The organism is Blautia sp. Sow4_E7 (assembly GCF_052116245.1).
Lineage (GTDB): Bacteria > Bacillota > Clostridia > Lachnospirales > Lachnospiraceae > Blautia_A.
Genome location: NZ_JBQKLL010000007.1, coordinates 57,326 through 114,996, shown reverse-complemented (window position 1 = coordinate 114,996; position 57,671 = coordinate 57,326). Strand labels below are relative to the sequence as shown.

48 protein-coding genes and 7 tRNA genes (1 of these 55 cut by a window edge) are annotated in these 57,671 nt (G+C 45.0%); 48 read left to right on the top strand and 7 right to left on the bottom strand.

The annotated features are described in order from the left end of the window. The first annotated feature begins 103 nt into the window (after positions 1 to 103). The 13 genes from ACTQ50_RS06605 (at position 104) to ACTQ50_RS06545 (ending at position 8,650) form a co-directional block, all read left to right on the top strand. Positions 104 to 178: transfer RNA gene (locus ACTQ50_RS06605), tRNA-Pro, on the top strand. 33 nt (positions 179 to 211) lie between these two features. After that, positions 212 to 282, top strand: a tRNA-Gly gene (locus ACTQ50_RS06600). 20 nt (positions 283 to 302) lie between these two features. Next, a tRNA-Arg gene (locus ACTQ50_RS06595) sits at positions 303 to 376 on the top strand. Between the two features lie 5 nt (positions 377 to 381). Next, a tRNA-His gene (locus ACTQ50_RS06590) sits at positions 382 to 455 on the top strand. A 9-nt stretch (positions 456 to 464) separates the two neighbouring features. Continuing rightward, positions 465 to 536, top strand: a tRNA-Gln gene (locus ACTQ50_RS06585). A gap of 8 nt (positions 537 to 544) precedes the next feature. Continuing rightward, positions 545 to 617: transfer RNA gene (locus tag ACTQ50_RS06580), tRNA-Lys, on the top strand. Positions 618 to 677: 60 nt separating this feature from the next. Further along, positions 678 to 758, top strand: a tRNA-Leu gene (locus ACTQ50_RS06575). Between the two features lie 171 nt (positions 759 to 929). Continuing rightward, complete coding sequence (locus ACTQ50_RS06570) at positions 930 to 1,694, top strand: RNA polymerase sigma factor region1.1 domain-containing protein (RefSeq protein ID WP_441483511.1); 765 nt, start codon at positions 930 to 932, stop codon at positions 1,692 to 1,694. Between the two features lie 243 nt (positions 1,695 to 1,937). Continuing rightward, entirely contained in the window at positions 1,938 to 3,638 is a 1,701-nt protein-coding gene (gene ade, locus ACTQ50_RS06565; protein ID WP_441483510.1) for an adenine deaminase, read from the top strand. A gap of 69 nt (positions 3,639 to 3,707) precedes the next feature. Further along, positions 3,708 to 3,980 carry an acylphosphatase gene (locus ACTQ50_RS06560; protein WP_441483509.1) on the top strand — a complete coding sequence of 91 codons (273 nt, stop codon included), beginning with the start codon at positions 3,708 to 3,710 and terminating at the stop codon, positions 3,978 to 3,980. A gap of 296 nt (positions 3,981 to 4,276) precedes the next feature. Next, positions 4,277 to 4,819 carry a MarR family winged helix-turn-helix transcriptional regulator gene (locus ACTQ50_RS06555; RefSeq protein WP_441483508.1) on the top strand — a complete coding sequence of 181 codons (543 nt, stop codon included), beginning with the start codon at positions 4,277 to 4,279 and terminating at the stop codon, positions 4,817 to 4,819. Between the two features lie 166 nt (positions 4,820 to 4,985). Then, positions 4,986 to 6,743, top strand: a complete 1,758-nt coding sequence (locus tag ACTQ50_RS06550; protein ID WP_441483507.1) for an ABC transporter ATP-binding protein — start codon at positions 4,986 to 4,988, stop codon at positions 6,741 to 6,743. Between the two features lie 59 nt (positions 6,744 to 6,802). Further along, entirely contained in the window at positions 6,803 to 8,650 is a 1,848-nt protein-coding gene (locus ACTQ50_RS06545) for an ABC transporter ATP-binding protein (protein WP_441483539.1), read from the top strand. Positions 8,651 to 8,806: 156 nt separating this feature from the next. Here ACTQ50_RS06545 and ACTQ50_RS06540 read toward each other — a convergent pair whose 3' ends face one another. The 3 genes from ACTQ50_RS06540 to ilvB form a co-directional block, all read right to left on the bottom strand. Further along, positions 8,807 to 9,793 (bottom strand): DMT family transporter, encoded by a 987-nt coding sequence (locus ACTQ50_RS06540; RefSeq protein ID WP_441483538.1) that lies wholly within the window; start codon positions 9,791 to 9,793, stop codon positions 8,807 to 8,809. A 218-nt stretch (positions 9,794 to 10,011) separates the two neighbouring features. Beyond that, positions 10,012 to 10,524 (bottom strand): acetolactate synthase small subunit, encoded by a 513-nt coding sequence (gene ilvN / locus ACTQ50_RS06535; RefSeq protein WP_441483506.1) that lies wholly within the window; start codon positions 10,522 to 10,524, stop codon positions 10,012 to 10,014. A 19-nt stretch (positions 10,525 to 10,543) separates the two neighbouring features. After that, positions 10,544 to 12,262: a biosynthetic-type acetolactate synthase large subunit gene (gene ilvB / locus ACTQ50_RS06530; protein WP_441483505.1), complete on the bottom strand. Its 1,719-nt coding sequence runs from the start codon at positions 12,260 to 12,262 to the stop codon at positions 10,544 to 10,546. A gap of 176 nt (positions 12,263 to 12,438) precedes the next feature. Between ilvB and ACTQ50_RS06525 the strand changes: the two genes are divergently transcribed. After that, positions 12,439 to 12,651 carry a hypothetical protein gene (locus ACTQ50_RS06525; RefSeq protein WP_441483504.1) on the top strand — a complete coding sequence of 71 codons (213 nt, stop codon included), beginning with the start codon at positions 12,439 to 12,441 and terminating at the stop codon, positions 12,649 to 12,651. An 85-nt stretch (positions 12,652 to 12,736) separates the two neighbouring features. On the opposite strand, the gene ACTQ50_RS06520 is transcribed toward ACTQ50_RS06525, so the two are convergent. Further along, positions 12,737 to 14,176 (bottom strand): helix-turn-helix transcriptional regulator, encoded by a 1,440-nt coding sequence (locus ACTQ50_RS06520; RefSeq protein WP_441483503.1) that lies wholly within the window; start codon positions 14,174 to 14,176, stop codon positions 12,737 to 12,739. Positions 14,177 to 14,331: 155 nt separating this feature from the next. Between ACTQ50_RS06520 and ACTQ50_RS06515 the strand changes: the two genes are divergently transcribed. After that, positions 14,332 to 15,492, top strand: a complete 1,161-nt coding sequence (locus ACTQ50_RS06515) for an AI-2E family transporter (RefSeq protein WP_441483502.1) — start codon at positions 14,332 to 14,334, stop codon at positions 15,490 to 15,492. Between the two features lie 112 nt (positions 15,493 to 15,604). Here ACTQ50_RS06515 and ACTQ50_RS06510 read toward each other — a convergent pair whose 3' ends face one another. Beyond that, on the bottom strand, positions 15,605 to 16,840 hold the full coding sequence (locus tag ACTQ50_RS06510; RefSeq protein WP_441483501.1) for an argininosuccinate synthase: 1,236 nt from the start codon (positions 16,838 to 16,840) through the stop codon (positions 15,605 to 15,607). A 386-nt stretch (positions 16,841 to 17,226) separates the two neighbouring features. On the opposite strand from ACTQ50_RS06510, the gene argC reads away from it, so the two are divergent. From argC to ACTQ50_RS06490, 4 genes are all read left to right on the top strand, one after another. Further along, a complete protein-coding gene (gene argC / locus ACTQ50_RS06505; RefSeq protein WP_295304980.1) occupies positions 17,227 to 18,267 on the top strand; it encodes an N-acetyl-gamma-glutamyl-phosphate reductase in 1,041 nt (346 codons plus the stop codon). A gap of 101 nt (positions 18,268 to 18,368) precedes the next feature. Further along, positions 18,369 to 19,592: a bifunctional glutamate N-acetyltransferase/amino-acid acetyltransferase ArgJ gene (argJ, locus tag ACTQ50_RS06500; RefSeq protein WP_441483500.1), complete on the top strand. Its 1,224-nt coding sequence runs from the start codon at positions 18,369 to 18,371 to the stop codon at positions 19,590 to 19,592. 75 nt (positions 19,593 to 19,667) lie between these two features. Further along, positions 19,668 to 20,564: an acetylglutamate kinase gene (argB, locus tag ACTQ50_RS06495; RefSeq protein WP_441483499.1), complete on the top strand. Its 897-nt coding sequence runs from the start codon at positions 19,668 to 19,670 to the stop codon at positions 20,562 to 20,564. After that, positions 20,551 to 21,741, top strand: a complete 1,191-nt coding sequence (locus ACTQ50_RS06490; protein ID WP_441483498.1) for an aspartate aminotransferase family protein — start codon at positions 20,551 to 20,553, stop codon at positions 21,739 to 21,741. Before argB ends, ACTQ50_RS06490 begins: the two co-directional genes overlap by 14 nt. 134 nt (positions 21,742 to 21,875) lie before the next feature. Here the strand turns inward: ACTQ50_RS06490 and ACTQ50_RS06485 are convergent, their stop codons facing one another. Further along, positions 21,876 to 22,205 carry a DUF1292 domain-containing protein gene (locus ACTQ50_RS06485; protein ID WP_441483497.1) on the bottom strand — a complete coding sequence of 110 codons (330 nt, stop codon included), beginning with the start codon at positions 22,203 to 22,205 and terminating at the stop codon, positions 21,876 to 21,878. A gap of 324 nt (positions 22,206 to 22,529) precedes the next feature. Between ACTQ50_RS06485 and ACTQ50_RS06480 the strand changes: the two genes are divergently transcribed. The 9 genes from ACTQ50_RS06480 (at position 22,530) to holA (ending at position 31,692) form a co-directional block, all read left to right on the top strand. Continuing rightward, complete coding sequence (locus tag ACTQ50_RS06480) at positions 22,530 to 22,745, top strand: helix-turn-helix transcriptional regulator (RefSeq protein WP_118579737.1); 216 nt, start codon at positions 22,530 to 22,532, stop codon at positions 22,743 to 22,745. Next, positions 22,738 to 23,544 (top strand): DUF3169 family protein, encoded by an 807-nt coding sequence (locus ACTQ50_RS06475; RefSeq protein WP_441483496.1) that lies wholly within the window; start codon positions 22,738 to 22,740, stop codon positions 23,542 to 23,544. Before ACTQ50_RS06480 ends, ACTQ50_RS06475 begins: the two co-directional genes overlap by 8 nt. A 158-nt stretch (positions 23,545 to 23,702) precedes the next feature. Further along, positions 23,703 to 24,137: a DMT family transporter gene (locus tag ACTQ50_RS06470; protein ID WP_441483495.1), complete on the top strand. Its 435-nt coding sequence runs from the start codon at positions 23,703 to 23,705 to the stop codon at positions 24,135 to 24,137. Positions 24,138 to 24,262: 125 nt separating this feature from the next. Beyond that, positions 24,263 to 25,030: a helix-hairpin-helix domain-containing protein gene (locus ACTQ50_RS06465; protein WP_441483494.1), complete on the top strand. Its 768-nt coding sequence runs from the start codon at positions 24,263 to 24,265 to the stop codon at positions 25,028 to 25,030. Between the two features lie 13 nt (positions 25,031 to 25,043). After that, the gene (locus ACTQ50_RS06460) at positions 25,044 to 25,733 is read left to right on the top strand and encodes a response regulator transcription factor (RefSeq protein ID WP_021925592.1); all 690 of its coding nucleotides are present in this window, start codon (positions 25,044 to 25,046) and stop codon (positions 25,731 to 25,733) included. 3 nt (positions 25,734 to 25,736) lie between these two features. Next, complete coding sequence (locus ACTQ50_RS06455) at positions 25,737 to 27,164, top strand: sensor histidine kinase (RefSeq protein ID WP_441483493.1); 1,428 nt, start codon at positions 25,737 to 25,739, stop codon at positions 27,162 to 27,164. A gap of 10 nt (positions 27,165 to 27,174) precedes the next feature. Further along, the gene (locus ACTQ50_RS06450; RefSeq protein ID WP_441483492.1) at positions 27,175 to 28,119 is read left to right on the top strand and encodes a GerMN domain-containing protein; all 945 of its coding nucleotides are present in this window, start codon (positions 27,175 to 27,177) and stop codon (positions 28,117 to 28,119) included. 18 nt (positions 28,120 to 28,137) lie between these two features. Then, complete coding sequence (locus ACTQ50_RS06445; protein WP_441483491.1) at positions 28,138 to 30,534, top strand: ComEC/Rec2 family competence protein; 2,397 nt, start codon at positions 28,138 to 28,140, stop codon at positions 30,532 to 30,534. A gap of 171 nt (positions 30,535 to 30,705) precedes the next feature. Further along, positions 30,706 to 31,692, top strand: coding sequence for a DNA polymerase III subunit delta (gene holA / locus ACTQ50_RS06440; RefSeq protein WP_441483490.1), 987 nt, complete (start codon positions 30,706 to 30,708; stop codon positions 31,690 to 31,692). Positions 31,693 to 31,862: 170 nt separating this feature from the next. On the opposite strand, the gene rpsT is transcribed toward holA, so the two are convergent. Next, entirely contained in the window at positions 31,863 to 32,126 is a 264-nt protein-coding gene (gene rpsT, locus ACTQ50_RS06435) for a 30S ribosomal protein S20 (RefSeq protein ID WP_330633960.1), read from the bottom strand. Between the two features lie 206 nt (positions 32,127 to 32,332). Here rpsT and gpr point away from each other — a divergent pair, with 206 nt between their 5' ends. From gpr to ACTQ50_RS06335, 20 genes are all read left to right on the top strand, one after another. Beyond that, positions 32,333 to 33,244, top strand: a complete 912-nt coding sequence (gene gpr / locus ACTQ50_RS06430; protein WP_441483489.1) for a GPR endopeptidase — start codon at positions 32,333 to 32,335, stop codon at positions 33,242 to 33,244. 187 nt (positions 33,245 to 33,431) lie between these two features. Next, on the top strand, positions 33,432 to 34,691 hold the full coding sequence (locus tag ACTQ50_RS06425; protein WP_441483488.1) for a stage II sporulation protein P: 1,260 nt from the start codon (positions 33,432 to 33,434) through the stop codon (positions 34,689 to 34,691). Positions 34,692 to 34,754: 63 nt separating this feature from the next. Beyond that, positions 34,755 to 36,563 carry a translation elongation factor 4 gene (lepA, locus tag ACTQ50_RS06420; RefSeq protein WP_226819652.1) on the top strand — a complete coding sequence of 603 codons (1,809 nt, stop codon included), beginning with the start codon at positions 34,755 to 34,757 and terminating at the stop codon, positions 36,561 to 36,563. A gap of 66 nt (positions 36,564 to 36,629) precedes the next feature. Then, entirely contained in the window at positions 36,630 to 37,067 is a 438-nt protein-coding gene (locus tag ACTQ50_RS06415) for a hypothetical protein (RefSeq protein WP_441483487.1), read from the top strand. Between the two features lie 14 nt (positions 37,068 to 37,081). After that, a complete protein-coding gene (hemW, locus tag ACTQ50_RS06410; protein WP_441483486.1) occupies positions 37,082 to 38,215 on the top strand; it encodes a radical SAM family heme chaperone HemW in 1,134 nt (377 codons plus the stop codon). Between the two features lie 116 nt (positions 38,216 to 38,331). Next, positions 38,332 to 41,169 (top strand): excinuclease ABC subunit UvrA, encoded by a 2,838-nt coding sequence (gene uvrA, locus ACTQ50_RS06405; RefSeq protein WP_441483485.1) that lies wholly within the window; start codon positions 38,332 to 38,334, stop codon positions 41,167 to 41,169. A 130-nt stretch (positions 41,170 to 41,299) separates the two neighbouring features. Then, positions 41,300 to 42,289: a rod shape-determining protein gene (locus tag ACTQ50_RS06400; protein ID WP_441483484.1), complete on the top strand. Its 990-nt coding sequence runs from the start codon at positions 41,300 to 41,302 to the stop codon at positions 42,287 to 42,289. Positions 42,290 to 42,392: 103 nt separating this feature from the next. Then, positions 42,393 to 44,669 carry an SF1B family DNA helicase RecD2 gene (gene recD2 / locus ACTQ50_RS06395; RefSeq protein ID WP_441483483.1) on the top strand — a complete coding sequence of 759 codons (2,277 nt, stop codon included), beginning with the start codon at positions 42,393 to 42,395 and terminating at the stop codon, positions 44,667 to 44,669. Then, positions 44,566 to 45,306 (top strand): double zinc ribbon domain-containing protein, encoded by a 741-nt coding sequence (locus ACTQ50_RS06390; RefSeq protein WP_441483482.1) that lies wholly within the window; start codon positions 44,566 to 44,568, stop codon positions 45,304 to 45,306. Before recD2 ends, ACTQ50_RS06390 begins: the two co-directional genes overlap by 104 nt. A gap of 93 nt (positions 45,307 to 45,399) precedes the next feature. After that, positions 45,400 to 45,834 (top strand): hypothetical protein, encoded by a 435-nt coding sequence (locus tag ACTQ50_RS06385; protein ID WP_441483481.1) that lies wholly within the window; start codon positions 45,400 to 45,402, stop codon positions 45,832 to 45,834. After that, complete coding sequence (locus tag ACTQ50_RS06380) at positions 45,831 to 46,949, top strand: hypothetical protein (RefSeq protein WP_441483480.1); 1,119 nt, start codon at positions 45,831 to 45,833, stop codon at positions 46,947 to 46,949. The genes ACTQ50_RS06385 and ACTQ50_RS06380 overlap by 4 nt, the downstream gene beginning before the upstream one ends. Positions 46,950 to 47,058: 109 nt before the next feature. Beyond that, positions 47,059 to 47,946, top strand: coding sequence for a diadenylate cyclase CdaA (gene cdaA / locus ACTQ50_RS06375; protein ID WP_441483479.1), 888 nt, complete (start codon positions 47,059 to 47,061; stop codon positions 47,944 to 47,946). Continuing rightward, positions 47,924 to 49,216 (top strand): CdaR family protein, encoded by a 1,293-nt coding sequence (locus ACTQ50_RS06370; protein ID WP_441483478.1) that lies wholly within the window; start codon positions 47,924 to 47,926, stop codon positions 49,214 to 49,216. Before cdaA ends, ACTQ50_RS06370 begins: the two co-directional genes overlap by 23 nt. 21 nt (positions 49,217 to 49,237) lie before the next feature. After that, complete coding sequence (locus ACTQ50_RS06365) at positions 49,238 to 49,501, top strand: HPr family phosphocarrier protein (RefSeq protein WP_441483477.1); 264 nt, start codon at positions 49,238 to 49,240, stop codon at positions 49,499 to 49,501. Between the two features lie 24 nt (positions 49,502 to 49,525). Next, positions 49,526 to 52,174 (top strand): L,D-transpeptidase family protein, encoded by a 2,649-nt coding sequence (locus ACTQ50_RS06360; RefSeq protein WP_441483476.1) that lies wholly within the window; start codon positions 49,526 to 49,528, stop codon positions 52,172 to 52,174. A 281-nt stretch (positions 52,175 to 52,455) separates the two neighbouring features. Beyond that, entirely contained in the window at positions 52,456 to 54,030 is a 1,575-nt protein-coding gene (locus ACTQ50_RS06355) for a GH25 family lysozyme (RefSeq protein ID WP_441483475.1), read from the top strand. A 105-nt stretch (positions 54,031 to 54,135) separates the two neighbouring features. Continuing rightward, on the top strand, positions 54,136 to 54,690 hold the full coding sequence (rfbC, locus tag ACTQ50_RS06350) for a dTDP-4-dehydrorhamnose 3,5-epimerase (RefSeq protein WP_441483474.1): 555 nt from the start codon (positions 54,136 to 54,138) through the stop codon (positions 54,688 to 54,690). A gap of 10 nt (positions 54,691 to 54,700) precedes the next feature. Then, on the top strand, positions 54,701 to 55,516 hold the full coding sequence (locus tag ACTQ50_RS06345; protein ID WP_441483473.1) for an ABC transporter permease: 816 nt from the start codon (positions 54,701 to 54,703) through the stop codon (positions 55,514 to 55,516). Between the two features lie 112 nt (positions 55,517 to 55,628). Then, on the top strand, positions 55,629 to 56,885 hold the full coding sequence (locus ACTQ50_RS06340; RefSeq protein WP_226819636.1) for an ABC transporter ATP-binding protein: 1,257 nt from the start codon (positions 55,629 to 55,631) through the stop codon (positions 56,883 to 56,885). A gap of 3 nt (positions 56,886 to 56,888) precedes the next feature. Further along, positions 56,889 to 57,671, top strand: the 5' portion of a protein-coding gene (locus tag ACTQ50_RS06335; protein ID WP_441483472.1) for an SAM-dependent methyltransferase. Its footprint extends 144 nt past the window's final position; the window shows 783 of its 927 coding nt (coding positions 1–783); its start codon is at positions 56,889 to 56,891; the stop codon falls past the right edge of the window.

Sequence of the window (57,671 nt, the reverse complement as noted above, 5' to 3'; positions counted from 1 at the left end):
ATGGTAGACCATATAATATAATAACACTTGCCTTGAGCGAGAGAAAAGAAATTCTTGAGAGAACAAGGAACGACAACTTCATAGAAATGATGTTGTAAGACATCGGGGTGTGGCTCAGTTTGGCTAGAGCGCCTGGTTTGGGACCAGGAGGCCGCAAGTTCGAATCTTGTCACCCCGACTGCTGTAACAACATTACCGTTTCAGCGTAAATGCGGGTGTAGTTCAATGGTAGAACACTAGCCTTCCAAGCTAGATACGTGGGTTCGATTCCCATCACCCGCTTCTCTGATGAAGAGAAATATGTGTCAGTAGCTCAGCTGGATAGAGCAACGGCCTTCTAAGCCGTGGGTCGGGGGTTCGAATCCCTTCTGACACGCTGTGGTGGATATAGCGCAGTTGGTTAGCGCGCCAGATTGTGGCTCTGGAGGCCCAGGGTTCGAATCCCTGTATCCACCCTTTGCCTTTGGGCTATCGCCAAGCGGTAAGGCACAGCACTTTGACTGCTGCATTCGCTGGTTCGAATCCAGCTAGCCCAGTCCTATATGGAGCATTAGCTCAGTTGGTAGAGCACTTGACTTTTAATCAAGTTGTCCGGGGTTCGAATCCCCGATGCTTCACTTGCAAATGATAACCGGAAGCCTTATGATTAAGGTATTCCGGTTTTTTAAATAATATATGCGGATGTGGCGGAATTGGCAGACGCGCCAGATTTAGGTTCTGGTGTTTACAACGTGCAGGTTCAAGTCCTGTCATCCGCAGGAGATGAGGAATGATCTGGATCGGATTTTCGCAAGGAGAATCAGATTTGGATCATTTTTTATAATGGAAATATGTTTTGAGGCTGCTGGCGGGACTGTGGATAGTAACACCTTGATTTTGCAAAGCGGATTTGATATAGTTTACACAATGAAGAAATATGGAGGAAAAATATGGACGTTGTTCAGTTTCAGGAGAAATTAAGAGAGATTTGTGACCTTGGAAAGCAGAATGGAAATATGCTGACACATGAGCAGATCCGGGAGCATTTTGCAGATACAGACCTTGAGACCAGCCAGATGATAAAGGTACTGCAGTATCTGAAGCTGCAGGGAATCGTGATAGAAGGAGAAGATGCTGCGGCGCAGGCAGAAGCAGAGGAAGAGAAAGAGGCAGAGCCCCAGTCCAATGGAACCAGCACACCGCTTACTCCAGAGGAAGAAGCATATCTAAAGGATTACCTGGCAGAGGTAAGTAATGGTAAGGAAGTAAGCCAGGAGATGATCCATACTCTGTTTGAGAATCTGGCTGATGGAGACGCCATTGCAGAAGCGGCTCTTACCAGCATTTATCTGCCGGTAGCAGCCAATATGGCAGCAGATATGAACTGTGCTGAGATCCATCTTGCAGACCTGATCCAGGAGGCAAACGTGGTGCTTCTCACAGCTCTTTCTGATCAGGAGACGGAGCGCAAGGATGACGCCTGGCTGCGTCTTCAGCTGCGCAAGGGAATCATCGCAGCAATTGAGGATCAGACACAGCAGAAATTCCAGGATGACTGTCTGGTAGCCAAGGTAGAGAAACTGGAATCAGCTGTAAAGGATCTGACAGATGATGATGGGGAGAACCGTTTCACCATTGATGAGCTGGCGGTTATTCTCGATATGAATGTGGACGAGATCCGGGATATCCTGAGACTTACAGGAGACGATAAATAATCATATCCGAGGAAAACGGCGGAGCCTTACAGGGAAAGCTATTTCATCGGGAATAAAAGTTGAAGAAATAATAGAAACACCAGAAGTGACTTACAAACAAAGATCATTTCTGGTGTTTTTTGCATATACGAAAAAAGAAAATATCCATTGAATTTTCACTACACAAGTGTTACTATCATAAATAATAATCAAAATATTTTTGTACATAATAAAATATTGTTTGAAAATGAAAGGAGGATACATATGAATTTGGAAAAATATCAGCAGTATTCCAGGATCGCAAGGGGACTGGAAGAAGCAGACCTGGTATTGAAGGACGCAAGGATCGTGAACGTTTTTACAGAAGAGATCATCCGCGGAGACATTGCCATTCAGGACGGGATCATAGCAGGAATCGGCTGCTTCCACGGAAAAGAAGAACGGGATCTGGCAGGAAAATATGTTTGTCCGGGATTTATTGACAGCCATCTCCATCTGGAATCTACCCTGGTAACACCGGCGGAACTGGTAACGGTCGCTTCCAGACATGGAACTACCACCTTTATTGTGGATCCTCATGAATCCGCCAATGTGTCAGGCCTGGCAGGAATTGATTACATTCTGGAACAGACAGAGGATGTGAAAGCAAATGTGTACGTGATGATGCCATCCTGTGTCCCGGCAACTGCCATTGATGACAATGGATGTACCCTTACAGCAGAGGACATGGCTCCTTACCTTCATAACAGCCGCATTCTTGGACTTGGAGAGGTAATGGACAGTATTTCCGTAGTTCAGGGAGATAAGGCTATGCATGATAAGCTGGAGCTGTTTGAAGGCAGGATCCGCGATGGCCATGCTCCATTTCTGGAAGAGGGGGATCTTCAGGCTTATGCCATGGCCGGAATTGCCACAGACCATGAGTGCAGCTTCTTTGATTATGCCATGAGAGAGCGGCGGAACGGTCTTACCATTCTTGTACGGGAAGGCAGCGCTGCCCGAAACCTGGAAGCACTTGTGGGCGGTCTGGTACAGAGACATATGAATGGAGAAGGCTTCTGTTTTTGTACAGATGATAAGCATATCGAAGATATCCAGCAGGAAGGCCATATCGACCATAATGTGCGAAAAGCGATCCGTCTTGGTATGAATCCGGTTTCAGCCATTAAGATGGCAACCATCAATGCTGCGAACTGCTATGGGCTGAAGGATAAAGGTGCAGTGGCACCGGGCAGACAGGCAGATCTTTTAGTCCTTTCGGATCTTGTTAGTGTAGCCATAGAAGATGTCTACTTTAAAGGGGAATTAGTAGATAAAAATGCGAATATTGTTATAAAACCGTGTGCCCCAGAACTGAAAAATACCGTCCATGTTGCTGATTTTTCCAAAGAAGTGTTCCATCTGGAATCAGAAGACGGAATTTTCTCTGTGATCCTGGCGGAAGAGGGACAGATCACCACACGAAAAGGAGGCTTAAAACTGGCGGATGGTCCCTGTGAATTCCAGTCTGATGATGATTACCAGAAGATTGCAGTTGTAGAGCGCCATAAGATGACGGGAAAAATCGGCTGCGGCGTGATCGGCGGATTTGGTATCCGTGGTGGAGCCATTGCTTCCAGTGTATCCCACGATTCCCATAATATTATTGTGATCGGAGACAATGATGAAGACATGGAGCTTGCAGTGCGGGAACTGATCCGCACCCAGGGCGGCTATACCATTGTGGAGGATCACAAAGTATTTGACACCCTTGCTTTGCCTGTTATGGGACTTATGAGTGACAATGGCTTTGAGAAGGACAATGCCACCCTGAAAAGGATGATCGTCAGGGCCCATGAGATGGGAGTGAAAAATGGTCACGATCCGTTTATCACTCTGTCCTTTATGGCTCTGCCGGTTATTCCGCAGATCCGGATTACACCGCGAGGTGTTTTTGATGTAGAAACATGGAGTTTTTTGAAATAAAAAAATATAAAAATTCTTGCATATAGGATCGCCTGCGTATATCATAAGTAACGTAAGGAGTGACAGAAGATGGCGATGGTAAGAAAACACATATATTTTTCCGGACAGGTGCAGGGCGTTGGATTCCGCTACCGGGCCACCAATGCGGCAAGAGTCAATGATCTCACAGGCTGGGTGGACAATCTGTGGGACGGCAGAGTGGAAATGGAGGTCCAGGGAGAGCCCTCCGGGATTGAGCGGATGATCCAGGAGATTGAGATGGGAAGCTTTATCCGGATTGACAATTATCAGATGGAAGATCTGCCGGTGGATGAAAGTGAGTGGAGTTTTTATTCGAAATGAAATGGAATGCCAGGAGCGAAGGGGATTTTGCTCCTGGCATTTTTGTACGTTGAAATGTACGGTGTTACTGGTCAGGTCGTGAACAGTAACTGTACGGTCAAAAAGGCACTGGAAATTATAAAAAACAGGATTGACAATTTAAAAATCCGCTTTTATAATTAGTTCGTACGCGAACAGTTCGAACCCAAACAGTTCATGTGCGAACTATTTTTATGGCTTGGAGAAGTGTCTGGAGGGAACAATGCGGCGAACAGCAGCATATCCGTTCAGAATACTACCTACGAAAGAAGGGAACTATGGAAGAACGAAAGAAGGAACCTGGTCCAGAGAAATGTGAATGGACTGGCAGACACATTGGACATGAGCTGCATACACTTGATATGATGATCGGCCGCCTTGTAAATGCATATCAGTCCAAAGTGGATGAGAAGGCAGGAATTAACCGGATGCAGGGATGGATCATTGGGTATCTTTACCGGCATTCAGATGAAGATGTTTTTCAGAAAGATCTGGAAGCGGAGTTTCAGATGGCTCGTTCCACAGCTTCCGGAATCCTCCAGTCTATGGAGAAAAAAGAACTGATCACCCGGGAATCCATTCCGCGGGATGCCAGGCTGAAGCGTCTGGTACTCACCCCGAAGGGAATGGAGTTTCAGATGGAGATCATTGACAATTTTGCCCGGATCCAGAAGGCTCTTAGTACAAATATTTCAGAGAAGCAGCTGGAAGATTTTTACCAGACTGCAGATATCATCCGGGAGAATGTTGTGAAAGCTTGCTGTGAAGCTGGCGAAATTTACCCTTGCAATTCTTCCTGCGAAAGCAGAAAGAAGGAATGATTTACTATGAAAGTCCAGGTGTGAAACGCTGACTTTCATCATATAAGGGAATATTTATTTGTGAAAAATAGATTATAGAACAACCGAGCCAGAAAAAGTGAGTAAGAAACAATATATCTGTTGTCACGTTGTGGACAGTAACACAATTCAGAAAGGGGAGAACCTGATGATAAAGACATTACTTGCCCAGGTAAAAGAGTTCAAGAAGGCCTCCTTCCTTACCCCGGTATTTATGATACTGGAGGTTTTGGTAGAGACACTGATCCCTCTTGTAATGGCTGATATGATCGATAACGGCGTGGAAGCCGGCAATATCAGCTATCTTTACCAGAAGGGTGCCATTATGGCGCTTCTTGCAGTTGCAGGGCTTGTTACGGGTATCTTAGGCGGTAAATACGGAGCATACGCATCCTCCGGTTTCGCCCGTAACCTGCGTAAAGCAATGTATACCAATATTCAGACATTTTCATTTTCCAACATTGACAAGTTCAGTACTGCAAGTCTGATCACACGTCTGACTACAGATGTGACCAACCTGCAGAATGCATACCAGATGATCCTGCGTATGTGTACCCGTGCCCCGGCCAGCCTGATCTGCGCCATGGCTATGGCATTTATGATCAATGCAAGGATTGCCAGCATTTATCTTATTGCTGTTATTTTCCTGGGATGTTTCCTTGTATTTATTATGAAAAAGGCGACTAAGTATTTCCAGGAAGTATTTGAGAAATATGATGATTTAAATGCCAGTGTGCAGGAGAATATCAACGCAGTCCGTGTTGTAAAGGCTTATGTCCGTGAGGATTATGAGACTACCAAGTTCCAGAAGGCCTGCAATAAGGTTTACGAAATGTTCGTAAGAGCGGAGAAGCTGGTTGTTATGAACATGCCGGTTATGCAGTTTACGGTTTATGCCTGTATCCTGGGAATCAGCTGGCTTGGCGCGAACATGATCGTTGGCGGCAGTCTGACTACCGGTGAGCTGATGAGTCTTCTTACATATTGCATGAATATTTTGATGAGCCTTATGATGCTTTCCATGGTGTTTGTTATGATCACCATGAGTACTGCCAGCGCAGAGCGTGTAGCGGAGGTTATCAATGAGACTGCAGACCTTCATGATCCACAGAATCCGGTTATGGAGGTTGCTGACGGAAGCATTGTATTTGATCATGTGGATTTCAGCTATAAGAAAGAGAGCAAGGAGCCTGTGCTGAAGGATATCAATCTTTCCATCAAAGCTGGAGAGACCATCGGTATTATCGGCGGAACCGGAAGTGCCAAGTCCAGTCTGGTAAACCTGATCAGCCGTCTTTATGATGTAAGCTCCGGTTCTGTGAAGGTTGGCGGCGTGGACGTGCGGGAGTATCACATGGACAGCCTGCGTAACCAGGTGGCAGTTGTGCTTCAGAAGAATGTGCTGTTTTCCGGTACGATTCTGGAGAACCTGCGCTGGGGTAATAAAGAGGCTTCTGAGGAAGAGTGCCGCAGAGTGTGCCAGCTTGCCTGTGCAGATGATTTTATTGAGAAAATGCCGGATAAATATCACACTTACATTGAGCAGGGCGGAACCAACGTTTCAGGCGGCCAGAAGCAGCGTCTTTGTATTGCCAGGGCACTTCTTAAGAAGCCGAAGGTGCTGATCCTGGATGATTCCACAAGTGCGGTAGATACTGCCACAGATGCCCGTATCCGCAGGGCTTTTGCAGAGGAGATCCCGGATACCACCAAGCTGATCATTGCACAGCGTATTTCCAGTATCCAGAATGCGGACCGCATTATCGTTATGGACGAGGGAAAAATCAGCGGATTTGGAACTCATGAGGAACTGATGAAGACCAACGCCATTTACCAGGATGTTTACAATTCCCAGATAAAGGGCGGCGGAGATTTTGATGAGAACAGAGGAGGTGAGCAGGCATGAGCAATGACAGACCAGTAAAGAAGCCGGGAAGAAGCGGCGCTGCTTTTCGTACAGGCCCGATGGTAGAGAATCCGGGCAAAATGCTTGGAAGACTGATGGGCTATATTTTTAAGAACTACAGGATCCACATTATTGTCGTTGTGATCGGTATTGTAGTCAGCGTCCTTGCCAATGTACAGGGAACCATGTTCATGAAGACGCTCATTGACCAGTATATTATGCCTCTTCTGAAAGCAGAGACTCCGGATTTCCATCCTCTGGCTATGGCAATCCTCCGGGTGGCATGTTTTTATGCGATCGGTGTTGCATGTACTTATACATATAACCGTCTGATGATCTATGTCAGCCAGGGAACCCTGCGCAACCTTCGAAATGAGATGTTTGAGCGTATGGAAACTCTGCCGGTCAAATATTTTGACACACATGCACATGGCGATATTATGTCAATCTACACCAATGATATTGATACCCTGCGCCAGATGATCAGCCAGAGTATTCCCCAGCTGATCTCCAGTGCGATCACCATCATCAGCGTGCTGGTAAGTATGCTGATCCTGAATGTACCCCTTACCATAGTGACTCTGGTTATGGCGGGAGTGATGATGGTTGCAAGTAAGAATCTTGCAGGTCTCAGTGGTAAATATTTCATGGAGCAGCAGAAGAACCTTGGTATTGTAAACGGCTATATTGAAGAGATGATGGAAGGTCAGAAGGTGGTCAAGGTATTCTGTCATGAGGAAGAGAGCCTTGAGAAATTTAATGAGCTGAATGACCAGCTGTTTGAAAGTGCCAATAATGCCAATAAATTTGCAAACGTGCTGATGCCTACCTGTGCACAGATTGGAAATATCAGTTATGTATTGTGCGCTATTGTTGGCGGTGTGCTGGCGGTAAACGGTGTGGGCGGATTTACCCTTGGTGGTCTGGCAAGCTTCCTTACTTTTAACAAGAGCTTCAGCCAGCCGATCAACCAGGTGAGCCAGCAGTTTAACAGTATTGTTATGGCACTTGCCGGTGCGAAGCGAATCTTTGATCTTCTGGATGAGAAGCCGGAGGTGGACGAGGGATATGTTACTCTGGTGAATGTGAAGGAAGAGAATGGAAAGCTGGTGGAATCCCAGAAGCGTACAGGTCACTGGGCCTGGAAGCATTTCCACAAGGCTACAGGAAAAACGGATTATACTCCGCTGAAAGGCGATATTGTTCTGGATGGGGTTGACTTCGGTTACCGGGATGACAAGATTGTGCTTCATGATGTGAAGATGTATGCGAAGCCAGGGCAGAAGATCGCGTTTGTTGGTTCTACTGGTGCTGGTAAGACCACGATTACCAACCTTCTGAACCGTTTTTATGATATTCAGGACGGTAAGATCCGTTATGATGGAATCAATGTGAACAAGATTAAGAAGAGCGATCTGAGACGTTCTATAGGTATTGTTCTTCAGGATACGAACCTGTTTACGGCTACAGTTATGGAGAATATCCGTTATGGTAAGCTGGATGCTACTGATGAAGAGGTAATTGCAGCTGCTAAGCTGGCAAATGCGGATGGATTTATCCGAAGACTGCCGGATGGTTATAATACCATGCTTCGCAACAATGGTGCGAACCTGAGTCAGGGACAGAGACAGCTGCTTGCCATTGCAAGGGCTGCGGTGGCAGATCCGCCGGTTCTGATCCTGGATGAAGCTACCAGTTCTATTGATACCCGTACAGAGAAGCTGGTTCAGGACGGTATGGATAAGCTGATGGAGGGCAGAACTACATTTGCCATTGCCCACAGGCTTTCTACGGTTAGAAACAGTGATTGTATTATGGTTCTGGAGCAGGGACGAGTGATTGAGAGAGGCTCTCATGATGAGTTGATTGCGCAGAAAGGAAAATATTATCAGTTGTATAATGGGTGATATAGCGTGACGCGAAAAATAAGAGGTAAAGCTGGAAATGAGTGGCTTTACCTCTTATTTTTGTGCAGGTGTTTTAAGGCGGACGCATTCGGACAAGTGTTATTCCCCGCAGGCCGGCCAGGCGCTGCGGGGAACTGGTTGTAACTATAAATGTAGTTATGCTGTTTCTTTTTGGGGTAGCTGTGCGAGGATGATGGCGGCGAACATTACCACGCAGCCGATGATCTCGCGGGTGCTTAATTTCTGGCCAAGGATGATCCAGCCTGCGAGGACAGAGATGCAGGACTCCAGGCTGAGGATCAGGGAGGCTACAGTTGGGTTCATATTTTTCTGGCCAACGATCTGAAGGGTGTAGGCCACGCCGCAGGACATGACGCCAGCGTAGAGGATGGCACCCCAGGCACCGTGAAAGGCGGAAAGCTGGGGATGTTCCAGGATGACTGCCGGGATCGCAGTGAGGAGTCCGCAGACAAGGAACTGGATACAGGACATTTTCACGCCATCTACTTTAGGAGAAAAGTAGTCAATGACCAGAATGTGCAGGGAAAACAGAACTGCACAGATCAGGACCAGAATGTCTCCTCTGCCGATGGAGAAGCCGTCGGTGATGCAAAGCAGGTAGAGACCGATCAGTGCCATTACAACGGCAACCCAGATAAAGGGACTGCACTTCTTTTTCATGAAAAGCCCAAGGATTGGGACGATGATGATGTAGCAGGCAGTAAGGAAACCTGCTTTTCCAACAGAGGTATACTGAATGCCGAGCTGCTGGAAGTTGGAGGCAAGGCAGAGGCAGATACCGCAGGCGATGCTGCCAAGGATTAAGGTTTTGTTGCGGGTGAAAAGGTTTCCGGAAGGCGCGGGACTGGCAGTTTTGGCTGAACCAGCTGTGCTTTGGGAAGAAGAATTGACGGTATTAGCTTCCTGCGCTTGGAGTGTACCTTCTATGGAAGTGGAAGAACTCTGCGGATTTATCTTATCCAGCAGAAAAATAACCGGAATTAGCACCAGGGAACCGATGATACTTCTGGTGGCATTGAATGTAAACGGTCCGACTGCGTCGCCGCCTTCACTCTGTGCTACAAAAGCGATTCCCCAGATGGCCGCAGTCAGCAGGAGAATCAGCGAATTTTTTAATGGTATCTGTTGTTTTTTCATAATAAAATATCCCCTCGTAAAATTGCTGTTTGGCGAAATAAAGTTCCAGCTAGTACACAGCATTAGTCGCAGTTAGCGATTAGTTCATCGGAGCGTTGCGTCGGTGAGTGAGCAATCCCCATTGTACGGATGCGTCCGCCTTGAACCAACTTTTATCTGGCTCAACAGGCAAGCCTGCTGAGCGTATTTGTTTTGAAAATATGTTATCGTTCCATCATACTAATAGATTCAATTCCCACACTACCGCCTCGGACCACTTCGATGCGGCTGAATTCTTCTTTGATCAGTTTGACTACGGCGTCGTTCTTGGTCGCAGTCTGGACGAATTCCAGAAGCAGGCTGTCTTTGCCATAATCAATGACTCTGGCCTTAAATGTCTCTGCAATCTGGAACAGCTCCACTTTATCCTCGGAAGAGCAGTTGAATACTTTGATATAAAGAATTTCTTTCATACGAACGAACATGTTGGTGAAGTCAATAACCTTGATTACTTCCACCATGCGGTTCAGCTGTTTCTTGATCTGTTCGAAAGTCTCATCGTCGCTTACAGTACCGATGGTCATTCGGGAAACGGTAGGATCCTCTGTGGTACCTACGGTAAGGCTGTCCAGGTTATAGCTTTTGCCGGAAAAAAGTCCGGAAATCTTGGACAGAACACCTACCTGGTTCTCTACATAGAGGGAAATCCATCTTTTTTTCATGCCTTTATCTGCCATGGGATAAACCTCCTGATAATTAACAATCCATAATCAAATCTTCCAGTGTTCCGCCTGGTTTTACCATAGGATAAACCATCTCCTCAGGATCAATGATGAATTCGATCAGAGTAGGAACTTTGGTGTTTTTCTTAGCTTCTTCAAATGCTGCGGCAACTTCGTCTTTATTGAAGACACGGATTCCCTTGGCACCGTAGCTTTCTGCCAGTTTCACGAAATCTGGTGTATATTTCGGGTATTCTTCCCCATTTGTACGGCGGGAAAGGGCACCGGAGCGAAGGTTGGTCATGCTGTAGCGTTTGCCGTAGAAAAGCTTCTGCCACTGGCGCACCATGCCAAGATATTCGTTGTTAAATACGCAAAGGATCAGAGGCAGCTCTTCCAGAACCGCTGTAGCAAATTCCTGGATGTTCATCTGCATGCCGCCGTCACCGGAGATTACGATAACCGGCTTGTCCGGGTTGCCAATCTTGGCACCTACACCGCCAGGGAAACCGTAGCCCATAGTGCCAAGTCCGCCGGACATAACAAGCTGTTTGCCAGGGGTGATCTCAGCATACTGGGAAACCAGCATCTGGTGCTGGCCAACGTCTGTGACAATGATCGCTTCGTCGAACTGGTGATTGATCTCATTGATGATGTCAACAGGACTTAAACGGTCATTCGGACGCATTGCAAGAGGATGCTCCTGTTTCCAGCCATTGATTTCATTGATCCATTTTTTGCTGGTGTAGTCAGATACATATTCGGACATTTTTGTGAGTGCATCTTTCGCATCTGCAACAATGGGAATATCTACCTGGATATTTCGGGAAATGGAAGCGGTATCAATGTCAATGTGGATGATCTGGGCATGTGGGGCGAACTCATGAAGCTTGCCTGTGATTCGGTCATTGAAACGGGTACCGATGGAGAAAAGCACATCACAGTTACTGACTGCCATATTCGCTGCATATGCACCATGCATACCAAGGTTGCCGATGAAAAGGGGATGGTTGGTAGGAATTGCACCACGTCCCATAACGGTAGTTACTACCGGAACTCCGGTCTTTTCGACTACTTCCTGGAAAACCTTATTGGCACGGGAAATATTGATTCCGCCGCCGGCAAGGAAAAGCGGTTTCTTTGCCTTGGAAAGTGTTTTGATGGCACGTTTCAGCTGACCAATATGGACGCTGGTGTTCGGCTTATAGCCGCGGATGTTTACGCTCTTCGGATATTCCGGGCTTCCAAGCTCTGCCATAACGTCTTTGGGCAGGTCGATCAGGACCGGACCTGGGCGGCCGGTGCGTGCAATATAGAAAGCTTCTTTAATAATACGTCCAAGATCCTCGCGGTTGCGTACGGTGACGCCGTATTTTGTGATACTGCGGGTGATTCCTACAATATCAACCTCCTGGAAGGCGTCATTTCCAATGAGATGACGTGCTACCTGTCCGGTAAAGCATACAAGGGGAACACTGTCGTAGTTGGCTGTGGCAAGACCTGTAACCAGGTTTGTGGCACCAGGGCCGCTTGTAACAAGACATACGCCAACCTTGCCTGTGGTACGTGCATAAGCGTCAGCTGCGTGAACCAGTGCCTGCTCGTGGCGGGGAAGGATTACAGTAATGTCGTCCTGTTTGTATAATTCATCGCTGATATCAATGGTACATGCTCCGGGATAACCGAAAACGTACTCCACACCTTCTTCTTTCAGTGCTTTTACCAGCAGCTTATTGCCTGATATCTGTTTCATTTAGTGAAGCTACCTCCTTTTTGCCGGAGAAAAAACCGGCAATATAGTTATAAAAAAATCTCCAAGCGTCGTAAGCTTAGAGGAAACGATATTTAATCAATATTATAACGTTAATGTGACGAAGTGTCAACAAAGGGCAGGGAAATTGTGCGGGAATCTGGGGAAATAAAAACAGGATGAAAGTAGAAGGAAAGAGCTGGGCTGTTGAAAATTTGAGGAGAAAGAGAACCAAATACAGGTGTTCAGAAAAAGTGAAAAAGCTGTCCACAAAAATGTCCACAGTTGAAAGAGAGGGAAAATACTTTATAATAGAAAGGTATTCCGTAAACGGAAGAAGCAACGTGATAAATGGGAGGAATTTGAGCTGCTGTATGGCTCGAGAACAGTAACTCATTGGAAAATTCTGCATAGAATGCCGCCGACAGGACACTGAGACCGCAGCACCTGTCAGGCGGTGTTTTTGTTATTCAACAGTTACGATTCGTCAATCAACTCCTGTACCATGCGCGCCGCGTCTTCATATGGATAAATATGTCCATGATCCAGGCTTTCCATATAATCCAGAAATGCCTCCAGAAGACTTGGCTCATTAAAGGTAAGACAAAGGATCTGCCCGCGGATATCCTTAAAAAGCAGAAATCCCATTGTCCGGTTTGCCACCAGATGAAGATTTTCTGTGAGTTGGCTGAGGGGATATTTCAAAAGCCTGTAAACGCCGGTTTTACAATAAGGAATCATTTTAGCCAGGATCTGCTTTCCCTCCGAAGGAGTAAGCGGACGGTAGACCTCTTCCGGGATTTCGTGTACCCGGCCGGAAGAGAGAAACTGCCGGAGCCCTGGGATGGTAAAATAAATAACGATCTTTTCTGAAGAAAGTAATTCCCGGTTGTCAGCAAGCAAAGCAGAAGACTGGCGGATAAAAATGTCTCTGTCCGGAAGCTGTGGATAAACGGCTTTTTCCAGAAGTTTATCATCAATGAGCGGAGTGATACAGGCTTCCGGCTGCAGGATATAAGAGGGATTGGTGCGGTACATCTGCTGCAGGGAGCCATCCATGGGGAGATAGTTGATCACATGGAACAAAGGCTTGCAAAGCAGCTGGTAGGAAAGGTACAGGTCCTGAAGAAGCCGCAGATGTTCGGCACCTTTATATAGGAAGCCTTTCTGATAATCCGCTGTACATACCAGCGCATATTCGGAGGTAATGATCATACAGGGAAAGCCGTTGAAATTTTCGTAATGGGCGACTATGTCATCATAAAAATAATAAGGTCTGTAATCCATATCCGTAAAGAAAAGAGGCAGCATGGTTTCCAGGCAATTCAGATTATATAGCTGGCGCTGGGGTGTAAGCTGTCCGGTTTTGCTAAAGCAGATCAGATGCTCAATGGTAAGGGTTCCCTTTAAACGAAGGCTGGAAAGGGTGCTGAAAAGGAAGGGGCAGTCCGGCTGGATCAGAAGCTGAACCGATCCTTTTTCCCTGGCAGCTTCCATGAGAAGGATACTGTGTGAATAATAGTCCATTTCGGTCCGTGAAAAAATGGGAATGCAGGCTGTTTCCGCAGAAGGAAGTTCTGGAGAAAACGTGGCCTTATGAAAAAGAAACTGTATACTTTCCGAAGTTATATGGCTGGGAAAACGATTGAGAAATTTTTCCACGCTTTTGCGCCTGTAGTAGACAGACGGTCCAAGACGGGTGAGATCATAGGCATCCTGGAGCTTGGCAAATTCAGCTGGTGCTAATTGCAGATATTCTGCCAGCTTATAGAAAACTTCCTGGGACGGGGGATTGCGTTTCCCGCTGATGATCCGGTAAAGCATGGAGCGGTCCATCTGACAGGCAGCTGCCAGGGAGTAAATTTTGATATCTTTTTCCTTGATATAGTGGTTTAACAGGTCTGAAAATACGGACATGATCGGCTGTTTGCCTCCTTTTTAGTGTGAAATTTATTTTAGCAGATGAGGGTGGAAAAAGAAAGGGATAACTGGTCAAAAAGTGGAATTTGTGGTAAGATATGTAGAACAAAGTGTTGGAAAAGAATAAAGGGAAAGGAAGCGACAGGAAAATAGTGGAACTGAATAAGGAGAATATGAAAAAGATACGGTGGCTGATTGCATTTGCAGTGATCCTGTATGTTGGCGTGCAGCATCTTGACGTTGTACTGAAGTATGTGAAAGTTTTGTGGGGGCTGCTCCTTCCATTTGTAATTGGCGGTGCAATGGCCTTTGTGCTGAATGTTCCAATGGCATTTATTGAGCGCCATCTTTTTGGAAAAGCCAGAGAAAAAGAAGGAAAGGCTGGAAAAGCTGCCAATCGTCTTGCAAGGCCGGTAAGCCTGGTATTGTCGATCGTACTGGTTGTGCTGGTGGTTTTGGTCGTGGTATTGGTTGTGGCGCCAGAACTTGGCAGAACCCTGGTCAGCGTTGTGAAAAAGGTGGAAGAGGACATTCCATTTTTGCAGAAATGGCTGACCGATACCTTCCAGAGCGATTCTGAAGTTGTGAAGTGGGCTTCTACCATCGAAATCGATCCCCAGAAGATTATTGATTCCATTATAAGTGTTTTGAAAAATGGAGCCGATAATCTGGTATCTTCTACCATCACAGTGACCATGGGACTGGTAAGCATGGCAGTGAATTTTGCAATTGGCTTTGTGTTTGCCTGCTATGTGCTTTTGCAGAAGGAGAGACTGGGAAAACAGGTTTTAAAAGCGGCTTATGCTATTTTACCGGTGAAAACTGTGGAATATCTGGGACATGTGTGCACCCTGGCAAGTAAGGTATTTGCAAGCTTTATTACGGGACAGTGCATTGAGGCGGTGATCCTGGGAAGCATGTTCTTTGTGTCTATGACAATTGGAAGATTTCCGTATGCAATGCTGATCGGTGTGCTGATCAGCTTTACAGCGCTGATTCCGGTGTTTGGCGGTATTATCGGGTGCTGGGTGGGCTTTTTCCTGATTCTGATGGTAAGCCCTTTGAAGGCGTTCGCGTTCCTGGCCCTGTTTGTGATCCTGCAGCAGATCGAGGGAAATCTGATCTATCCTCATGTGGTTGGAAACTCTGTGGGCCTGCCTGCAATCTGGGTGCTGGTTGCGGTAACCCTTGGCGGAAATCTCATGGGAATTGTGGGAATGCTGATTTTCATTCCGCTGGTGTCTGTTCTGTATACACTTTTTAGGGAATGGGTGTATGAGCGGCTGGATAAGAAAAAGGTAAAGATTAGTTGAGCAGGGAAGAGAAACTTGCCAGGTACATTTTGTCCTATAACTCAAAAAATATCTCCGGGAGAATTTTAAACTCACGGAGATATTTTTTATCATATTTTATTTTTTATGAAGATCAGTCGTTGGTCTGTTTCTGGCTTTCTACTTCTGCAAGCTTCATTGCACGAACCTTCAGTGGCAGACCGAACAGAGTGATGAATCCGTCTGCGTCGTGGTGATCATACATATCACCTGTTGTGAAGGAAGCAAGAGACTCATTGTAAAGGCTGTATGGAGAAGTTGTTCCGGCTTTGATGATGTTTCCTTTGTAAAGCTTGAATTTAACTTCACCAGTTACATATTTCTGGGTGGACTCTACAAATGCCTGGATTGCCTCGCGAAGTGGTGTGAACCATTTTCCTTCGTAAACAACCTGTGCAAGCTGGCTGCCAAGTTTCTTCTTGGTTTCAAGTGTCTCACGGTCAAGGATCAGCTCCTCAAGCTGCTCGTGTGCTGCCGTAAGGATTGTTCCGCCAGGAGTCTCGTAAACACCACGGGATTTCATACCTACAACACGGTTCTCAACGATATCAATGATACCGATTCCGTTCTCGCCGCCAAGTTTGTTCAGTTCGGTGATGATCTCGGAAACCTTCATTGCTTTTCCGTTTAAGGTTTTCGGAACACCAGCTTCAAATGTCATGGTAACTTCAGTCTCTTTATCTGGTGCTTTCTCAGGTGTTACGCTGAGAACTAACATATCGTCATAGTTCGGAGCCTGTGCCGGATCCTCAAGCTCAAGTCCCTCATGGCTGATGTGCCACAGGTTACGGTCACGGCTGTAGCTGTGCTTTGCATCAAATGGAAGGTTGATTCCATGAGCCTGGCAGAATGCGATCTCGTCTTCACGGGACTGCATGGTCCAGACGTCTGTCATACGCCATGGAGCGATGATCTTAATGTCTGGTGCAAGAGCTTTGATTCCAAGCTCGAAACGGATCTGGTCATTTCCTTTACCAGTAGCACCGTGGCAGATTGCAACTGCGTTCTCTTTTCTTGCAATCTCAACCAGCTTCTTAGCGATAGCAGGACGAGCCATGGAGGTACCAAGAAGGTATTTGTGCTCATATACAGCGCCTGCCTCAACGCATGGCATAATGTAGTTGTCGCAGAAATCATCTACGATATCTTCAATATATAATTTGGAAGCACCGGAAAGTTTGGCTCTCTCCTCAAGACCATCCAGCTCATTTCCTTGTCCGCAGTTTACACAGCAGCAAACTACTTCGTAATCAAATGTTTCTTTCAGCCACGGAATCAGTGCTGTGGTATCAAGTCCGCCTGAATATGCAAGTACAACTTTTTCTTTCATAATATTTACCTCTTTTCTTTTATCCCTCTGAAACAGATAGGGTTATAAATCGTATTAAATTTTGAATAAATATTCATTGTGAAAACGGCGCTTACATGTCGTTTGCCGTTCACAAGGAATAATATACAACAATACTCATAAATATGCAATAGGGAATTTGAGAAAATTTTAAAAATTATTTGCATAAAAATACATCATTTAATAGGTAAATACGCGATAAAATGCACAAAAAAGTTGTAAACGACAGAAAAATAAGGAAAAAATCACTATTGCATAATATGCAAAGAAGATGTATAATCTGAACATAATTATTCGCAGGTGTTTTTTTCGTGGTCTTTTTTACCCGGAAGGATTGCCCAGGATATGAAGATACGGAGGTTGAAAAAATGATTAAAGCTGGAATTATCGGTGCAACCGGTTATGCAGGAAACGAGATCGTGCGTCTCCTTCTTGGACATAAAGATGTGGAAGTAGCATGGTTTGGTTCCCGAAGCTACATTGATAAAAAATATGCAGGAATCTATCAGAACTTTTTTAAACTGGTAGATGCCAAATGTATGGATGATAATATGGAAGCGCTTGCTGATGAGGTAGATGTAATTTTCACTGCAACTCCTCAGGGACTGTGTGCTTCTCTTGTAAATGAAGGAATTCTTTCCAGAGCCAAGGTGATTGACTTAAGTGCAGACTTCCGTATTAAAGATGTGAAGAAATACGAAAAATGGTATGGAATCGAGCATAAATCCCCGCAGTTTATTGACGAGGCGGTCTATGGACTGTGTGAGATCAACCGTGAGGATATTAAGAAGGCACGCCTGATTGCCAATCCGGGATGCTATCCTACCTGTTCTACACTGTCTATTTACCCTCTTTTAAAGGCTGGTATGATCGATCCAAATACCATCATTATTGATGCAAAATCCGGTACAACAGGTGCTGGAAGAGGTGCTAAGGTTGACAATCTCTACTGCGAAGTAAATGAGAATATTAAGGCGTATGGCGTTGCCACACACAGACATACTCCGGAGATCGAGGACCAGTTAGGATATGCCTGCGGACAGGAAGTAACCATTAATTTTACCCCACATCTTGTTCCAATGAACAGAGGTATTCTGGTTACTGCGTATGCTTCTCTGACCAAAGATGTGACATACGAAGAGGTAAAAGCAGCGTACGATGCATGCTATGAGAATGAAACCTTCGTACGGGTTCTTGACAAGGATGTATGCCCGCAGACCAAGTGGGTAGAGGGCAGCAACTACGTGGATGTGAACTTCAAGATCGATCCAAGAACCCATAGGATCATCATGATGGGTGCCATCGATAATCTGGTAAAAGGTGCAGCTGGACAGGCTGTTCAGAATATGAACCTGATGTTTGGATTTGACGAGGCAGAGGGCTTATTACAGGTTCCTATGTATCCGTAAAAGGTGAGAATGGAAAACGGTTCTGAGACTATTTTCAGGGCAGATTTACCTTATAAAATGAACATATGATTTGCCTGACAGGGCAAAGGAGGAGTATAGATATGGAGATCATTACAGGTGGTGTTACCGCTGCAAAAGGCTTTAAAGCAGCAGCAACAGCAGCAGAAATTAAATACAAAGGCCGTACAGATATGGCTATGGTTTACAGCGAAGTTCCCTGTGTGGCAGCAGGTACCTTTACCACAAATGTGGTGAAGGCAGCTCCTGTAAAATGGGACCAGGATGTGGTTTATAATCACTCATCTGCACAGGCTGTGATCTGCAACAGCGGTATTGCAAATGCATGTACCGGAGCAGAAGGATATGGCTATTGCAAGGCAACTGCAGATGCCGCTTCTGAGATTCTTGGAATCCCGGCAGACAGTGTGTTAGTGGCTTCTACAGGTGTTATTGGAATGCAGATCCCGATCGACAGAATTGTAAATGGTGTGAAGGCTATGGCGCCGAAGCTGGACGGCTCTTTGGACGCTGGAACAGAGGCTGCCAAGGCAATCATGACCACAGATACAGTGAAAAAAGAGGTGGCTGTACAGATCGAGATTGGCGGAAAAACAGTTACGGTAGGCGGTATGTGCAAGGGTTCCGGAATGATCCATCCCAACATGTGTACCATGCTTGGATTTGTTACAACAGACGCAGCAATCTCCAAAGAAATGCTTCAGAAGGCATTGAGTGCAAACATCAAAGATACCTTTAATATGGTTTCGGTTGATGGAGATACCTCCACAAATGATACTGTTCTGCTCCTTGCAAATGGCATGGCAGGCAACCCTGAAATCACAGAAGAGGGCGCTGATTTTGATAAATTTATGGAGGCTTTGAACTATATTAATACCTGTTTGTCAAAGAAAATTGCAGGTGACGGAGAGGGTGCAACTGCACTTTTTGAAGTGAAGATTGTGGGCGCTAAGACAAAAGAAGATGCGGTTACACTTAGCAAATCCGTAGTCACTTCTTCCCTTACAAAAGCTGCGATTTACGGTCATGATGCAAACTGGGGACGAATTTTGTGCGCTATGGGATACTCCGGAGTGCAGTTTGATCCGGAAAAGGTTGACCTGTATTTTGAGAGCCGCGCAGGAAAATTAAAGATCATTGAGAACGGTGTTTCCACTGGATATGACGAAGCAGAGGCAACCAAAATCCTGTCTGAAGACGAGGTAACCGCTATTGCGGATGTGAAGATGGGTGACGCGAAAGCAACTGCATGGGGCTGTGATCTTACTTATGATTATGTAAAAATTAATGCGGATTACCGCTCCTGATGTGGATACTCGGGGGAGTAATTGCCGGGCAAGTTTTGGCAGAGTGAGGAAATGTGAAAGAAAGGTAAGAGAAAAATGGTAAATCAGAAATATCTTGACAAGGCAGAGGTGTTGATTGAGGCACTTCCTTATATACAGCGTTTTAACCGTAAGATCGTCGTTATCAAATATGGCGGAAGCGCTATGCTGGATGAAGAACTGAAGGCAAATGTAATTAAGGACGCAGTTCTTCTGAAACTGGTTGGTTTCAAGCCGATCATTGTGCATGGAGGCGGCAAGGAAATCAGCAAATGGGTTGGAAAGGTTGGCATGGAAGCCAAGTTTATCAATGGCCTTCGTGTAACAGATGCCCAGACAATGGAAATCGCAGAGATGGTTCTTGCAAGGGTAAACAAAGAACTGGTTACCCATGTGGAATCTCTTGGTGTACAGGCTGTTGGTATCAGCGGAAAAGATGGCGGACTCTTAAAATGCAAGAAGAAATATTCAAACGGAGAGGATATTGGATTTGTTGGTGATATTACAGAAGTAAACCCGAAAATCCTTTATGATCTGCTGGAAAAAGATTTTCTTCCGATCGTTTTCCCAATCGGATTTGATGATAATTATGACAGCTATAACATCAATGCAGACGATGCGGCATGCGCAATTGCAGAAGCGGTACATGCTGAGAAGCTGGCATTCCTTTCCGATATTGAAGGCGTTTACAAGGACAAAGATGATCCGTCATCTCTGATTTCAGAGCTCCATATTCAGGAAGCGCGGAAGCTGATCGAGGATGGATATGTTGGCGGAGGAATGATTCCGAAGCTGAACAACTGTATTGAAGCAATTGAGCATGGCGTTAACAGAGTGCATATTCTGGATGGAAGAATCCCGCACAGTCTGTTGTTGGAAATCTTCACAAACAAAGGTATTGGTACTGCTATTTTAAGAGAGGACGGAGAGAAATATTACCATGAACATGAATAATCAGATGGAAGAATTTGAAGCAAGTGTGCTTCATACATATAATCGTTTTCCTGTTGTTTTTGAGCGTGGAGAGGGCGTACATCTTTATGATTCTGAAGGTGCCAAGTACCTGGATTTTGCAGCTGGAATCGCTGTAAATTCACTTGGATATCATTATCCGGGATACGATGAAGCACTGAAAGAGCAGATTGACAAGCTGACTCATATTTCCAATTTGTATTATAATGAGCCGACTATTGAGGCTGGTGCTAAGCTGATAAATGCAAGCCGCATGGACAAAGCTTTCTTTACAAACAGCGGTACAGAGGCTATTGAAGGTGCTTTAAAGGCTGCAAAAAAATACGCTTACGAGCGTGACGGACATGCAGATCATGAGATCATTGCCATGAATCATTCCTTCCATGGAAGATCAATCGGAGCACTTTCGGTTACAGGAAATGCACATTATCGTGAGCCTTTTGAGCCCCTTATGGGTGGTGTAAAGTTTGCTGATTTTAACGATCTGGAGAGCGTAAAAGCCCAGGTTACAGATAAAACTTGTGCCATTATTATGGAAACGGTACAGGGAGAAGGCGGTATTTATCCGGCTACAAGAGAGTTCTTGGAGGGCGTTCGTGCCCTGTGTGATGAGAAGGATATTCTTCTCATTCTGGATGAGATCCAGTGTGGAATGGGACGTTCCGGATACTATTTTGCATGGCAGGCATACGGTGTTCAGCCAGATATTATGACCTGCGCAAAAGCACTTGGATGCGGTGTTCCGGTAGGTGCTTTTGTATTGAATAAGAAGGTTGCACAGGCTTCCCTGAAGCCAGGAGATCACGGTACAACCTATGGCGGAAACCCATTTGTATGTGCTGCAGTAAGCAAGGTTTTTGATATTTATGAGAAGGATATGATCCTCACTCATGTACAGGAATTAACACCATATCTTGAGAAAAAACTGGATGAACTTGTAGAGAAACATGAGTGTGCTGTTGCAAGAAGAGGTATGGGATTTATGCAGGGAATTGTCATTGCAGGACGTCCTGTAGGAGAAGTTGTTAAGAAAGCTCTGGAGAAGAAACTGCTGGTTATTTCAGCTGGAAGTGACGTGCTTCGTATTGTACCTCCGCTTGTGATCACGAAGGCAGATATTGATGAAATGGCAGAGATTCTGGATGAGTGTCTGGCGTAAATAAGAGCTGATTTTTAGCCTTAAAAGAGAATAAAAATGCTAGAAAAAGGTATCTCAAAGTTGAATTTGAGGTACCTTTTTCTAGCGTTTAAGCTCCGTATATGGAGCCTTGATGTTTAGAATTTTGGGTGATTTTATTCTTCTGCGAAGTCAAATTCGTCTTTGAATTTCTCTTTGAAGATATCGAAAACTGCGGTGAGAATATCATCGTCATCAACGAAAACATAGCTTTCGTTTTCCTCAGTTCCATCATCCTCTACCTGAAGGATCAGCACTTCCTCATCCTCGTTCTCGTCTTCACCTTCCACGTCCTCAATAGGTGGGAGAAGAACTGCGTAGCGCTTGCCTTCGTACTCAACAAGATCCAGAAATTCGAAATCCATGTCTTCGCCGTTCTCATCTGTGAGTGTGATGATCTCAATTTCTTCTTCGCCTGCTGTTGTGATGTTCTTTTCGTCTGCCATTGTTGGTCTCCTTTCATTTTTGACACGCCAGCCCGGGTGCCATATTTGTTGAAAATATTATAGCAATTGTGGGAGCTGTTGAATAGATGGAAAATATAGAAAATTTCAGAAATCTTTTTGCAGATTGCCATATAAGATCGGGTGCATGGTTCTATGAATATGATTTTGGGAAAATGCTGAAAAATGTGTTGACAAGTAAAGTTGTCAATGATACAATATGAACATCAAGAAATGACAAATAAACTTGTCATAATGACAAAAAAATAAGTCATTTTAGGAAAACAATTGAATATACTACGAAAGAGAAAGAAAGGAGCCTTTGAAATGGCGCTGGAGAATCGGTTGAAGGAATATCGTGCCAGGCTTGGGATCAATCAGGCTGACATGGGGAAGCTGGCAGGGGTATCCAGGCAGACGATCAGCCTGATCGAGAGGGGAGACTATTCACCATCAGTGACGCTGGCTTTGAAGCTTGCGAAGATCTGCCAGGTGACAGTGGAAGATATTTTTACTTATACGGAGGATGGAGAAGATGAATAAGGGAAAATCTGACAAGAAGAAAATGAATTCGTATCTAAAGATGATACTGCTTATGGCAGCTGGCGGTGTTGTTGGCGGTATTTTTGGTTTTGTTACAGCGTGGAGTGGGGAGAATTTCATAGCGGCAATTGGACATGGGATGAATAGGTTCCTTTTCGCTATACGTGATCATGCATTGCTGTTAGAATGTATCTGCGGTGTGATTTGTATTATGATCTGTGAGATACATTTTGCGAAGATGAAGAGAATGGGGGCCCAGATGGAGGATGCAGAGGATGAAGAATATCATGAACTGCAGTATCATATTGAAGTATCCTCCAGCTGGGGTGTGATTGCAAGTACAGTGGGAACTGTTCTTATGATGCTGATCATTTCACCAGGATATTCCATGAAATATATTGAGAGCCAGAGTGATGGTGAGACATGGAGATTTTTAGCAGGAATAGTGGTGTTTTTGGGGATTGTCGGATATTTTAGTTTGTGGCAGGTCCGCTATATAAAGCTGATCCAGAAACTTTATCCGGAGAAGAAAGGGGATCCTACTTCTTTGAAATTTCAGGAACAGTGGCTTGCAAGCTGTGACGAAGCGGAGAAGGAAGAAATCTACCAGGCAAGCTATAAGACTTACCTGCTGACTGGAAAAGTACTTCCTGTCTGCACATTGGCAGCTATGCTGCTTCATATGGTGTGGAATACGGGGGTTCTTGCTATTATCATTCCTGCTTTCCTTTGGATCTTATCCTCTTCCAATTATTGCCGTTGCTGTGTAACCCAAAAGAGCAAAAAGCTTGCAAGGTGAATGAATCTTTGAAAAATACATATAATACTATTGTGGAGGTGCCAGAAGAGCACCTCCTTTTCTTCCAGGGAAAAGGAACATCTTTTGATAATCCAGCAGAATGTCAATCGGATCAGAGGAAGAAGTTGAAAGTATAGGAGAGCTTATGGAGGTATTATATGTGGGGATTTTTTGTGGCGCTGATATCAGGAGCATTGATGAGTATTCAGGGCGTTTTTAACACTGAAGTGACCAAGCAGACCAGCCTGTGGGTGTCAACCGGCTGGGTGCAGTTTTCCGCATTTCTGGTCTGTATCCTGGCGTGGATCTTTACAGGAAGGGACAGTATCGGGGCATTGTGGCAGGTGGAGAATAAATATACTTTGCTGGGCGGTGTGATCGGGGCATTTATTACCATAACGGTCATTCAGAGCATGGGAAGCCTGGAACCTGCAAGGGCTGCCATGCTGATCGTGATCTCCCAGCTGGCAGTTGCCTATATAATCGAATTGTTTGGGCTTTTTGGCGTGGAAAAGGTGGATTTTCAGTGGCGGAAACTGATCGGTATGGCGATTGCTATTGTAGGAATTGTCATATTTAAATGGGAGAAATAAGGCAAATAGATAAAAGTCTGATAAAAATTAGAAATGGTATTGTAAAAAATGTAAAGTTTCGTTAAAATAGATGAGGTAAAGCATGAGTAGTGGGAACCTGTGCATAAAGCGAAAGGGGAACCCACATGGAAATAAAAAAGAAATATAGATGTGGAAACTGGATTGTATTGCTTCTTTTCTGTACGGTGCTGGTACTGACAGGCTGTACGCGCCGGGAAGAGGTTTTTCTGGAAGAGATAACTTCGGAAGAGGACGAAGAAAAGTCAGAGGGCGAGGAAGCTGGGCTAGATGAGAGTGCAGAGAATTTAATTTCAAATGCGCCATCAGAAACGTTGGTTCCACAGAAAATATTTGTTGATGTATGCGGAGCCGTTGTGAATCCAGGTGTTTATGAGCTGGCTGAAGGGGCACGTATTTTCCAGGCTGTGGAAGCTGCTGGCGGTTATTTGCCAGAGGCAGCCATAAATTATCTGAACAGAGCCAGAAGCATCGGCGACGGGCAGCAGATTTATGTGCCCACTGAGGAAGAAGTAACAGAGAATCTGGAACTTGCCATGGCGAAGGTACCAGAAGCGCTGACTGACAGTGGGGATGCCGGGAATTTAGGTTCGAGAGAGATCCAGGGCAGTCAGGCGGGGAATTCTTCAGGAATTTTTTCAGGAGATACAGGAAGCTCTGGAGATGGCGCGGGTGGTGATTCCAGGATCGATCTGAATACTGCAGATGTGGGACAGCTCTCTACGTTAAGCGGAATCGGGCAGTCCAAAGCTGAAGCCATCATCGCATACAGAGAGGAACACGGAGGCTTTACTTCTATAGAAGAGATCATGAATGTAGAAGGTATCAAAGAAGGTACCTTTTCAAAAATAAAAGACAAGATATCAGCTGGATAAGGGAGATTCTTAAATGAGCAGGAAAGTTTTGGTAGTAGATGATGAGAAACTGATCGTAAAAGGAATCCGTTTCAGCCTGGAGCAGGATGGAATGGAAGTGGATTGTGCCTACGATGGCGAGGAAGCATTGGAGATGGCGAAGGAGAAGAAATATGATATCATCCTTCTGGATCTTATGCTGCCTAAGATGGATGGCTTCGAAGTGTGCCAGCAGATCAGGGAATTTTCAAATGTTCCTATTGTAATGCTGACAGCAAAAGGCGAGGACATGGATAAGATCCTTGGACTTGAGTATGGCGCAGACGATTATATCACCAAGCCATTTAATATTCTTGAGGTAAAAGCGAGAATTAAGGCAATCATGCGTCGTGCAGGCAGCAATCAGGAAGAAAAAGAGAAAGCCAAGACCATTGAGGCTGGTGATCTGAAGATGGACTGCGAGAGCCGCCGCGTGTTTATTGCTGGCAAGGAGATCAATCTCACTGCCAAAGAATTTGATGTGCTGGAGCTTCTGGTGTTTAATCCGAATAAAGTTTACAGCCGTGAGAACCTGCTTAATATTGTATGGGGATATGAGTATCCAGGTGATGTTCGTACTGTGGATGTACATATCCGTCGTTTACGTGAGAAAATTGAGGCGAATCCCAGTGAGCCGAAATATGTACACACCAAATGGGGTGTGGGATATTATTTCCAGGCCTAAGCCATGCCAGAGAAAAAGAAACCCAGCTTCCTAAAAAGTCTGCGTTTCCGTATTCTGATCATTCTGGTCATTCTGGGGATTGTACCAAGTGTCATTGTTGCTCATGTGATGGTGGCTGCCTATGAGAGCAAGGCTGTGGCTGTCCGTAAGCAGACTGTTGAAAAGCAGTGTGACATTTTGTGCAACCTGTTAATTAAAGAGAATTATATGAATGACTCCAGCTCGCAGAATGTAAACAGCAAGCTGGAGTTGTTGTCTAATGTATATGACGGAAGGATTCTGTTAGTTGACAGGGACTATAGGATTATCAAGGATACCTATGGCGTAGATGAAGGGAAAACATTGATCTCTACTATGGTGATCAAATGTTTCAAAGGCGAGGAAGCAAGCCGCTATAACAATAAAACACAGAAGATCGAAATGGCAATTCCTGTTAAAAGCCCGGAAGTAAAGCAGCTTCAGGGTGCCATGCTGATCAGCTTTTCTTCCAATGAGATCGCACAGAACATTCAGGAACTGGAGCAGAAGAGCATTCTGATCACAGGAATTATTATTGTTCTGGCTATCCTTTTGGGATATGTACTTTCTACAGTGCTTGTGAAACCATTTGCCCGTGTAACCAAGTCTATTGAAGATCTGACTGATGGTTACCAGAATGAGGAGATTTCTGTTCCGGATTATACAGAGACAGCGCTGATCACAGATGCATTTAATAAGATGCTTTCCAGGATGAAGATTCTGGACGAGTCCAGAAATGAGTTTGTTTCCAATGTGTCTCATGAGCTGAAAACTCCCCTTACGTCTATGAAAGTACTTGCGGACTCCCTGGTGGGACAGGAAGGGGTTCCCGAAGAACTGTATCAGGAGTTTATGGGGGACATTACTGCGGAAATCGACAGAGAAAACAAGATCATTACAGATCTTCTTTCACTTGTGAAAATGGATAAGAAGGCAGCAGATCTGAATGTGGAGCATATGAATATCAACCAGCTTCTGGAAGATATTTTAAAAAGACTTCGTCCTATTGCAGACAAGCGAAATATTGATCTGATCCTGGACAGTTTCCGTCCTGTGGAAGCAGATGTGGATGAAGTAAAGTTCACCCTTGCAGTGAGCAATTTAGTTGAAAATGGTATTAAATACAATGTTGATGATGGATGGGTTCGTGTAACCCTGGATGCTGACCATAAATATTTCTATGTGAAAGTTGCAGATTCCGGAATGGGCATTCCGGAAGATTCAATTGGAAGGATTTTTGAGCGTTTTTATCGTGTGGACAAATCCCATTCCAAGGAAATTGGCGGCACAGGTCTTGGCCTTGCGATTACCAGAAGTGCAGTAACCATGCACCATGGTACGATTCAGGTGGCCAGCAAGGAAGGGGAGGGAACTACCTTCACTGTCCGCATTCCATTATCATATATTCCGTAGGAGGTGCCAGATGAAGAAACTTTTAAGTACAGTGACGGCGCTGCTTCTGGTCATCAGCCTTCTTAGCGGATGCTCGGCGGAATCTCAGACAGAGAAGGCCGAGAGCGTCAGTAACCAGTATTATTTATATTATATAAACAAAGATGAGACGAAAGTTGTAAAAGTTCAGTACTATCCGGAGCAGGAAAGCGCTGAGTTTATGATCCAGGACTTTATGGGGATTCTGAACAGCCAGGAAGCAAATGGGGAAAATCAGGCTCTTCTGCCCTCTGGTGTCCAGCTTGTTACCTACCGGCTGAATGAATCCTTACTGGAGCTGGAGTTTAACAGTGATTACAGCAATATTTCGCGGACCAGAGAGATTCTGGTGCGTGCAGGTGTGGCAAGAACCTTTCTACAGATCCCGGGAGTTACCGGAGTGAAGATCTTTATAGGAAGCCAGGAGCTTACTGATTCCAAAGGACAGGCTGTGGGTGTGATCGACAGCAATACCTTCGTGGAAATGTGGGGCTCTGACAAGGATGCTTATCGTTATGATACCTTTACCCTTTATTTCACGGACAAGTCAGGAGAACATCTTGTGGCAGAGCAGAGAAACGTATATTACAAAAGAATTCTGCCAAGAGAAAGGGTTATCCTGGAGCAGCTGGCCAAGGGACCAATGGTAAAGGGACATTATCCCACTATTCCGCAGGATACAGATATTCTGGGAGTGGAAGTATCGGATAATATCTGTTATGTGAATTTCAGCTCAGCTTTTTCGGATTCCGGAGTTGATATTCCTGTGAATACCATGATCTACTCAGTTGTAAATTCTCTTTTGGATACGTCATCAGCAGATAAGGTACAGATTTCAATTGAGGGAAATACAGAAGCTACTTTAAGTGATGGAACATCTTTATATAATCTTTTTAACAAGAACACAGATCTGATCTTAACAGAAGATCAGGGCTAACAAGGAAAGGCGCATAAGATGACGCGAAGACCGCTGTGTCTGTTGTGTCTTGCACTGATGCTCTTTCTGTGTGCGGCTGACCGGGCAGGACTTCCCCTTATCCGGGGAAATCCTGTTCCGGAAAATACAGCTTCCTGGATTGAGAAACATCCGCAGGCATCTGTTTGCGGGGAAGTGTTACAGACCACAGAAAATGAATTTACACAATCTATTTATCTAAGCAATGCTTATCTAATCTATCAACCAAAGAAAAATCAGTCAGAGAAAAACCAATCGAAAAAAATATCCATCGAAAATGTAAAAGTATTTTTAAAGAAAAAAGTAGAAGTTCCAGTTGGAACTGTTGTTTTGGTGTCCGGAAAGCTGGAGAGAGTAGAAGAAAAGCGGAATCCGGGAGAATTTGACAGTCAGCAGTATTATGCCACCCAGCATATATTTTATTTTATGAAAAAAGCAGAAATATTGGAAAAATCGAAAAACTATTCGGTATACCGGCAGGGGATGAATCAGCTGCGGGAGTATTTGGGCAGTGTGTTGGAGAAAATTTCGGGAAAAGAATCTGGGATTTTTCAGGCAATCGTGCTTGGGGATAAAAGCAGCTTAGACAAAGGGGTAAAGCTTCGCTATCAGGTTTCAGGAATTGTACATGTGCTGGCGATCTCAGGCCTGCATATCAGTGTTGTGGGCATGGGGATTTATAATCTGTTAATGAAAACTGGAATGGGAATCTGGCCATCTGGTATTATTTCACTGTTTTTTCTGCTTCAATACGGAATCATGACAGGTGGAAGTGTGTCCACTATGCGTGCAGTCTGTATGTTTCTAATAGCAGTTGGGGCGAAAATAACCGGGCGGATTTATGATCTTCCTACTGCGCTGGCGGTTTCTGCAGTAATGATGGTAGGAGATTCTGGGGCGTATTTGTATAGCAGTGGATTTCTTTTGTCTTTTAGTGCAGTTGTGGGGGCGGGGGTGGTAGTTCCGGCTATAACCAGAAACGGAAAGGAGAAACTAGTACTGGCGTTAATTGCATCTCTGGGAGTTCAGCTGACTATGCTTCCAGTATCCCTGTATTTCTTCGGAGAGGTGTCCTTGATCGGAATATTTTTGAACCTGATCGTGCTGCCTACAGTAGGAATTTTATTGGGGAGCGGCGTACTGGGGGTTTTAGCTGGCTGCGCGAACTATAAGGTTGGAAGTGTTGTAATTTTACCAGGAAGAATACTGGCGAAAGTTTATGATGCGTTATGTAAACTGGCTGGCAACCTGCCGATAGGAACCTGGATCGCCGGTCAGCCCAGGCTGTGGCAGGTGGTGGTATATTATGTTCTTCTGGCAGGCGCAGTTGCAGTGCTTACATATAAAGATGCCGGAAAGGGAAAAACATTTCAGAAAAGAGAAGAAATACAGAATAAAAAGCCGCAAAATAAAAAAATATGGAATGAAAAAAAGCAAAACTCTAAATTGCAAAATCATCGTTTACGAAATAGAGCAATACATAGTGTGGGAAAGGAGAACGAAAGGAATAGATTTGAAATAAATCAGGCAGGTCGCAGGATAACAGCACTGGCAGTTATGGGCATAGCCCTGCTCATTCTGACCTGGCGTGGGCCAGAGCCTTTTTCCATCACATGCCTGGATGTAGGCCAGGGAGATGGGATTGTGCTGCGCACGCCAGAAGGGAATTGCTTCCTGGTGGATGGAGGGAGTACCAACAAATCGAGCGTAGGGCAGTACCAGATACTGCCCTACCTGAAAAATCAAGGAATTTCCCGGATTGATGGCATTTTTGTTTCCCATACAGATCAGGATCATATCAATGGAATACAGGAAATTTTGGAACTGACAACTATGAATCTTAATTCCGTGAAAATTGGATGCCTTTATCTTCCAAAATGGAAAAATCCTCCTGATGCCTGGCAGAAATTGGAGGCATTGGCAATGACTGCAGGGATTCCAGTAAGAAAGCTGGAGGCTGGAAACCAGTTGAAGGCAGGAAAACTGAGGTTGAATGTTTTAGCTCCTTTTCAAGAGGCATCAGGTTCGGATGTAAATGAAGATGGCATGGTAATACTGGCTGAATATGAGAAATTCCGAGGACTACTGACAGGAGATATTGGAGAAGAGACAGAGAAAAAGCTGATGGCACAGGGACTTTTGGAAGATGTGGATTTCTTGAAAGTTGGGCATCATGGCTCCCACTATTCAACCTGCCAGCAATTCCTTGATACTGTACGTCCGGAGTATGCTTTTATTTCCTGCTCAGCAGCCAATACCTATGGACATCCTTCGCCGGAAGTGGTGAAACGCCTGGAGGAAGCGGGCTGCCAGACTTGTTTTACCATGAAAAACGGGGCGGTAAGTGTCTGCTGGGAGAAGGGAGAAATTGCGGTTAAAAAATATATAGAAGGCTAATCAGCCCAAAATACACTTTTATAAAACACAAAAATGTGGTATGGTTTAAAGGAGCGTCAGGTGTGACGGTGAAGTCAGACTGATAAGAGTTGCTGATCGCAGGAAATGTTCCGCCAGGTGTTTTGGAGAAAGTCGTGGTCAGTAACGGATAAGAAGACAGGAGCGTACATTTTGAAGAATATCCAGGAAGATATAAAGTCGGGCAATTTTAAACAGGCCTATCTGTTGTATGGAGAGGAAGCCTATCTGAAACAACAGTATAAACATAAACTGGTACAGGCCTTGAACCCGGATGGCGATACCATGAATTTCAATCACTATGAGGGCAGAAACATCGATGTGAAAGAATTGATCGATCTGTGTGAAACTATGCCTTTTTTTTCAGAACGCAGAGTGATCCTTCTGGAAGATACCGGCTTTTTCAAGAACAAATGTGATGAGCTGGCTGATTATATGAAAGAATTGCCAGACTATCTCTGCCTTATTTTTGTAGAAAACGAAGTAGACAAAAGAAACCGTATGTATAAGGCGGTAAAAGCGGCTGGAAGGATCGGGGAGTTTGTAACCCAGGATGAGAAGACTTTAATGCGTTGGGCAGCAGGGCTTTTGAAACGAGAGGGAAAGATGATCACCCAGCGGGATATGGAGCTTCTTCTTACCATGACTGGTGTGGATATGGGAAATCTGCGAATGGAACTGGAAAAGCTGATTTCCTACACGGGAGACCGGGATGTGGTAACTGGGAAGGATATACAGGAGGTCTGCACCACACAGACACAGAATAAGATTTTTGACATGGTGCGTGCGGTAACGGAGAAGAATCAGAAACGGGCATTGGAACTTTATTATGATCTTCTTACTTTGAAGGAGCCGCCTATGAGAATCCTGTTTCTTCTGGCCAAGCAGTTCAGACAATTGCTTCTGGTGAAGGAGTATGCAGAGGAGGGGATTCCTCAGCCGGAGATGGCATCAAGACTTGGGGTACCGTCTTTTGTGGTGAGAAATGTGGCCGCCTGTGCCAGGTCTTACCGGATCAGTGAGCTGTGTCAGGCGGTAGCGGATTTTGTGGATGCAGAGGAAGCGGTGAAGACCGGAAGATTACAGGATGTGCTTAGCGTGGAACTGTTGATCGTGAAGTATAGTTCTGCAAGAGCGTAAGTGATAAAAACAGGCAGGTTAGCGGAAAGACACAGCAGGGAAATCTGTTGGTATGAAATGAAGTACTTTGATAAGCACAGAATTTCGGAGCATAGAAAAAAGGCAGTCGATGACGGTTCGACTGCCTTAATTTTCACTTATAAGCTTATAACTAAAAATTCAGATATCTATTAGCCAATGCTGTTAACGGCTTTGGATAAACGGGAAACTTTTCTAGCGCAGTTGTTTTTGTGATAAACACCTTTGGAAGTTGCTTTGCTGATTGTAGAGATAGCCTCTTTTAATGCAACCTCTGCTGCTGCCTTATCGTTGTTTGCTACTGCCTCGTCAACTTTTCTGATGGAAGTTTTAACAGCAGAACGGATGGATTTGTTTCTCGCAGCTTTTGTTCTGTTAACTAAAATTCTCTTTTTTGCAGATTTGATGTTAGCCAATTCGTACACCTCCAATTCGTGAGTGATAATTATTTTATTGCATCATAAGAACAGACACGGGCGTTCCTATGAACACGCTTATATAGTTTATAATAATTGCCTTAGATTGTCAATACATATTTTTACAAAAAATGGGGAGATTACATAGAAAGTATTACTGTGAACAGTGATATGGAAGGGCTTGTGAAAGGATGGAGGGAGCTGATATGCTTGGAACTTACAAAATCAGAACAGATCTGGCTGTAGAGGCAAGGGAGCGTTTTACAGAGGACAATGTGGAAGTTCGGGGAGTAGAGGTTCAGGAGGATTATAATGAGGAAAAAGATATCCGGACTACGGTGGTAAAGATAACCACTGAGAATGGAGCCAGGGCGATGGGGCGTCCCCAGGGCACATACATTACAATTGAATCTGAGGGACTTTCTGCGCCAGATGAAGATTATCACAGGGAGGTGTCTGAGGAACTTTCCAGACATTTGCGGCGTCTGATCGGTCTGGAAAAAGAAAAATCTGTGCTGGTTGTCGGCTTGGGAAACCAGGGGATTACGGCAGATTCCCTGGGACCGGAAGTAATCGGAAATCTTCATATGACACGCCATCTGATCCGGGAATATGGCCTGAAAAGCACTGAGAAAGAAACGCTTCATGCCATCAGTGGAATTATTCCGGGAGTGATGGGGCAGACGGGAATGGAGACCTCAGAAATTGTGGAAGGCATCGTGGAGATTACCAGACCTGATGTGGTGATCGCAGTAGATGCTCTGGCTGCAAGAAGTACCAGAAGACTGAACCGGACCATTCAGATCACAGATACCGGGATCACCCCAGGTTCGGGAGTTGGAAATCACAGAAATGGTCTTACGGAAGAAAATCTGAAAGTGAAGGTGATCGGGATCGGGGTGCCAACCGTGGTGGATGCGGCAACCATTGTTCATGACTCCATGGCACATTTGCTGGAGGCACTGGATGAGGCGGAGCAAAAGGAATTTCTGGAAGAAATGATCTCGCCCCATCTTCATGGCATGTTTGTGACGCCGAAGGATGTGGACGAGACCATAAAATATCTGAGCTTTACGATTTCAGAAGGATTAAATATGACGTTTGCGCAGGAGAGTTAAGTGAAAAGATGTCAGGTACGTAAGAAGAATCATTTTTCAAACAGACTCTAGTAATTTTTATTTGGAAGGAAATTTATCTGAATATAGATAACTGAGACAGAAGATAAACTCTTATACGAAGCAGAAATAAAAAAGAAACATATAGGGACGGGCTTTGTCATAGTATAACCTTAAAAGAGGTGATTTCGTGACAAAAGTCCAGAAAGCTTTCTGCGTGTTTCTTTGTCTGTGCTTTTTTGCGGTTCTGGCCATGCTGCCAGAGCCTTTTTCCCTGTGGGAAACTTTGCAGAATGTGTACAGGCAGTTTCCACTCTATTATTTTATAGAAGAGAAAGCGCAGGAAACCTGGCTGGAACTGGATGGGGAGACTCTGGCTGAGATTGGGAAGCGGAATGGGGAATATTTAGGAGAGCTGGCAGAGGCTGAGCGTAACTTGGAGGGGGAAAATAATAGAACAGAAGCAATTAATGAAAAGGAGGGGGGAGTAACGGAAGAAGAACGAGAGAAAAATCTGAATTCTTCAAGTAATGATAATTTCAATAACAAAGAAGACAAAATTATAACATCAGAGACTCAATCGGATAATGAAGAGCAGCCAACTTCAGAAACACAGCCTGCAAACACTCTCCCCCAATCCACAATCGTCCTCCCCCATCCCATCCTGGATCTGTCCAGGAACAAGCTGTCTGACTATGAGTATCTGATGAATAATTTTTACATTGTGGATGAGAACACCGATGCATCCGCCGTAAAAATAAATGCCTCGGAATTTCTGGCAGAGGATTTTTCCCTGAGCCATGGCCCGCTGGAACCGCAGATCCTTATTTATCACAGCCATTCCCAGGAGACCTTTTCCGATTCCAGGGAGGGGGAGGAAGAGGACTCCATTGTGGGCGTTGGAAATTATCTGACCAGTCTGCTGACGGAGAAATACGGCTACCAGGTGATCCATATAAAAGAAGCTTTTGATATGATGAGCGGGGAACTGGACAGGAATAAGGCCTACGATTATGCCGGGGATTATGTGGAAAAGGTTCTGGAAGAGAATCCGTCTGTGGAGGTGGTCATTGATCTGCACCGGGATGGAATCGACGAGGACAGGCGGCTGGTGACAGAAATCAATGGAAAGGAAACTGCTCAGATCCTGTTTTACAATGGACTCAGCTACACCAATACCCAGGGGCAGGTTTCCTATCTCCCAAATCCCTACATACAGGACAATCTGGCCTTTTCCTTTCAGCTGGAATACCAGGCTGCCTTATATTATCCTACTTTTTACAGAGGCATTTATCTGGCTGGCCTGCGCTACAATCTTCATTTGCGCAAAAGAGCCCTGCTTTTGGAAGCAGGCGCCCAGACCAACACTGTACAGGAAGTGAAAAATGCCATGGAACCCTTTGCGGATATTTTGAATCGGGTGCTAAAAGGCAGTGACAAACAGAATTAACCTGTGCTATAATCTTTTGATAGAGCAAAAAAGCATAGCATAACCAGAGGAGGAGTGTCTGGAATGACAGACCAGAGTAAAATTCGAAATTTTTGTATTATTGCACATATTGACCATGGTAAATCTACACTGGCCGACAGAATTATAGAGATGACAGGTCTTTTGACTGAGAGAGAAATGCAGGCCCAGGTTCTTGATAATATGGATCTGGAGAGAGAACGTGGAATTACGATTAAATCCCAGGCTGTCCGTACTGTATATCACGGAAAAGACGGAGAAGAGTATATCTTTAACCTGATCGACACACCTGGACACGTGGATTTCAACTATGAGGTTTCACGAAGCCTTGCAGCCTGTGACGGTGCCATCCTTGTTGTGGATGCGGCACAGGGAATTGAGGCACAGACGTTGGCAAATGTTTACATGGCGCTGGATCATGACCTTGAGGTCATTCCAGTAATTAATAAAGTAGACCTTCCAAGCGCTGAGCCGGAGCGTGTTATCAACGAGATCGAGGATGTGATCGGGCTTGAGGCTCAGGATGCACCGCAGATTTCCGCAAAAACCGGACTGAATGTAGACCAGGTTCTGGAACAGGTCGTTGCCAAGATCCCGGCACCTACAGGAGATGCGGATGCACCGCTGAAGGCACTTATTTTTGACTCCATTTATGATTCCTACAAAGGAGCTATTGTTTTCTGCCGTATGGTAGATGGAAAGGTGCGCAAAGGAACCACCATCCGCATGATGGCTACTGGATTTGTGGCAGAAGTTGTAGAAGTGGGATATTTTGGAGCCGGTCAGTTTATTCCATGTGAGGAGCTGACTGCCGGAATGGTTGGCTATATTACAGCCAGCATCAAGAACGTAAGAGATACCCGTGTGGGTGATACCATTACAGACAATAACCGCCCGTGTGAGGAGGCTTTGCCGGGATATAAGAAGGTAAATCCAATGGTTTACTGCGGACTTTACCCGGCTGACGGTGCGAAATATGGAGATCTCCGGGATGCTTTGGAGAAGCTGCAGTTAAACGATGCTTCTTTATTCTATGAGCCGGAGACATCTGTTGCCCTTGGATTTGGATTCCGCTGCGGTTTTCTTGGACTGCTCCATCTGGAAATCATTCAGGAGCGTCTGGAAAGAGAGTATGACCTGGATCTTGTTACTACAGCCCCCAGTGTTATTTACAAAGTCCATAAGACAAACGGGGAAGTGATCGATCTGACCAATCCTACTAACCTTCCAGATCCTTCCGAGATCGAATATATGGAAGAACCTATCGTAAATGCAGAGATCATGGTAACCACAGAATTTATCGGGGCTATTATGGATCTTTGCCAGGAGCGCCGCGGTCAGTACCTTGGCATGGAGTATATGGAAGAGACACGTGCCCTTCTGAAATATAAGCTTCCGCTGAACGAGATCATTTACGATTTCTTTGATGCCCTGAAATCCCGTTCCAGGGGATACGCTTCCCTGGATTATGAGCTTTGCGGATATGAGAGAAGTGAGCTTGTGAAGCTGGATATTCTGGTAAATAAAGAAGAGGTGGATGCCCTTTCCTTTATTGTACATGCGGATACTTCCTACGAGAGAGGCCGCAAGATGTGCGAGAAGCTGAAGGATGAGATCCCGCGTCAGCTGTTTGAGATCCCGATCCAGGCAGCAATCGGAAGCAAGATCATTGCAAGAGAGACGGTCAAGGCCATGCGTAAAGACGTTCTTGCTAAATGCTACGGCGGTGATATTTCCCGTAAGAAGAAGCTTCTGGAGAAACAGAAGGAAGGTAAGAAGAGAATGCGCCAGGTTGGAAATGTAGAGATTCCACAGAAGGCATTTATGAGCGTACTGAAACTGGATGAAAATTAATAGTGTCCGGAAATGACTGGTTGACATAAAATTCATGCCAGCCAGTATCTGACACGGAGGTATCAGATGAAAGCAAAAATACGTATTCTGATAAGAAGAATAAAGAGAAGTTTAAAAAAGAACCGTGAACAGTGGATCAAAGGCGGTATTCTGGCAGTGATCCTGCTGGTGATCGTGATTTTTGCAGGCAGCTGTGCATGCAGCAAAAAGACGGTGAAGGCACCGGATGCGGCCTCCCAGGGTGTGATGAAGATCACTCCCATTCCAAGTCCTACTCCAACCCCAGTGCCGCGCCAGGTAAGTAAGGATGCGGTTGCACAAAGCGGCAGCGTGACCATGGTAAACGAGTATCTGGTGCAGAAAGCAGAGGGAAAGACTTCTGGAAATGCTAAGACGGACAGTGTTTCTGCTGCACAGGATAACACATCAGATGGCACTTCTGATTCAGCAGATAGTGCAGAAGATACATCTGAAAGTGACAACAGCGACAGTTCTGAAGAATAAAGGGGAAAATCAGAATGGGAAGAAAGAAGAATGGTTTAGAACTGTATCTTCATATCCCGTTTTGCATAAAGAAATGTGATTATTGCGATTTCCTGTCAGGTCCTTCTACAAGGGCCGGGCAGGAATCTTATATTTATGCACTTTTACGGGAAATAGAGGCAGTTTCCAAGCTGGAAAAACGTCCGGTGGATACAGTGTTTATTGGCGGCGGGACGCCCTCTGTGCCGGAATGCGATGTGATGGAAAAACTTTTGCAGGGGTTACAGGAGAACTTTCGTTTTTCTCCGGATGCAGAGATTACCATTGAAGCAAATCCAGGGACACTGACACCGCAGAAACTGGCTCTTTACAGAAAATATGGAATCAACCGGATCAGCATCGGGCTACAGTCTCCAAAAGATGAAGAATTGAAAATGCTTGGAAGAATCCATAATTATGAGCAGTTTCTGGAGAGCTATCAGATGGCGAGAGCGGCAGGCTTTTCCAATCTGAATATTGATTTAATGTTTGCAATTCCGGGACAGAGCTATGAAGGCTGGATCGAAAATCTTCGAATGGTGGCAGAGCTTGGTCCGGAGCATATTTCCGCGTATAGCCTGATCGTGGAAGAGGGTACCCCTTTTTCCAGGAGAAAATTGGACCTGCCGGATGAAGATACGGAATACCGGATGTATGAGGACGTGGCGAAAGTTCTGGGAGAGTATGGCTATCACCAGTATGAGATTTCCAATTATGCAAAAGAAAACCGGGAATGCAGGCATAATGAAGGATACTGGCAGAGAAAGGATTATCTTGGGCTTGGGCTGGGAGCTGCTTCCCTGACTGGAAATGTGCGCTTTACTAATACTACGGATATGCAGGAATATCTGGAAAAAAGCGGTACTCCGGAGCTGATGAGGAAAGACCGGGAGTTTCTTACACAGGAAGATGAGATGGCAGAATTTATGTTTCTGGGGCTTAGGATGACAGATGGTGTGTCTAAAACAGAATTTCAGGAATATTTTGGGACTGCTGTTGAGAAGATATATGGGGAAGTGCTGGACAAATATAAGCGGCAGGGAATGCTGGTGGAAAAGGATGACAGGATTTTTTTATCCAGGACAGGGATTCTTGTGAGCAATGCAGTTATGGCAGATTTTTTGTTGTAAAAGAGTTTTTTGAGTTTATAAAAACACATTGACGAACACATGTTCTTGTGGTATTCTTGAAGAAAACATTAACTGGAAAACAGGTATAGATATAGAAAAGATACATGGAGGAACAGATGGCAGCAGAGAATAAGAAACAGTTTATCAGAATAAGAGGGGCCAATGAGAATAACCTGAAGAATCTCAGCGTGGATATTCCAAGGGATAAGTTCGTGGTGCTTACCGGACTGAGCGGTTCTGGCAAGTCCTCACTGGCATTTGATACCATTTATGCAGAGGGACAGAGAAGATATATGGAGTCTCTTTCTTCTTATGCCAGACAGTTCCTTGGACAGATGGAGAAACCGGATGTGGAGAGCATTGAGGGACTTCCCCCTGCTATTTCCATTGATCAGAAGTCTACGAACCGTAATCCGCGGTCTACAGTGGGAACTGTGACGGAGATTTACGATTATTTCCGTCTTTTATATGCCCGTGTGGGGATTCCTCACTGCCCCAAGTGCGGGAAGGTGATCGCTAAGCAGACGGTTGACCAGATGGTAGATCAGATCATGGAACTGCCTGAGAGAACGAAGATACAGCTTCTTGCTCCAGTGGTGCGGGGACGTAAGGGTACCCATGCAAAATTGCTGGATCAGGCCAGACGCAGCGGTTATGTGCGCGCGGAGATTGATGGAAGTGTGTATGAGCTTTCTGAGGCAATTACCCTGGATAAGAATATTAAGCATACTATTGCCATAATTGTAGACCGTCTGATCGTGAAACCAGGGATTGAGAAGCGACTGACGGATTCCCTGGAGACCGTACTGAATCTGGCAGATGGCCTGGCCGTGGTTGATACCATGGATGGAAATTATATGAATTTCAGCCAGAGCTTTTCCTGTGCGGACTGCGGAATCAGCATTGATGAGATCGAGCCGAGAAGCTTTTCCTTTAATAATCCATTTGGTGCCTGCCCGGAGTGTCTGGGACTTGGCTATAAGATGGAGTTTGATCCGGATCTGATGATCCCGGATAAGTCTCTCAGCATTTCTGAGGGCGCTATTGTGGTGATGGGCTGGCAGTCCTGTACGGATAAGAACAGCTTTACCAATGCAATTCTGAACGCTCTTTGCCGGGAATATGGATTTGATCTGGATACGCCTTTCCAGGATTATCCCAAGAAGATACAGGATATTATCCTGTACGGCACTGGCGGGCATTCAGTAAAGGTTTATTATAAAGGACAGCGTGGAGAGGGAGTCTATGATGTGGCCTTTCCAGGCCTGATCAAGAACGTGGAGCAGCGCTATAAGGAGACCGGTTCCGAGGCCATGAAGCAGGAATACGAGAGCTTTATGCAGATCACCCCGTGTACAGCTTGCAAGGGACAGCGTCTGAAGAAGGAATCTCTGGCTGTCACTGTTGCAGATAAGAATATTTATGAAGTTACCAATATGTCCATTGATAAGCTGAAGGTATTTCTGGCAGAAATGCAGTTGTCTCCGCAGCAGCAGTTGATCGGAAAGCAGATTCTTAAGGAAATCAGGGCAAGGGTAGGATTCCTGGCCGATGTTGGTCTGGAGTATCTTTCCCTGGCGCGTGCCACAGGTACCCTGTCCGGTGGTGAGGCACAGAGAATCCGCCTTGCTACCCAGATTGGCTCCGGGCTGGTAGGAGTTGCTTATATTCTGGATGAGCCCAGCATTGGTCTTCACCAGAGAGATAATGATAAGCTTCTGGGAGCCTTGATGCATTTGAGAGATCTGGGAAACAGCCTGATCGTAGTAGAGCATGATGAGGATACCATGCGTGCAGCGGACTGTATTGTGGATATTGGTCCTGGAGCCGGAGAACACGGTGGAAAACTGGTGGGAATGGGTACGGCAGAGGAGCTGATGCAGAATCCGGATTCTATTACCGGCGCTTATCTTAGCGGAAGACTGAAGATCCCGGTACCGGAAGTGCGCAAGACACCTACTGGATTTCTGACGATCAAGGGTGCCGCAGAGAACAATCTGAAGCACATTGACGTGGATATTCCGCTTGGAATCATGACCTGCATCACCGGTGTTTCCGGTTCTGGAAAGAGTTCTCTCATCAATGAGATCCTTTACAAACATCTGGCAAGGGAATTGAACCGGGCCCGTGTAATTCCTGGCAAGCATGATGCCATTCTTGGAGTGGAGCAGCTGGATAAGGTAATTGCCATTGACCAGTCTCCGATTGGACGTACGCCAAGATCCAATCCTGCTACCTATACTGGTGTGTTTGACCAGATTCGTGATCTTTTTGCTGCTACAGCAGATGCTAAGGCGAAAGGATACAAGAAAGGCCGTTTCAGCTTTAATGTAAAGGGCGGCCGCTGTGAAGCCTGCAGCGGTGATGGAATTATTAAGATCGAAATGCATTTTCTGCCGGATGTCTATGTTCCCTGTGAAGTCTGCAAGGGCAAGCGCTATAACCGTGAGACTCTGGAAGTGAAATATAAGGATAAGAGCATCTATGATGTGCTGAACATGACGGTGGAGGAAGCGATGACGTTCTTCGAGAATGTTCCGTCCATCAGAAGGAAGATCGAGACACTGTATGATGTAGGATTATCCTATATTCGTCTTGGGCAGCCGTCCACTACGCTTTCCGGAGGAGAAGCACAGCGTATCAAGCTGGCGACAGAGCTTAGTAAGCGCAGCACTGGCAAGACGATCTATATTCTGGATGAACCGACGACCGGACTGCATTTTGCAGATGTGCAGAAGCTGGTGGAGATTCTGCGCAGACTTTCTGACGGTGGAAATACCGTTGTAGTAATTGAGCATAATCTGGATGTGATCAAGACCGCGGATTATATTATTGATATCGGTCCGGAGGGTGGAGATGGTGGCGGAACGGTAGTGGCTAAGGGCACTCCCGAGGAAGTTGCAAAGAATCCGGCTTCCCATACAGGACGGTATGTTGCGAAATATCTGAAGTAAATAAAGGTTCCTATTTACTTCGCGAACAGGAATCGTGAACAGGAACAAATAAAACCTCTTTCCAATTAAGTTATTTTTGTTTATAATAGTGTGAAGAATATATTTGCATATAGACAGAAAGGGGATTTAAATGCCTGCCAGTGATATTGGAATTGACCTGGGAACCAGGAACAGCCGGGTATATTCCACTGGACGGGGGCTGGTACTCAGCGAGCCGTCTGTAGTGGTTTATGATAAAAATTCAGAGAAGATAAAAGCAATTGGAGAGGAAGCCAGACAGATGACTGGACATGCTTCCTCGAATATGGAAGTGATCCGTCCTATCCGTCAGGGCGTGATCGTAGATTATACCGTCATGGAGAAGATGCTGAAATTTTTTATTTCCAAAGCTATGGGAAGACATTCCTTCCGAAAGCCAAGGATCAGTATCTGTATTCCAAGCGGAACTACTGAAATCGAGAGAAAGGCAGTTGAGGAAGCTACCTATCAGGCTGGAGCAAGAGAGGTTTTTCTTGTGGAAGAACCGATTGCGGCAGCGATTGGTGCAGGGATGGATGTGACCAAGCCTTTTGGGAATCTCATTGTAGACATTGGAGGAGGAACCACAGATGTAGCCGTGATCTCCATGGCAGGATCTGTTGTGTCTGCTTCCGTAAAAGTAGCCGGAGATAATTTTGATCAGGCTATTATGAGTTATGTACGAAAGAATCACAGCCTTTTTATTGGTGAAGAAGCTGCTGAGAACATTAAGATAAAAATCGGAACTGCCTGCCAGGAAGCTTCCCCACGTACACTTGAAGTGAAGGGAAGAAATGTGATCACTGGTCTTCCTAAGGTGGTGACGCTTACATCCGAAGAAATCCGTATTGCATTAAAGGATGCCACCAATCAGATCGTGGAAACGGTACATGGAGTATTGGAGAAGACTCCGCCAGAACTGGCTGCGGACATTGTAGACAGAGGTATTGTACTGACCGGAGGCGGGGCAATGCTTCACGGAATGGACACGCTTATTGAGCAGAAGACTGGCGTAAGTACACTTACGGTACAGGATGCCATGTCTGCAGTCGTGGTGGGAACCGGGAAATATGCGGAAGTCATTACACGGATGGAAGAATAGTGATGTTGCTGGTTGGTGACATGTCCGTTTTGGTAAAAAAGGGTGCTGCGTATGCAGTGCCCTTTGTGAACTATATAGAATTACTGCAGCAGGAGAGAAGCGAATGAGCGAGAAAGTTACAGGATACATAGACCATGTCATCTTCCGCAATGAGGAAAATGGATATACCGTCATGGTGATGAAGACTCCGGATTCGGAAGAAGAACTGACTTGCGTAGGGACATTCCCTGATATCACCCAGGGAGTGACCATTGAGGCGGAGGGGCAGTTTTCCCAGCATCACGTATATGGAAGGCAGTTTCAGATCCATTCCTATGTGGAGAAAGCGCCGGAAGATACCCAGGCCATGGAACGCTATCTGGGATCTGGTGCGATCAAAGGTGTTGGAGTGGCTCTTGCTGCAAGGATTGTGAGATATTTCGGAGAAGACACATTAAGGATTGTAGAGGAAGAGCCGGAGAGGCTGGCAGAAGTAAAGGGAATCAGTGAGAAAAAGGCCAGGGAGATTGCTTCCCAGGTGACAGAGAAAGCAGATATGCGGAAAGCGATGATGTTTCTTCAGAAATATGGCATCTCTCTGAATCTTGGGGCGAAAATTTATCAGAAATACGGTCAGTCTGTGTATAGTGTGCTCCAGGAAAATCCATACAGACTGGCTGACGACATCAGCGGCGTTGGATTTAAAATTGCAGATGCCATTGCTTCCCGTATAGGAATTCATGCAGATTCAGATTACAGAATCCGAAGCGGCATGCTGTATACTCTTCTCCAGGCTTCCGGGGAAGGGCATATTTATCTTCCTAAGGAAGAACTGTTTGCACGAGCCTCCCAGCTGCTTCGGGTTGATGTTTCCTATATGGAAAAACACCTGATGGATATGGCAATTGACAGGAAGCTGGTTTTGAAGGATTCAGAGGGGGTTACTCTCGTATATCCCAGTCAGTATTACAATCTGGAATTGAATACTGCAAGGATGCTTACGGAACTTAATATCCGATATCCTCAGGATGAGCAGATGATGGAGCGCAGAATTGCCCAGATTGAGAAGGAAACAGGCACAGTTCTGGAAGAAATGCAGAAGAAAGCAGTAGTGGAGGCTGCTGGAAATGGACTTTTTATTCTTACAGGAGGTCCCGGAACCGGTAAGACTACCACTATTAATGCAATTATACGCTTTTTTGAAGGCGAAGGTGCTACCTTACGTCTTGCTGCGCCTACAGGACGGGCTGCCAAGCGTATGACAGAAGCTACCGGGTATGAGGCCCAGACCATTCACCGTCTTCTGGAACTGAATGGGGTGCCGGATGATGACAGCAGGGAGACACAGGGAGTTCATTTTGAAAGAAATGCGGAGAATCCTCTGGATACAGATGTGATCATTATTGATGAAATGTCTATGGTAGATATTTTTCTGATGCATTCTTTACTTCTTGCGGTAACGGCAGGGACCAGACTTATTTTAGTGGGTGATGAGAATCAGCTGCCAAGTGTGGGACCAGGAAATGTGTTGAGAGACATTATCCGAAGCGGAGTTTTTCCTGTTGTAGAACTGAAGAAGATTTTCAGACAGGCATCCCACAGTGATATTGTGGTAAATGCCCATAAGATACATAATGGAGAGCAGGTTTCCTTGGATAATAAGAGCCGCGACTTCTTCTTTCTGAAAAGATATGACGCGGACATTATTATCCGCGTGGTAATTGCTCTGATCCAGGAGAAACTGCCGAAATATGTGGATGCCAGACCTTTTGAAATACAGGTCCTTACACCTATGAGAAAGGGACTATTAGGAGTAGAGCGTCTGAATCAGATCCTGCAGAGATACCTGAATCCTCCTGCCGCAGATAAAAAAGAAAAAGAGATCGGGGAACGCCTTTTCCGTGTTGGGGATAAGGTCATGCAGATCAAGAACAACTATCAGATGGAATGGGAAGTACGGGGAAAATACGGAATTCCTGTGGAAGAAGGCGTTGGCGTATTTAACGGAGATACCGGTATTTTGAGGGAGATTAACGAATTTGCGGAGACTGCCACAGTGGAATTTGAAGATGGCCGTTTTGCAGATTATTCTTTTAAACAGCTGGAAGAACTGGAGCTTGCCTACGCGATCACCATACATAAGTCCCAGGGCTCGGAATATCCGGCAGTGATCCTGCCTCTCCTTTCCGGTCCGAAGATGCTGATGAACCGTAATCTTTTGTATACAGGGGTTACGAGAGCAAGAAAATGTGTAACCGTAGTTGGAAGTGAGGAGACTTTCGGGGAGATGATCCGCAATGAGAAGCAGCAGAAGCGCTACAGCTCTCTTGGCACAAGGATACAGGAGCTTTCTGGATCTGTTGTACCCAAGACGGTGTCCCCTATGTCACAGAATTCTTAGAGAACATCACGAATTGATCTGTCCGGACTGTGCCAGGGACATCAGACCTATATCGGGTCCAAGATGCTACAAATGCGGAAAGCCGGTACGGGAGGAAGAAGAATACTGCCGGGATTGTCAGAGCCATCCTGGTGTCTTTGACCAGGGAAGAGGCATTTTCCTCTATGATGACCGGATGAAATACTCCATAATGAAATATAAATATTTTGGCTGCAGGGAATACAGCCGTTTCTATGGGAAAGCGATGTACCTGTATGGAAAGGATCTGCTGGTACTTTGGCAGCCTCAGATGATCGTGCCGGTTCCACTTCACTGGAGAAAGCAGAAGATAAGAGGGTTCAACCAGGCTGAGCTTCTGGCAAGGGAACTGTCCCGCTACACAGGGATTCCTGTGAATACCCGACTTCTGAAGAAAAACCATGCCACCAGATCCCAGAAGAAGCTGGATGCAGCCGGAAGAAAACAGAATCTGAAGGAAGCTTTTCAAGTGGTGGGAAATCCTGCAGGAAAGCGTATTTTGCTTATTGATGATGTATATACTACTGGAAGTACTATGGATGTGGTGTCAAGGGCTCTTCTTGGGAAGGGCGCGTCCCATGTATTCTTTTTGACATTATGTATTGGAAGGAACAGGTAAAAAAACACTTTTCATGCCATGGGATATATGATACAATCATCCTGTATGAGTATAGCTTTTCAGCTTTTAAAGAAATGCATAAGGAGCCCATTTATGATAAACGAAGAAAAAGTAAAGATAATGGACCGGCTTGCTTTATATGAAAAACAGGAAGGCAGAAAATATCTTCCGGTGAGCAAGTATTACAGAAGTGATTATATCGGTCTGGCACTGATCAAGAATTTCTTTCTTGTAACAATTGGATATGGATTGATACTTGCTGTGATCGCAGCATATAATCTGGAGTATCTGCTGGATAATGTTCATAAGATGGATCTGATCTCTCTTGGAATCGTAGTTCTGGCAGGATATATAGGCGTGTTGGCAGTGTATTCGGTACTGACATATATCCAGTACACCGTGAAGTATCACAATGCCAAGAAGAGCGTGAAGCAATATTACACACAGCTTACCAAGCTGGAGAAGATCTATACTCGTGAAGAAAAGAAATTCGCAGGACGTGAAATGTCAGGAGGATATAGAAAATGACAGCATTGCTTGAATTAAAGCAAAAAATTAAAGGAATGTACGGACAGTATGAAATGTATATCCTGCCTGTAATGAAATTTGTGTTAGCACTGGTTTACTTCCTGTGGATCAATGCAAATATGGGATATATGTCACGGATCAATAATGTATTTCTTGTACTGATCCTGGCGTTGATCTGCTCTATTTTACCATCTTCCGCTATGATGTATATTGGATTTGTGCTGATCCTTGTACACAGCTATGCATTGGGAATAGAAGTTGCGGCATTTATGCTTGTGCTGATCCTGCTGATGCTGATCTTTTTCCTGAGATTCAGCGGTGAGCAGAATGTAACTTTTGTATTTACCCCACTTTCCTTTGCATTCAGTCTTCCGGCACTGCTTCCTATTGGAAGTGGATTGATGGAGAGCAGCTTATCTGCTATCCCGGCTGGCTGTGGTGTAGTTATGTATTATTTTATCCGCTTTTTAAGATCCCAGTCCACAATTCTTGTGAATCCGGATCTGGAGATGACAGATAAGCTGCAGATCATGGCCGATGGTCTGGTGCAGAACTGGGGAATGTGGATTGCAGTTGTTGCGTTTGTGGCAGTAACCCTTCTGGTACATCTGATCCGTACCCGTTCCTTTGATCATGCATGGAGGATATCCATAATTACAGGCGGCGTAGCTTATGTGTTTATAATGCTGGTTGGAAGTTTTGGAATGAGCCTGAATGCAACTGTTGCAATGGTTCCACTTTTGATTTGTACGATTGCTGCAGTGCTTCTTGCACTGATCTTGGAATTCTTCGCATTTGGCGGGGATTACAGCAGAGCAGAGCGTCTGGAATATGAAGATGATGAATATTTCTACTATGTAAAAGCCGTTCCGAAAGCTTCTGTTGCAACATCTGAGAGAAGCATCAAGAAAATAAATGCAGAGCCTGTACGGGAAGAGAGAAAGGCAGAGGAGAATACAGCCACTTATGCGAACCCAATCTTCCGTCAGGATGAGAAACCGAAGAGAAAGAAAGTTTCTCCGGCAGCAGACAGAAAGCCGAGACAGGCTGAGAAGCCGGCTGCGAAGGACGTTGATTTTGAGAAAAAGCTTGAAGAATCCCTTAAGGATCTTTGATGTTACTGCTGTGGAGAGAGCGGTAACTCTTTAATAGGAAAAGGTTACCGGGGAGATTGTCCGGTAACCATTTTGCTATAAAGTCTTTGAAACAGGAAAGGAGTACACTATGCAGGATATGGCAGTCAGATTATCAGGATATTTGTCAAAACTTTCCCTGCCCAGTCTGGGAGTTACAGACATACTGGAGATTGCCTTGATTTCCTTTTTTATTTATCAGTTTATGGTGTGGATCAAATTTACCCGCGCTTATACACTGTTAAAGGGAATCCTGGTGGTACTTCTTTTTATTTTATTTGCCTATATTCTGAAGATGAATACCATCCTCTGGATCATTAAGAACCTGTCGACCATACTTCTTACCAGTGTTGTTGTTATTTTCCAGCCCGAGCTCAGGAAAATGCTGGAGCAGCTGGGTCAGAAGAAGATCATGGCCACTATTTTGCCTCTTGATTCTGGCAGGGAGGTACAGGAGAGATTTACAGATAAGACGATAAATGAGCTTGTGAAAGCATGTTTTGACATGGGCGAGGTGAGAACCGGCGCCCTGATCGTGATTGAGCAGAATATTCGGTTAAGTGAGTATGAGCGTACTGGAATCAATATGGACGCAGTACTTACCAGCCAGCTTCTGATCAATATTTTTGAGCACAATACGCCGCTTCATGACGGAGCAGTTCTTGTGCGCGGCAACCGAATTGTGGCAGCCACCTGTTATCTGCCCCTTTCAGACAATATGGAACTGAGCAAGCAGCTTGGAACCCGCCACAGAGCAGGCGTGGGCATTAGTGAGGTAAGTGATTCCCTGACTATCATTGTATCAGAAGAGACTGGTCAGGTTTCTGTAGCCCAGAATGGAATGCTGACCAGAGGACTTACCAGTGCGGAACTCAGATCTGCACTGATCAAGGCACAGAACAAGAAGGTTGTCAATAACAGTAAACTGCGTCAACTGTTGAAAGGGAGAATGAAACATGAAGAAGGCAAAGCTGACTAGGAATTTTAGCTTAAAGATCATGTCGGTTTTCATTGGATTTCTGATTTGGTTTATTGTAGTAAATGTAGATAATCCGGTTTCCAGCAAAAGCATTACAATTGCAGGAGATAAGGTGGAACTTCAGAACACAGCTTATGTAGACAGCGCAAACATGATGTGTCTGCAGGATGATGATCCGGATCCGATCCGGGTTACCATTACGGGTGAGAGAAGACTGCTTACCAGGATCACGCAGGCGAATATTACACTGACTGCAGATCTTCAGCAGGCTGGAAGCCTGGACACAGATCCGGTTATGGTTCCGATTACAGCATCCTGCCCGGGAATCAGTCCGGAGAATATCAAGGTGACACCCCAGTACCTCAGTGTACGGCTGGAAGAGAAGGTAACACAGGAATTTCTGGTTAATGTAAATTACGGCTCCAGTCAGCCTGGAAAGGGATATGAAGTAGGTTCCCAGACTGCAAGCCCTGAGAAAGTTAAGATTACAGGACCGAAGTCCCTGGTGAATAAAATTGATAAAGTAAATGCGACAGTTGATGTTGATGGCAAGACAAAGGATTTCTCGGAGGAAGCTGAACTGAATATCATTGATAAGAATCAGGACAGCCTTGCTGGAAGAATGGCTTATCTTACGATAGATAATACCAAGGTCGTAGTTACGACTAAATTCTGGAAGATCCGCACGGGAGTGAATATTGGAGCCAATTATGTGGGTGTGCCTGCGGATGGATATCAGGTAGAGAGTGTTACAACTGTTCCAGATACCATTAGTATTGCAGGAACCGATGAAGCGTTGGAAACTCTGAAACAGAATGATAATACCATCTGGATCGGCGGGACGGACATTGATATTACCGGAGAGACGGCTGATATTGAGAAGAAAGTCAGTCTGAAGGATGTACTTCCGGATGATGTGAAACTGACAAATGGAACAAGTGAGGATGTATGGGTGAAGGTAAGCATTCTTCCTGTTGGAAGTCATTCATACGGTTTACCGTCCAATCAGATCACTGTAGATAATCTTGACAGCAATCTTCTTGTGACGTTTGGAACAGATAAGATCGAAATCCGTGTGAAAGCAACAGATGGAGATCTTGATGACTTTAACATTGATGAAGTGAAGGCATCTGTTGACCTTGCGGACATGGGTGTGGGAAGTTATCAGATTCCAGTTTCCGTGAAATTGCCTAAGGGTTATGAGCTGTTGGATGACGTAGCTGCTGACGTGACCATATCGGAGGTTTCAAATTCAGACTCAAACGGATAAAACAGATAAGGGAGTGAAACTATGGTAAGCGAAAAAGTAAGGGTGAATAATCCTTCCGGACTTCATTTACGCCCGGCTGGAATCCTCTGTAAGGAGGCTATGAAATATAAATCTCTTATAACATTTCAGTACAATGGCGGTTCAGCCAACGCCAAAAGTGTTCTCAGTGTGCTGGGAGCATGTGTGAAATGTGGTGATGAGATCACGATATTTTGTGAAGGCGATGATGAAGTGGAAGCACTGAGAAATCTGGTAACCGTCATCAACAATGGACTTGGCGAGTAAGTTTTATTAAGGGGAGGCATAAAAGTGAAAAAGAGAGTTGCAGCCGCATTTTTAGGCGTTATGTTAAGCGTTTCCATGGGGCTTGAAGTTCCTGCCGCAGCTTTGGATGCAGGTTTTGAATCTGGCTTTACATCCGAGCAGGCAGGAGAAGAGCAGCCGGAAGCCGATGGCACCCAGGAGGTACAGCCATCAGATAATGGAGAAAGCACTGGAGATAATAGCTCAGATGTACCAGCATCTGATGACCAGCAGCCACAGGAAGATGTAAATAGTGGAAATACAGAGGATGTCGTTTCAGAGGAAGATGGATTTTCCGATGGATTTATTTCCGGGGATGATGTCAGTGAAGCGGGGGATACAGATCCTGCCCAGGATTTTGGAAGTGATGTCCAGAACATTCCAGATGCAAGTCAGACCGCAGCTGTTGATGAAACAGTGCAGGCTGATGCATCTGATGGAATCTTTAACTGGAATGAGTGGGAGCAGGTTGCTGGTGGTTTCCGCCTTCGTAAGAAAGCTGTAGCTGTAGCCACTGCCGCAGTTCAGGCATCTGATGTTCAAAATACAGATGCAGTAGAGGGTGAGTTTGAAGATACAGAAGCGGATGCAGAGGTACAGTCTGAAGCAGGCGCTGAGGAGAGTGCAGAGGCTGTTGGTACAGATCATACAGACGCAGCACCGCTCAGTTTTCAGGACCAGTATTATACTGCAGCAGATGGAATCGTAGAGATCACCACAAGAACAGAGACAGGAGCGGTCCATACAGGATCCTATCTGTTTGATGCAAATGGAATCCTTGTTACAGGAATCAAGAATCTGAATGGTACAGAGAGTACCAATGGCAGAGTGGGAGAGTTTTATTTTACTGCAGCTGATAAGGCAGAAGCATATGCAGAATTTGCTGGCAAGGGTCCTGCATTAGTACCGTGGAAGACTACAATTGGCCAGATGCAGAAGAACTTCTGGCTGTGGAGCAAGGATAGCGGTAATTTCCATTATTATGGAGCTGACGGCAAGGCAATGACAATTGCCCAGCTGGATCAGGCTGCAAAGACTAATAATACGTATACCGGATATTACAAAATTGACAACGAATACTATTGTCTGGATGCAAACGGTAAACCGCGCACAGGTGATATTACACTGACCGCAAAGGGAACGACTGCACAGTATTATTTCATGCCTGCAGCAAATGCCCAGGAGATTCCTGGCAGAATGTTCCGTGATGGATGGAAGAGCTTTCAGACCAGTGCTGGTGAGCAGTGGAAATATTATGATTCCGGTGAACTGAATAGTGCAAAAATGGGACAGCTTCTGGTTCACGGAATTATGGCTTCTGATCTGGATGGACGCAAGGATGCACAGAAATCCTACCTGATTGACAGCAAGGGCTATCTGATCAAGAGCACCATGAAGAAAGCTGCTGATGGCAACTACTATCTTACAGATAAATACGGCAGCATTTATAAGAACCGGATTGTTACATATAAAAAGAAGAAATACTATGTAAATGAGAACGGTGTTAGAGCCAACTGGAAGAAGAGCTGGCACCGCTGCCCGGGAGCTGGAAACAGAATGTATTATTTCGGCTCCAGCGCTGGTGTTATCGTGAAGAAAACAGGCTGGCAGAAAGTAACTGTAAAAGGTAAATTCTATGGCTGGTTCTTATTCAATAAGAATGGAAATCACTATATAAACCAGATGAAGAGCGGATATTACTTCAAAGAGGATGGAAGACTTGCAAGTGGTATCACTGTGATCAATGGTAAGAGCTATTTCTTTAAACCATCTACTTCCAAGAAAAGAAACGGTAAGATGGTTAAGAACCAGATGTTCGTCTACAAGAAAAAGACCTACTTCGCAGCATCCAATGGTGTACTCCGTAAGAGCGGCTGGCAGAAGATTGATGGTAAATACTATTACTTCAAAAATATGAATGTTGTAAAGAACACATTCATTAAAAAAGGCAAGAAATATGGCTATGTAGATGCAACTGGTAAATTTACCACTGGCTGGGTTGTGGTAGATAATTCCAAGAACCTGGTGAAATATATTAACCCGGATAAGAAGGGATTTGTAACCAACACTTCCAAGAGAATTGGCGGCAAGTTATATTACTTTGACAAGAACGGATACAGGATCAACGATCTGACCAATATTTACAAAGGACCATACACTGTAGAGGTTGACCGTGTAAATGGTGTAATGACAATTTACGCAGATTCTGCCCGCACCATTCCGGTTAAATCTATTCGAGTTTCTGTTGGAAATCCTGGAACACCAACACCTACCGGAAAATATACGCTGACAAGCTACAGTAGATGGCAGCCTCTTATGGGACCATCCTGGGGACAGTACGGTACCCATGTAAATGGCGCTGGACAGGGAGGCATCTTTGTTCATTCTATTGCATGCGGATCTGCGAATAGTTATAATCTTCCGGTAAGTGCCTATTACAGACTGGGAAGCCCGGCATCCCATGGATGTATCCGTACCTGCGTAGCAGATGCGAAATGGGTATATTATAACTGCAATGGTTCCACTATTTATATCTTCGATGGTAAGTATAAATCAGACGAAGTCTTCAAGGGACCGCTTGGACGCCGCGCAATTGTACCGCTTAAGGGAACCAAGAACGGAGGATATTATGATCCTACCGACCCGGCAGCATAAAGCTGGAGCCGTTTTGCACAGACTCATCTAAAGTTTGGTATGATATCAGACATAAAAATATAAAAAAGGTGCTGAAAAATTATCAGTTTTGATGATTTTTCGGCGCCTTTTCTATGTTTTGGAGAATAACGTTGAAATTTGAAAAGGGAAACTGTATAATAACAAAGTAACACATTTTTAACATCTTGTGTTACTGGGGAGATTATGAACCGAAACCAGTAACCTATCTTTTGTTAAATGAGGGGAAGCCTGGAATTACAGAAGGGCGATCGGGAGGAAAAATGAATAAATGGAAAAAGTGGCTGTCAGTCAGTCTGTTGACTGCTATGCTTGGAACTGCTGGTGTCGCAGGGGCAGCCGTAGAAGTCAGTGCCAATGCAGGAAACAGACCATCTTCAGGAGTAGAGAATCTTTCACCAAATGAGCAGGTACCCAGTGTGGGTTCTTCCTCTGCGAAGAAAGTAAGCCCAAATGCATGGAAGAAAATAGACGGCGTCTGCTATAATGGAAGCGGGAAAGTAATAGAGAATGCCATCACAAGAGGAATTGATGTTTCCGAATGGCAGGACAAGATCAACTGGGCAGAAGCTAAGAACGATCTGGATTTTGCTTTTATACGTATTTCCTATGGAACGAAACATCTGGATAACTATTTCGATTATAATATGACACAGGCAGAGGCAGCAGGGGTTCCAGTTGGAACTTATGTATACAGTCTTGCCAAGACCAATAAAGAGGCGCTGGCAGAAGCGCAGCTTGCCATCAGACAGATGCAGGGGCATAAGGTGTCCTATCCGGTTGCCTTTGACCTGGAAGATGAGAAAACACTGGGAACCTTGACGAAGAAGGAAGTTTCCCAGATCGCACTTACTTTCTGTGATGAGATCCGTAAAGCAGGATATACTCCTATGCTTTATATGAACCTGAACTGGTATAACAATTTTGTGGACTGGAGTGTTCTGGAAGGTTCCGGGCTTGATGTATGGATTGCAAGCTATGGGGACACGATACTGGCACCAAGCACAAGCAAGTATAAATATACCATTTGGCAGAGTACCGCTGGAGACGAAGTACCAGGAATGATCGCTACGAAGAATCTGATCAGCGGCGTTGCCAAAGAGAATAACGTTGATGTGAACTTTGGGTTTGTAGATTATACCACCAGAATTGTTCCAAGATGGACTGCCCAGGAAGGGTATACTGCTGCTACAGAGCCCTTATATGCTGATCCGAAAGTATATGTGAACGGCTGGAAAACTGTCAGCGGAAAGAAATATTACTACGAGAATGATGTAAAGGCTACTGGATGGAGAGAAATCGGCGGTAAGTATTATTACTTCAGTGTCAAGGATGGACATTTATGTAAGAATACCGTGATCAAGACAGATGGTACTGCTTATTACGTAAATAAGAACGGCGTACGTATCAAAAATAAAGTGGTAACCAAGAGCGGTAAGACCTATTATTTTGGCTCCGACGGTAAGGCTTTAACAGGTGTTCATAAGCTGAATAAGAAATATTATTACTTCAGTCCTGATACATTCTACATGCTGAAAAATTATAAGTATGTGACACCAGCTGGCACTATCTATTATTTTGATAGTAAGGGCGTCCGGGTGAAGAATAAATTTGTGACGATAACTGAAAATGGAAAGAAAAACACCTATTACTTCGGTTCCAATGGAAAGGCCTATAAAGGCTGGCACAAAATAAAAGGTAAAAAGTACTATTTCTACAAGGGCACCGGCGCCCAGGCTGGTGTTCGTGCACAGAGCGTCCGCCTCACAAGCAGCAGCGGTATTGTATCCGTGTTTAATAAAAACGGTGTTTGCAAGAAACAGTACAAGCTTAGTTAACTATTTGCTGAAAACAGATCATGATTACCTATTTGTCGGTAATCAGTCTGTTGGAAGCAGTAAATTTATAGCTTTTCTATGAATATATGATAAGGAGAAACAAAAATGGGAAAAATTAAAGTAACAAACTGTGACGATATCGAAGGATTAAAAGTAATTGAACCAACTGTATTTGGAGATTCCAGAGGTTATTTCATGGAGACTTACAATTACAATGACTTCAAGGATGCCGGAATTGATGTAGAATTCGTACAGGACAACCAGTCCAGCTCCCGCTATGGAGTTCTCCGCGGCCTTCATTTCCAGCTGAACTATCCTCAGGATAAGCTGGTCCGTGTGGTAAACGGAGAAGTATTTGATGTAGCAGTTGACCTAAGAGAAGGTTCCAAGACCTATGGAAAATGGTATGGCGTTGTTCTTTCCGCAGAGAATAAGAAACAGTTCTTTATTCCAAAGGGATTTGCTCACGGTTTCCTGGTTCTCTCTGAGAATGCAGAATTTACCTACAAGTGCTCCGATTTCTATCATCCAAACGATGAGGGCGGTCTGATCTGGAACGATCCGGATATCAATGTTCAGTGGCCGATTCCGGAAGGCATGGAGCTGATCTTCTCTGACAAGGATCAGAAATGGGGAAGCTTCAAGGAATTAAACAGATAGGAGACTGCAGATGCTTAAGTCTATTTTATCTCTGCCGGCGGATTTATACAAAAACCGCCGGCTGGTTATGAAGCTGGCCAAAAACGATTTCAAAACCAGGTATGCAGGTTCCTATTTCGGAACCTTCTGGGCGTTTGTTCAGCCAGTGGTAACAATTCTGGTATATTGGTTTGTATTTTCAGTGGGGTTCCGGTCCAATACAGATGAGCTGGGAGTCCCTTTTGTGCTTTATCTGGTAGCTGGGATCGTGCCCTGGTTTTTCTTTTCAGATGCCCTTTCAGGAGGCTCTAATGCCCTTCTGGAATACGATTACCTGGTAAAAAAGGTGGTATTCAATATCAGCGTTCTTCCAGTGGTAAAAATTATTTCCGCTGCATTTGTCCATGGATTTTTTATCCTTCTGGCAATTGTACTCTATATGTGTAACGGAAGATTTCCAGACTGGTATTATCTTCAGATCATCTATTACAGTATCTGTGTATTTGCCCTTGTACTGGGCCTGTGCTATGCCACAAGTGCGGTTGTCGTACTTTTCCGTGATCTTAAGCAGGTGATCAATATTGGTCTGCAGGTAGGCGTGTGGCTGACTCCGATCATGTGGGTAGCAGAGAGTATGATCGGGACAAACAGCATTATCTATAAAATTCTTCAGCTGAATCCCATGTTTTACGTAGTTTCCGGATACAGAGATGCCTTCATTATGAAACGCTGGTTTTTCGAAAGACCATTGTGGACTTTATATTTCTGGATATTTGCAATTTGTTGCTTCCTGCTTGGAAACTGGGTGTTTAAGCGCCTTCGCGTTCATTTTGCAGATGTTCTGTAACAGGGGATTCCTGGGTTCATTACGGAGAATGAGAACAAAGAATTTAGTCATGCATGATGCAGCAGACTGTCGGCTGTGAAGAGAACGACAGTCACAATAGAAAGGAAACAACGTGGAAACAAAAAATGCCATTGAAATAAGAAATCTGTCCAAAATGTATAAGCTCTACAATAAGCCCCTGGACCGTCTGGTGGATTCCCTGGGACTTACCAGAAAGAAGCTTTATAAAGAGCATTATGCGTTAAGAGACATTAATTTTGATATCGGTGTTGGGGAATGCGTTGGTATTATCGGCACCAATGGATCTGGGAAATCTACGATCCTGAAGATCATTACAGGCGTACTTTCTCCTACCGGGGGAAGCATTACCGTAAACGGAAGGATTTCCGCGCTTCTGGAGCTGGGAGCCGGTTTCAACCCCGAGTATTCCGGTTTGGAGAATATTTATCTGAACGGTACCATGATGGGCTTCACGGAAGCAGAGATTGATGCAAGACTGGACGATATCCTCAGCTTTGCTGATATCGGTGAGTTCGTCCACCAGCCGGTGAAGACCTATTCAAGTGGTATGTTTGTGCGCCTTGCCTTTGCTGTGGCTATCAATATCGATCCGGAGATCCTGGTGGTAGATGAGGCACTTTCAGTAGGAGATGTATTTTTCCAGTCCAAATGCTATCACAAATTCGAAGAGTTTAAGAGACAGGGGAAAACCATTCTGTTTGTAAGCCATGATCTGGGAAGCATTTCCAAATACTGTGACCGCGTCATTCTTCTGAATCAGGGAGAGATGCTGGATCAGGGAACTCCTAAGGCAATGGTGGATATGTACAAGCAGCTGCTGGTCCGCCAGAATCCGGTGAAACAGGCACAGATGAACAGTGCCATAAGAGAAAGCCAGAAAAAGGGCTTCCAGATGAACCCCAATACACTGGAATACGGGGAAAAACAGGCGGAGATCGTAGATTTTGTGGTGATCGACTCCAAGGGCTTACAGAGTAATACCATTGAAAAAGGCACCACCTTTAAGATTAAAATGCGCATCCATTTTAATGAAAGCATTTTGCAGCCGATCATGGCCTTTACCTTCAAGAATATCCAGGGAACCGAGATCACAGGAACCAATACCATGTATGAAGGGGTGAATGTGGAGAACACAGAGCCTGGAAGCGAGTGCGTGGTTACCTTTGAGCAGAAAATGGACCTTCAGGGCGGCGAATACCTCCTTTCCTTTGGCTGTACCGGTTATCAGAACGGAGAGTTTACCGTGTTCCACCGCTTATACGATGCATGTAATATAACTGTAGTTTCCATAAAGAACACCGTTGGATTCTACGATATGAATTCCAAAGTGCAGATAGAGGAAAAATAAGATATGCAGGAAAAAATCGGAAACGTAACATTAGATTATGAATTTTACCCAGGCAGGGATCTGTACAGCGATGGACCAGTGGAGGAAGAGCTTCTGGAGATTGCGAAGAATTACAGGGAGGAAGATCTGAACCAGGTGATCGCCAGGAGAAACAGCTGGCCGGTTCTCTACCATTTTTCCCATATCCGCCAGAATATTGTGGAGTGGCTTCCCATTACAAAGAAAGATAAAGTCCTGGAAATCGGTTCCGGCTGTGGCCCCATCACAGGCGTCCTTGCGAAAAAGGCGGGAAGCGTAACCTGTAATGACCTTTCCAAAATGCGCAGCACCATCAATGCTTACCGAAACCGTGACTGCGACAATGTGAAGATCATGGTGGGAAATTTTCAGGATGTGGAGAGCAGTCTGACGGAAGTATATGATTACATTACCCTGATCGGTGTTTTTGAATATTCACAGGGATACATTGGAACGGAGCAGCCCTATGTGGAGATGATCCGCCGTATTGCCCGCCACCTGGCACCGGGAGGCAGGCTGGTGATCGCCATTGAGAACCGCCTGGGCTTGAAATACTGGGCTGGCTGCACAGAAGATCATGTGGGCAAATATTTTGAAGGTCTGGAAAATTATCCGGAAACAAAAGGGGTAAGAACTTTTTCCAGAAAAGAGCTGTCTGATATTATTGCCCAGGCAGGTGATTTTAAGACCACCTTCTATTATCCATATCCCGATTACAAATTTCCGCTGACCATCTATTCGGATAAACGACTGCCGAAAAAAGGGGAA

Excerpts from the sequence above, each read along its gene's own strand:
- recD2 (WP_441483483.1), top strand. The coding sequence starts at position 42,393 with ATGAGCGAGAAAGTTACAGGATACATAGACCATGTCATCTTCCGCAAT.
- ACTQ50_RS06570 (WP_441483511.1), top strand. The coding sequence starts at position 930 with ATGGACGTTGTTCAGTTTCAGGAGAAATTAAGAGAGATTTGTGACCTT.
- uvrA (WP_441483485.1), top strand. The coding sequence starts at position 38,332 with ATGGCAGCAGAGAATAAGAAACAGTTTATCAGAATAAGAGGGGCCAAT.
- gpr (WP_441483489.1), top strand. The coding sequence starts at position 32,333 with ATGCTTGGAACTTACAAAATCAGAACAGATCTGGCTGTAGAGGCAAGG.
- ACTQ50_RS06450 (WP_441483492.1), top strand. The coding sequence starts at position 27,175 with ATGAAGAAACTTTTAAGTACAGTGACGGCGCTGCTTCTGGTCATCAGC.
- ACTQ50_RS06485 (WP_441483497.1), bottom strand. The coding sequence starts at position 22,205 with ATGGCAGACGAAAAGAACATCACAACAGCAGGCGAAGAAGAAATTGAG.
- ACTQ50_RS06400 (WP_441483484.1), top strand. The coding sequence starts at position 41,300 with ATGCCTGCCAGTGATATTGGAATTGACCTGGGAACCAGGAACAGCCGG.
- ACTQ50_RS06525 (WP_441483504.1), top strand. The coding sequence starts at position 12,439 with ATGAAAGTAGAAGGAAAGAGCTGGGCTGTTGAAAATTTGAGGAGAAAG.
- ACTQ50_RS06510 (WP_441483501.1), bottom strand. The coding sequence starts at position 16,840 with ATGAAAGAAAAAGTTGTACTTGCATATTCAGGCGGACTTGATACCACA.
- cdaA (WP_441483479.1), top strand. The coding sequence starts at position 47,059 with ATGCAGGATATGGCAGTCAGATTATCAGGATATTTGTCAAAACTTTCC.
- argB (WP_441483499.1), top strand. The coding sequence starts at position 19,668 with ATGGTAAATCAGAAATATCTTGACAAGGCAGAGGTGTTGATTGAGGCA.
- ACTQ50_RS06555 (WP_441483508.1), top strand. The coding sequence starts at position 4,277 with ATGGAAGAACGAAAGAAGGAACCTGGTCCAGAGAAATGTGAATGGACT.
- ACTQ50_RS06465 (WP_441483494.1), top strand. The coding sequence starts at position 24,263 with ATGGAAATAAAAAAGAAATATAGATGTGGAAACTGGATTGTATTGCTT.
- ilvB (WP_441483505.1), bottom strand. The coding sequence starts at position 12,262 with ATGAAACAGATATCAGGCAATAAGCTGCTGGTAAAAGCACTGAAAGAA.
- ACTQ50_RS06380 (WP_441483480.1), top strand. The coding sequence starts at position 45,831 with ATGACAGCATTGCTTGAATTAAAGCAAAAAATTAAAGGAATGTACGGA.
- ACTQ50_RS06445 (WP_441483491.1), top strand. The coding sequence starts at position 28,138 with ATGACGCGAAGACCGCTGTGTCTGTTGTGTCTTGCACTGATGCTCTTT.
- ilvN (WP_441483506.1), bottom strand. The coding sequence starts at position 10,524 with ATGGCAGATAAAGGCATGAAAAAAAGATGGATTTCCCTCTATGTAGAG.
- ACTQ50_RS06355 (WP_441483475.1), top strand. The coding sequence starts at position 52,456 with ATGAATAAATGGAAAAAGTGGCTGTCAGTCAGTCTGTTGACTGCTATG.
- hemW (WP_441483486.1), top strand. The coding sequence starts at position 37,082 with ATGGGAAGAAAGAAGAATGGTTTAGAACTGTATCTTCATATCCCGTTT.
- ACTQ50_RS06455 (WP_441483493.1), top strand. The coding sequence starts at position 25,737 with ATGCCAGAGAAAAAGAAACCCAGCTTCCTAAAAAGTCTGCGTTTCCGT.
- ACTQ50_RS06370 (WP_441483478.1), top strand. The coding sequence starts at position 47,924 with ATGAAGAAGGCAAAGCTGACTAGGAATTTTAGCTTAAAGATCATGTCG.
- ACTQ50_RS06385 (WP_441483481.1), top strand. The coding sequence starts at position 45,400 with ATGATAAACGAAGAAAAAGTAAAGATAATGGACCGGCTTGCTTTATAT.
- ACTQ50_RS06365 (WP_441483477.1), top strand. The coding sequence starts at position 49,238 with ATGGTAAGCGAAAAAGTAAGGGTGAATAATCCTTCCGGACTTCATTTA.
- ACTQ50_RS06545 (WP_441483539.1), top strand. The coding sequence starts at position 6,803 with ATGGTAGAGAATCCGGGCAAAATGCTTGGAAGACTGATGGGCTATATT.
- lepA (WP_226819652.1), top strand. The coding sequence starts at position 34,755 with ATGACAGACCAGAGTAAAATTCGAAATTTTTGTATTATTGCACATATT.
- argJ (WP_441483500.1), top strand. The coding sequence starts at position 18,369 with ATGGAGATCATTACAGGTGGTGTTACCGCTGCAAAAGGCTTTAAAGCA.
- ACTQ50_RS06415 (WP_441483487.1), top strand. The coding sequence starts at position 36,630 with ATGAAAGCAAAAATACGTATTCTGATAAGAAGAATAAAGAGAAGTTTA.
- ACTQ50_RS06560 (WP_441483509.1), top strand. The coding sequence starts at position 3,708 with ATGGCGATGGTAAGAAAACACATATATTTTTCCGGACAGGTGCAGGGC.
- ACTQ50_RS06475 (WP_441483496.1), top strand. The coding sequence starts at position 22,738 with ATGAATAAGGGAAAATCTGACAAGAAGAAAATGAATTCGTATCTAAAG.
- ACTQ50_RS06520 (WP_441483503.1), bottom strand. The coding sequence starts at position 14,176 with ATGTCCGTATTTTCAGACCTGTTAAACCACTATATCAAGGAAAAAGAT.
- ACTQ50_RS06460 (WP_021925592.1), top strand. The coding sequence starts at position 25,044 with ATGAGCAGGAAAGTTTTGGTAGTAGATGATGAGAAACTGATCGTAAAA.
- ACTQ50_RS06550 (WP_441483507.1), top strand. The coding sequence starts at position 4,986 with ATGATAAAGACATTACTTGCCCAGGTAAAAGAGTTCAAGAAGGCCTCC.
- ACTQ50_RS06470 (WP_441483495.1), top strand. The coding sequence starts at position 23,703 with ATGTGGGGATTTTTTGTGGCGCTGATATCAGGAGCATTGATGAGTATT.
- ade (WP_441483510.1), top strand. The coding sequence starts at position 1,938 with ATGAATTTGGAAAAATATCAGCAGTATTCCAGGATCGCAAGGGGACTG.
- ACTQ50_RS06480 (WP_118579737.1), top strand. The coding sequence starts at position 22,530 with ATGGCGCTGGAGAATCGGTTGAAGGAATATCGTGCCAGGCTTGGGATC.
- argC (WP_295304980.1), top strand. The coding sequence starts at position 17,227 with ATGATTAAAGCTGGAATTATCGGTGCAACCGGTTATGCAGGAAACGAG.
- ACTQ50_RS06490 (WP_441483498.1), top strand. The coding sequence starts at position 20,551 with ATGAACATGAATAATCAGATGGAAGAATTTGAAGCAAGTGTGCTTCAT.
- ACTQ50_RS06390 (WP_441483482.1), top strand. The coding sequence starts at position 44,566 with ATGAGAAGCAGCAGAAGCGCTACAGCTCTCTTGGCACAAGGATACAGG.
- ACTQ50_RS06345 (WP_441483473.1), top strand. The coding sequence starts at position 54,701 with ATGCTTAAGTCTATTTTATCTCTGCCGGCGGATTTATACAAAAACCGC.
- rfbC (WP_441483474.1), top strand. The coding sequence starts at position 54,136 with ATGGGAAAAATTAAAGTAACAAACTGTGACGATATCGAAGGATTAAAA.